51 protein-coding genes, 6 tRNA genes and 2 pseudogenes (2 of these 59 running past the window's edge) are annotated in these 56,572 nt (G+C 71.0%); 33 read left to right on the top strand and 26 right to left on the bottom strand.

The window, feature by feature from the left end; all coding sequences use genetic code 11:
* Positions 1-566 carry the 3' portion of a class F sortase gene (locus LHJ74_RS05845; RefSeq protein ID WP_260216422.1) on the top strand. The gene continues 130 nt to the left of window position 1, outside the view, so 566 of the gene's 696 nt are visible here — the last part of the coding sequence; its start codon lies off the left edge, out of view; it ends in the stop codon at positions 564-566.
* A gap of 68 nt (positions 567-634) precedes the next feature.
* Here the strand turns inward: LHJ74_RS05845 and LHJ74_RS05850 are convergent, their stop codons facing one another.
* On the bottom strand, positions 635-1,465 hold the full coding sequence (locus LHJ74_RS05850) for a methyltransferase domain-containing protein (RefSeq protein ID WP_260216423.1): 831 nt from the start codon (positions 1,463-1,465) through the stop codon (positions 635-637).
* 177 nt (positions 1,466-1,642) lie between these two features.
* Between LHJ74_RS05850 and LHJ74_RS05855 the strand changes: the two genes are divergently transcribed.
* Complete coding sequence (locus LHJ74_RS05855; protein ID WP_260216424.1) at positions 1,643-3,022, top strand: TerD family protein; 1,380 nt, start codon at positions 1,643-1,645, stop codon at positions 3,020-3,022.
* 180 nt (positions 3,023-3,202) lie between these two features.
* The gene (locus LHJ74_RS05860) at positions 3,203-4,096 is read left to right on the top strand and encodes a putative protein N(5)-glutamine methyltransferase (protein WP_260216425.1); all 894 of its coding nucleotides are present in this window, start codon (positions 3,203-3,205) and stop codon (positions 4,094-4,096) included.
* Positions 4,097-4,184: 88 nt separating this feature from the next.
* On the opposite strand, the gene LHJ74_RS05865 is transcribed toward LHJ74_RS05860, so the two are convergent.
* The 4 genes from LHJ74_RS05865 to LHJ74_RS05880 form a co-directional block, all read right to left on the bottom strand.
* The gene (locus LHJ74_RS05865; RefSeq protein ID WP_260216426.1) at positions 4,185-6,089 is read right to left on the bottom strand and encodes a protein kinase domain-containing protein; all 1,905 of its coding nucleotides are present in this window, start codon (positions 6,087-6,089) and stop codon (positions 4,185-4,187) included.
* A gap of 220 nt (positions 6,090-6,309) precedes the next feature.
* A complete protein-coding gene (locus LHJ74_RS05870) occupies positions 6,310-8,514 on the bottom strand; it encodes a serine/threonine-protein kinase (protein ID WP_260216427.1) in 2,205 nt (734 codons plus the stop codon).
* Between the two features lie 73 nt (positions 8,515-8,587).
* Positions 8,588-9,082 (bottom strand): MarR family winged helix-turn-helix transcriptional regulator, encoded by a 495-nt coding sequence (locus LHJ74_RS05875; protein ID WP_375546665.1) that lies wholly within the window; start codon positions 9,080-9,082, stop codon positions 8,588-8,590.
* The gene (locus LHJ74_RS05880) at positions 9,079-9,660 is read right to left on the bottom strand and encodes a DJ-1/PfpI family protein (protein ID WP_260216429.1); all 582 of its coding nucleotides are present in this window, start codon (positions 9,658-9,660) and stop codon (positions 9,079-9,081) included. Before LHJ74_RS05880 ends, LHJ74_RS05875 begins: the two co-directional genes overlap by 4 nt.
* A 283-nt stretch (positions 9,661-9,943) precedes the next feature.
* Between LHJ74_RS05880 and LHJ74_RS05885 the strand changes: the two genes are divergently transcribed.
* The 4 genes from LHJ74_RS05885 (at position 9,944) to LHJ74_RS05900 (ending at position 13,421) form a co-directional block, all read left to right on the top strand.
* Positions 9,944-11,401, top strand: coding sequence for an aspartate aminotransferase family protein (locus LHJ74_RS05885; RefSeq protein WP_260216430.1), 1,458 nt, complete (start codon positions 9,944-9,946; stop codon positions 11,399-11,401).
* Positions 11,398-12,063 (top strand): GntR family transcriptional regulator, encoded by a 666-nt coding sequence (locus LHJ74_RS05890; RefSeq protein WP_260216431.1) that lies wholly within the window; start codon positions 11,398-11,400, stop codon positions 12,061-12,063. Before LHJ74_RS05885 ends, LHJ74_RS05890 begins: the two co-directional genes overlap by 4 nt.
* Positions 12,064-12,219: 156 nt before the next feature.
* Positions 12,220-12,870 (top strand): putative DNA-mimic protein, encoded by a 651-nt coding sequence (locus LHJ74_RS05895; protein ID WP_260216432.1) that lies wholly within the window; start codon positions 12,220-12,222, stop codon positions 12,868-12,870.
* 119 nt (positions 12,871-12,989) lie between these two features.
* Complete coding sequence (locus LHJ74_RS05900; RefSeq protein WP_260216433.1) at positions 12,990-13,421, top strand: MerR family transcriptional regulator; 432 nt, start codon at positions 12,990-12,992, stop codon at positions 13,419-13,421.
* A gap of 168 nt (positions 13,422-13,589) precedes the next feature.
* Here LHJ74_RS05900 and LHJ74_RS05905 read toward each other — a convergent pair whose 3' ends face one another.
* The 9 genes and pseudogenes from LHJ74_RS05905 to LHJ74_RS05945 all read right to left on the bottom strand — a co-directional run bounded on the left by LHJ74_RS05905 (position 13,590) and on the right by LHJ74_RS05945 (position 22,187).
* Positions 13,590-14,438, bottom strand: coding sequence for an SLATT domain-containing protein (locus LHJ74_RS05905; protein ID WP_260216434.1), 849 nt, complete (start codon positions 14,436-14,438; stop codon positions 13,590-13,592).
* A 177-nt stretch (positions 14,439-14,615) separates the two neighbouring features.
* Entirely contained in the window at positions 14,616-15,548 is a 933-nt protein-coding gene (locus LHJ74_RS05910) for a phosphoribosylaminoimidazolesuccinocarboxamide synthase (protein WP_260216435.1), read from the bottom strand.
* Between the two features lie 83 nt (positions 15,549-15,631).
* Positions 15,632-17,116: a N,N-dimethylformamidase beta subunit family domain-containing protein gene (locus LHJ74_RS05915; RefSeq protein WP_260216436.1), complete on the bottom strand. Its 1,485-nt coding sequence runs from the start codon at positions 17,114-17,116 to the stop codon at positions 15,632-15,634.
* Positions 17,117-17,386: 270 nt separating this feature from the next.
* Entirely contained in the window at positions 17,387-19,177 is a 1,791-nt protein-coding gene (locus LHJ74_RS05920; protein WP_260216437.1) for a hypothetical protein, read from the bottom strand.
* A gap of 322 nt (positions 19,178-19,499) precedes the next feature.
* Entirely contained in the window at positions 19,500-20,774 is a 1,275-nt protein-coding gene (gene purD, locus LHJ74_RS05925; protein ID WP_260216438.1) for a phosphoribosylamine--glycine ligase, read from the bottom strand.
* A gap of 129 nt (positions 20,775-20,903) precedes the next feature.
* Positions 20,904-21,238 (bottom strand): annotated as a pseudogene (locus tag LHJ74_RS05930) (ATP-binding cassette domain-containing protein); the annotation flags it as partial.
* Positions 21,239-21,403: 165 nt separating this feature from the next.
* Positions 21,404-21,479 (bottom strand) — tRNA-Gly (locus LHJ74_RS05935).
* Between the two features lie 71 nt (positions 21,480-21,550).
* Positions 21,551-21,625 (bottom strand) — tRNA-Gly (locus tag LHJ74_RS05940).
* A 244-nt stretch (positions 21,626-21,869) separates the two neighbouring features.
* Positions 21,870-22,187, bottom strand: coding sequence for a histone-like nucleoid-structuring protein Lsr2 (locus tag LHJ74_RS05945; protein WP_260216439.1), 318 nt, complete (start codon positions 22,185-22,187; stop codon positions 21,870-21,872).
* 364 nt (positions 22,188-22,551) lie between these two features.
* On the opposite strand from LHJ74_RS05945, the gene purS reads away from it, so the two are divergent.
* Genes purS through purL form a run of 3 tightly spaced genes read left to right on the top strand, consistent with a single transcriptional unit; the run spans position 22,552 to position 25,879 of the window.
* Positions 22,552-22,887, top strand: coding sequence for a phosphoribosylformylglycinamidine synthase subunit PurS (gene purS / locus LHJ74_RS05950; protein WP_260216440.1), 336 nt, complete (start codon positions 22,552-22,554; stop codon positions 22,885-22,887).
* A complete protein-coding gene (purQ, locus tag LHJ74_RS05955) occupies positions 22,884-23,573 on the top strand; it encodes a phosphoribosylformylglycinamidine synthase subunit PurQ (protein WP_260216441.1) in 690 nt (229 codons plus the stop codon). Before purS ends, purQ begins: the two co-directional genes overlap by 4 nt.
* 23 nt (positions 23,574-23,596) lie before the next feature.
* On the top strand, positions 23,597-25,879 hold the full coding sequence (gene purL, locus LHJ74_RS05960; protein ID WP_260216442.1) for a phosphoribosylformylglycinamidine synthase subunit PurL: 2,283 nt from the start codon (positions 23,597-23,599) through the stop codon (positions 25,877-25,879).
* Here the strand turns inward: purL and LHJ74_RS05965 are convergent.
* The gene (locus tag LHJ74_RS05965; RefSeq protein WP_311203261.1) at positions 25,815-26,531 is read right to left on the bottom strand and encodes an alpha-L-arabinofuranosidase C-terminal domain-containing protein; all 717 of its coding nucleotides are present in this window, start codon (positions 26,529-26,531) and stop codon (positions 25,815-25,817) included. The genes purL and LHJ74_RS05965 overlap by 65 nt on opposite strands.
* Here LHJ74_RS05965 and LHJ74_RS05970 point away from each other — a divergent pair.
* The 3 genes from LHJ74_RS05970 to purM all read left to right on the top strand — a co-directional run bounded on the left by LHJ74_RS05970 (position 26,435) and on the right by purM (position 30,291).
* Positions 26,435-27,241, top strand: a complete 807-nt coding sequence (locus tag LHJ74_RS05970) for a maleylpyruvate isomerase family mycothiol-dependent enzyme (RefSeq protein ID WP_260216444.1) — start codon at positions 26,435-26,437, stop codon at positions 27,239-27,241. The genes LHJ74_RS05965 and LHJ74_RS05970 overlap by 97 nt on opposite strands.
* 152 nt (positions 27,242-27,393) lie before the next feature.
* Positions 27,394-28,956 (top strand): amidophosphoribosyltransferase, encoded by a 1,563-nt coding sequence (gene purF / locus LHJ74_RS05975; RefSeq protein WP_260216445.1) that lies wholly within the window; start codon positions 27,394-27,396, stop codon positions 28,954-28,956.
* 252 nt (positions 28,957-29,208) lie between these two features.
* Positions 29,209-30,291, top strand: coding sequence for a phosphoribosylformylglycinamidine cyclo-ligase (gene purM, locus LHJ74_RS05980; protein WP_260216446.1), 1,083 nt, complete (start codon positions 29,209-29,211; stop codon positions 30,289-30,291).
* A 164-nt stretch (positions 30,292-30,455) separates the two neighbouring features.
* Here purM and LHJ74_RS05985 read toward each other — a convergent pair whose 3' ends face one another.
* Positions 30,456-30,710 carry a DUF3073 domain-containing protein gene (locus LHJ74_RS05985; protein WP_260216447.1) on the bottom strand — a complete coding sequence of 85 codons (255 nt, stop codon included), beginning with the start codon at positions 30,708-30,710 and terminating at the stop codon, positions 30,456-30,458.
* Positions 30,711-31,159: 449 nt separating this feature from the next.
* Positions 31,160-32,167, bottom strand: coding sequence for a Leu/Phe/Val dehydrogenase (locus tag LHJ74_RS05990; RefSeq protein WP_260216567.1), 1,008 nt, complete (start codon positions 32,165-32,167; stop codon positions 31,160-31,162).
* A 343-nt stretch (positions 32,168-32,510) separates the two neighbouring features.
* On the opposite strand from LHJ74_RS05990, the gene LHJ74_RS05995 reads away from it, so the two are divergent.
* Positions 32,511-33,386, top strand: a complete 876-nt coding sequence (locus LHJ74_RS05995) for a DUF8083 family protein (protein ID WP_260216448.1) — start codon at positions 32,511-32,513, stop codon at positions 33,384-33,386.
* 507 nt (positions 33,387-33,893) lie between these two features.
* On the top strand, positions 33,894-34,100 hold the full coding sequence (bldC, locus tag LHJ74_RS06000; RefSeq protein ID WP_027749187.1) for a developmental transcriptional regulator BldC: 207 nt from the start codon (positions 33,894-33,896) through the stop codon (positions 34,098-34,100).
* 815 nt (positions 34,101-34,915) lie between these two features.
* Here the strand turns inward: bldC and LHJ74_RS34355 are convergent.
* The 3 genes and pseudogenes from LHJ74_RS34355 to hrpA all read right to left on the bottom strand — a co-directional run.
* A pseudogene (locus LHJ74_RS34355) lies at positions 34,916-35,074 on the bottom strand (DUF6274 family protein); the annotation flags it as partial.
* 211 nt (positions 35,075-35,285) lie between these two features.
* A tRNA-Asp gene (locus LHJ74_RS06010) sits at positions 35,286-35,360 on the bottom strand.
* Positions 35,361-35,507: 147 nt separating this feature from the next.
* Positions 35,508-39,659, bottom strand: a complete 4,152-nt coding sequence (gene hrpA, locus LHJ74_RS06015) for an ATP-dependent RNA helicase HrpA (protein WP_260216450.1) — start codon at positions 39,657-39,659, stop codon at positions 35,508-35,510.
* A gap of 131 nt (positions 39,660-39,790) precedes the next feature.
* Between hrpA and LHJ74_RS06020 the strand changes: the two genes are divergently transcribed.
* The gene (locus LHJ74_RS06020) at positions 39,791-40,924 is read left to right on the top strand and encodes an ABC transporter permease (RefSeq protein ID WP_260216451.1); all 1,134 of its coding nucleotides are present in this window, start codon (positions 39,791-39,793) and stop codon (positions 40,922-40,924) included.
* Between the two features lie 72 nt (positions 40,925-40,996).
* On the opposite strand, the gene LHJ74_RS06025 is transcribed toward LHJ74_RS06020, so the two are convergent.
* Positions 40,997-41,128, bottom strand: coding sequence for a hypothetical protein (locus LHJ74_RS06025; protein WP_260216452.1), 132 nt, complete (start codon positions 41,126-41,128; stop codon positions 40,997-40,999).
* A 48-nt stretch (positions 41,129-41,176) separates the two neighbouring features.
* Entirely contained in the window at positions 41,177-41,728 is a 552-nt protein-coding gene (locus LHJ74_RS06030) for a MarR family winged helix-turn-helix transcriptional regulator (protein WP_260216454.1), read from the bottom strand.
* A 72-nt stretch (positions 41,729-41,800) separates the two neighbouring features.
* Here LHJ74_RS06030 and LHJ74_RS06035 point away from each other — a divergent pair, with 72 nt between their 5' ends.
* The 17 genes from LHJ74_RS06035 to LHJ74_RS06115 all read left to right on the top strand — a co-directional run bounded on the left by LHJ74_RS06035 (position 41,801) and on the right by LHJ74_RS06115 (position 55,546).
* On the top strand, positions 41,801-43,048 hold the full coding sequence (locus LHJ74_RS06035) for a multidrug effflux MFS transporter (RefSeq protein ID WP_260216455.1): 1,248 nt from the start codon (positions 41,801-41,803) through the stop codon (positions 43,046-43,048).
* Between the two features lie 75 nt (positions 43,049-43,123).
* Positions 43,124-43,828 (top strand): class I SAM-dependent methyltransferase, encoded by a 705-nt coding sequence (locus LHJ74_RS06040; protein WP_260216456.1) that lies wholly within the window; start codon positions 43,124-43,126, stop codon positions 43,826-43,828.
* 419 nt (positions 43,829-44,247) lie between these two features.
* Positions 44,248-44,985, top strand: a complete 738-nt coding sequence (locus tag LHJ74_RS06045) for a GntR family transcriptional regulator (protein ID WP_260216457.1) — start codon at positions 44,248-44,250, stop codon at positions 44,983-44,985.
* Between the two features lie 754 nt (positions 44,986-45,739).
* On the top strand, positions 45,740-45,931 hold the full coding sequence (locus tag LHJ74_RS06050; protein WP_260216458.1) for a hypothetical protein: 192 nt from the start codon (positions 45,740-45,742) through the stop codon (positions 45,929-45,931).
* Positions 45,928-46,173, top strand: coding sequence for a DUF6284 family protein (locus LHJ74_RS06055; protein WP_260216459.1), 246 nt, complete (start codon positions 45,928-45,930; stop codon positions 46,171-46,173). Before LHJ74_RS06050 ends, LHJ74_RS06055 begins: the two co-directional genes overlap by 4 nt.
* Entirely contained in the window at positions 46,170-46,616 is a 447-nt protein-coding gene (locus LHJ74_RS06060; protein WP_260216460.1) for a Pycsar system effector family protein, read from the top strand. Before LHJ74_RS06055 ends, LHJ74_RS06060 begins: the two co-directional genes overlap by 4 nt.
* Positions 46,613-47,455 (top strand): DUF2637 domain-containing protein, encoded by an 843-nt coding sequence (locus LHJ74_RS06065; RefSeq protein WP_260216461.1) that lies wholly within the window; start codon positions 46,613-46,615, stop codon positions 47,453-47,455. Before LHJ74_RS06060 ends, LHJ74_RS06065 begins: the two co-directional genes overlap by 4 nt.
* On the top strand, positions 47,455-47,796 hold the full coding sequence (locus LHJ74_RS06070) for an RRQRL motif-containing zinc-binding protein (protein WP_260216462.1): 342 nt from the start codon (positions 47,455-47,457) through the stop codon (positions 47,794-47,796). Before LHJ74_RS06065 ends, LHJ74_RS06070 begins: the two co-directional genes overlap by 1 nt.
* 19 nt (positions 47,797-47,815) lie before the next feature.
* The gene (locus LHJ74_RS06075; protein ID WP_260216463.1) at positions 47,816-48,139 is read left to right on the top strand and encodes a hypothetical protein; all 324 of its coding nucleotides are present in this window, start codon (positions 47,816-47,818) and stop codon (positions 48,137-48,139) included.
* An 85-nt stretch (positions 48,140-48,224) separates the two neighbouring features.
* Positions 48,225-48,395: a hypothetical protein gene (locus LHJ74_RS06080; RefSeq protein WP_260216464.1), complete on the top strand. Its 171-nt coding sequence runs from the start codon at positions 48,225-48,227 to the stop codon at positions 48,393-48,395.
* A 185-nt stretch (positions 48,396-48,580) separates the two neighbouring features.
* Positions 48,581-48,895 carry a hypothetical protein gene (locus tag LHJ74_RS06085; RefSeq protein WP_260216465.1) on the top strand — a complete coding sequence of 105 codons (315 nt, stop codon included), beginning with the start codon at positions 48,581-48,583 and terminating at the stop codon, positions 48,893-48,895.
* Positions 48,896-48,984: 89 nt separating this feature from the next.
* Positions 48,985-51,225 (top strand): ATP-binding protein, encoded by a 2,241-nt coding sequence (locus LHJ74_RS06090; RefSeq protein WP_260216466.1) that lies wholly within the window; start codon positions 48,985-48,987, stop codon positions 51,223-51,225.
* A gap of 296 nt (positions 51,226-51,521) precedes the next feature.
* The gene (locus LHJ74_RS06095; RefSeq protein ID WP_260216467.1) at positions 51,522-52,424 is read left to right on the top strand and encodes a bifunctional DNA primase/polymerase; all 903 of its coding nucleotides are present in this window, start codon (positions 51,522-51,524) and stop codon (positions 52,422-52,424) included.
* The gene (locus LHJ74_RS06100) at positions 52,421-52,774 is read left to right on the top strand and encodes a hypothetical protein (RefSeq protein WP_260216468.1); all 354 of its coding nucleotides are present in this window, start codon (positions 52,421-52,423) and stop codon (positions 52,772-52,774) included. The genes LHJ74_RS06095 and LHJ74_RS06100 overlap by 4 nt, the downstream gene beginning before the upstream one ends.
* Positions 52,771-53,925, top strand: a complete 1,155-nt coding sequence (locus tag LHJ74_RS06105) for a DUF3631 domain-containing protein (RefSeq protein ID WP_260216469.1) — start codon at positions 52,771-52,773, stop codon at positions 53,923-53,925. Before LHJ74_RS06100 ends, LHJ74_RS06105 begins: the two co-directional genes overlap by 4 nt.
* A 221-nt stretch (positions 53,926-54,146) precedes the next feature.
* On the top strand, positions 54,147-54,344 hold the full coding sequence (locus tag LHJ74_RS06110; protein WP_260216470.1) for a helix-turn-helix domain-containing protein: 198 nt from the start codon (positions 54,147-54,149) through the stop codon (positions 54,342-54,344).
* Positions 54,344-55,546, top strand: coding sequence for a site-specific integrase (locus tag LHJ74_RS06115; RefSeq protein WP_260216471.1), 1,203 nt, complete (start codon positions 54,344-54,346; stop codon positions 55,544-55,546). The genes LHJ74_RS06110 and LHJ74_RS06115 overlap by 1 nt, the downstream gene beginning before the upstream one ends.
* An 89-nt stretch (positions 55,547-55,635) precedes the next feature.
* Here the strand turns inward: LHJ74_RS06115 and LHJ74_RS06120 are convergent.
* The 4 genes from LHJ74_RS06120 to LHJ74_RS06135 all read right to left on the bottom strand — a co-directional run.
* Positions 55,636-55,709: transfer RNA gene (locus LHJ74_RS06120), tRNA-Phe, on the bottom strand.
* A gap of 4 nt (positions 55,710-55,713) precedes the next feature.
* Positions 55,714-55,788, bottom strand: a tRNA-Asp gene (locus LHJ74_RS06125).
* Positions 55,789-55,832: 44 nt separating this feature from the next.
* A tRNA-Glu gene (locus LHJ74_RS06130) sits at positions 55,833-55,905 on the bottom strand.
* A gap of 100 nt (positions 55,906-56,005) precedes the next feature.
* Positions 56,006-56,572, bottom strand: the end of a protein-coding gene (locus tag LHJ74_RS06135; RefSeq protein ID WP_375546666.1) for a metallophosphoesterase family protein. Its footprint extends 1,113 nt past the window's final position; only the last 567 of its 1,680 coding nucleotides appear in the window; its start codon lies beyond the right edge, outside the window; its stop codon occupies positions 56,006-56,008.

A 56,572-nucleotide genomic window follows, 5' to 3' on the forward strand; every position in this document is an offset into this window, starting at 1 on the left:
CCAGCGACCGCGGCGTCTCGTACGCGGCGACAGGCGCACGGTCCGACGCGGTCAGCGGCGAGCGTGCAGCCGAGGGGCTTCCCCGTTCCGCCCCCACGCGGCTGCGCATCGCCCGTACGGACACGGACGTCCGGGTGACGGACGTCGCCGGAGTGCCGGGAGAGGGCGGCCCGCCGGAGCCGGTCAGGGCGGCAGCCGGCCGGGTGGTCTGGTACCGGGGCGGCCCGTCACCGGGCGAGCCGGGCCCGGCGCTGCTCGCCGGGCCGTTGGGCACCCGCGGCGGCCGGGCCGCCCTCGCCGGTCTGGGCGGACTGCGCCGGGGCGCCGTCATCGACATCTGGCGCTCGGACGGCAGCCTGGCACGCTTCGTCGTCGACAGGGTCACCCGGTACGGTGCGCCGCGCCCGGGGACCGCGGGCGTCGGCCGCGGCGGCGGCCGCTTCCCGGGCGAAGAGGTGTACGGCGGCACCGAGCGGCCCGAACTGCGCCTGATCGGCCGCGCGGACGCCGCCACCGACGGAGCGGGCGTGGTGATCTTCGCCCACCTCACCGCCACCCCGGCGTAGGGCCTGCCCGGCCGGTCTCCTCGCGGCTGCGGCGGCGAATCCTTCCGCCGCAGCCGCGAGGCGCGCTGTCACCCCACGTCGCACACGATCTCGCCGTGCAGGACGGAGAACCAGCCGTCCTCGTCCGCGCCCCACTCCCGCCAGCCGTCGGCGATGCGGTGCAGCTGCGCCTCGTCCGCGTGCCCGCCGCCGACCGCGCGGCGTGCGTACTCGGAGGCGACGGTGCGCTCCGCCCACAGCCCGCTCCACCAGGCGCGGTCCTCGGGGGAGTGGAAGCACCAGGTGGCCGTGGTGACGGTGCGGGGGGCACAGCCCGCGCGGCGTGCCCAGGCGTGCAGTCGGCGCCCGGCGTCCGGTTCTCCGCCGTTGGCGCGGGCGACGCGTCGGTAGAGGCTGAGCCATTCGTCGAGTGCGGGTATCCGGGGGTACCAGGTCATGGCGCCGTAGTCGGAGTCGCGGGCCGCGAGGACGCCGCCCGGACGGCACACCCGCCGCATCTCCTCCAGCGCGCGCACCGGGTCGCCCACGTGCTGGAGCAGTTGGTGCGCGTGGACGACGTCGAAGGTGTCGTCGGGGAAGTCCAGCGCGTGCACATCGGCGGTCGTGAACCGGAGGTTGTCCAGACGCCGTTCGGCGGCGACGGCGCGGGCCGGACCGAGGATGCTTTCGGCCGCGTCCACACCTGTCACCTCGCCGCCCGGTGCGACGGCGGCGGCCAGGTCGGCGGTCACGGTGCCGGGCCCGCAGCCCACGTCCAGCACGGCCTGTCCCGCCCGTAGTTCGGGCAGCAGGTAGGCGGCGGAGTTGGCGGCCGTACGCCAGCGGTGCGAGCGCAGCACGGAGTCGTGGTGCCCGTGGGTGTACACGGCGGACTGGGGGCCCCGGGAATCGTCGGACATGGCGGGAGCGTAGGCATGGGTCCACATCTTGAGCAAAACCGTCTCGCTATACGAACATATCCGGACGACGAGGTGCGACTCGGCGTGCACGCGCAGGACTTCTCCGGGAACCCGCACTCGGCGTCGCAGGGCTGTGCGAGGCTGGCAGCCGGTCACGACACAGGGGGTCCGGTCAGCATGGAGCTTGCCAAGGGAGCGAACGCACCGCTCGCCGGTGCGCAGGTCACGGTGGAGCTGTCGTACGCGGGCACCACGGTGGATCTCAGCGCGCTGCTCGTCGGGCCGGGCGGCAAGGTCCGGTCGGACGGCGACATGGTGTTCTACAACCAGCAGTCGGCCGAGGCCGGTGCGGTCCGGTATGCGGCGGGGAAATCGGATCACGCCGCACGGATCGTGATCGAGCCCGGCGCCCTGCCCCCCGCCGTGGACCGCGTGGTGCTGGTGGGGAGCTGCGACCCGAATGGCGCGGGGCAGACCTTCGCTCAGGTGCGGGAGGTCTCCGCGCGGGCCTGCCAGACGGGACGCGAGCCGCTGGTGTTCACGCTGCCGCCGCTGACCGAGGGCGAGCGTGCGGTGCTGCTGGTGGAGGTCTACCGCCGGGGAGACGGGTGGAAGGTCAGGGCCGTGGGGCAGGGGTACCGGGACGGGCTCGCCGGTCTGGCCAGGGACTTCGGCGTGACGGTTGACGACGAGCCGGAGCCCGCCCCGGCACCTGCCCCCGCGCCCGCCGCCGCCCCCGCGCCCGCCCCAGCCCCGGCTCCGGCCCCGGCAGCGCCCGTCCCGTCGGCGCCCCCGGCTCCCGCGCCCGCTCCTGTGGCCGCAGCTCCCGTCCCAGCGCCAGCCCCAGCCACCGCCGTCCCGGCGAACCTGGTCAAGGCCCCGCTGGGCAGCATCAGTCTGGAGAAGGGCGGCCAGGCGTCCATCAGCCTGGACAAGGGAGACCGTGCACTGGTGGTCACCGCTGCCCTCGAATGGGACGGCGGCAGCGACCAGCGGCGGAAGCGCGGCGCCGACCTCGACCTCTATGCCCTGTTCATACCGGCCGCCGAGGCGCTCCGCGGCTCCTTGATACCCGGAACGCTCGTCAAGAAGGGCCACATGACGCAGCCGGGCGGGAAGAGGGCGTCGAATACGGACTACGCCGTCTACTACAAGCGTCTCGGCTCCCTCACCGAACCGCCGTACATCCAGCTCGACGGAGACGCACGTGACCCGGGCTGCGAGACGATCCGCATCACCCACGCCGACCAGCACGGCTACGTACTGCTGTGCGCGTACTCGGCGGTGGGGAACGGGCTGGGCTCGTTCCGCAGTTTCGGTGCGAAGGCGGTGGTCAGCGACGGGCGGGGTTCCACCGTCACCGCCCCGCTCTACGAGAACACCAAGACCCGGTACTGGGTGGCGCTCGCGCTGATCGACTTCGGTGATCCGGGCGGCGTGGCGATCCGCCATATCGAGGCGTACAGCGGCCGGATGACCGAACGCCGTCCCGTGCTCCACCTCGACGGAACGATCGAGATGAACGCAGGCCCCGCGGAGTTCAAGCGCCCGGGCTGAGGTCACCGCTTCCGGCGGGGGCTCAGGTAGTGTGGGCGGCTCCAGCAGTGGACGGACGAGGAAAAGAGGGGGTGAGACCCATTACCGCGGTAGCAGGCTGGGTGCTCTCACCTCTTGGTCGTACGGCCCTTCGGGCGTAGCCGATCGCGAGAGTGCCCTTCGGTATCCGAAAGGCTCCTCATGTCGCTTTCCCCTTCCCCTTCTTCAGAGTTCCCGGAATCCTCCCCTTCTCCAAAGAGCCGTTCCCATGCCGCCGTCACCCTGACGCTCCGCGCCGCGGGCTGTGTCTTCGCCGAGGACGAGGCGCGTCTGCTCCTCCGCGCCGCCCGGACACCGGACGAGCTGGCCGCCCTGGTCGACCAGCGGGCAGGCGGCCTCCCGCTCGAACACGTCCTCGGCTGGGCGGAGTTCTGCGGCCGCCGGGTAGCGGTCGACGCGCGGGTTTTCGTGCCACGCCGCCGCACCGAGTACCTCGTGCGGCTGGCCACCTTCCTCGCCCATCAGGCCCCTCAGGCCGTCGCCCGGCCGCGCCCGGTGCTTGTCGATCTGTGCTGCGGTTCGGGTGCGGTGGGCGCTGCGCTGGCCGCGGCCGTGGAGGGGGCCGAGCTGTACGCCGCCGACGTCGACCCGGTGGCGGTGCGGTGCGCCCGCCGCAACCTCGACGCCGTCGGCGGCCAGGTGTACGAGGGTGACCTGTACGAGCCGCTGCCCGTCGCGCTGCGCGGCCGTATCGACGTACTGGCGGCAAATGTGCCCTATGTGCCGACCGAGGAGGTGGAACTGCTGCCCCCGGAGGCGCGCGTGCACGAGCCGCGGGTGGCGCTCGACGGCGGCGCGGACGGGCTCGACGTGCTGCGGCGGGTGGCAGCCGAGGCGCCGCGCTGGCTGGCGCCGGGCGGATGCCTGCTGGTCGAGACCAGCGAACGGCAGGCGCCCAGGGCAATGGAGACCTTCGCCCGGAGCGGACTGACCCCCCGGCTGTCGGCCAATGAGGAGCACAACGCAACGGTCGTCGTCGGAGCCCTCCCGGACCCCCGCCCGACCCCCGACCCCAGGGCGTGTCCGCAAAGCTGAGCCCTGCCCCCGGCCCGCACGCCCCGGTGGCGGGCCGGGCCACGGCACCCCGAGACGGCCTGATCCAGCAAGATCCAGACGAGAGGTCCTAGCCGATGCGGCCCCGGATGCGCTCGTCCTGCATCTTCGTCAGCCGGATGACGAAGATGATGGCCAGGACCGCCGCCGCGACGCCGGTGAGGCTGGCGAAGATTCCGAGGGCCAGTGAGCCTGACGCGCCGTCGATGGAGCCGTTCTCGTACCAGCTCTCCCAGGAGGCCATGAAGGTCAGGCAGAAGTAGATCACCCACAGCGTCCACCAGGCGTTCAGCAGGCCGTGCGGCGTCCGGGGCCGCATCGTGTACCAGGACATGGGCATGGCCGGGGGATTGGTCGCCGTCCAGATGTCGTTCGCGATCTGCTTGGGCATGAAGAGGTTGCAGAACGGGATGAACCAGGTGCCCGCCGCCATGCCCGCCGCGTAGCGGATCTGTCCAGGGGCGAAGGCTTCGGCGTTCATGCGTACGCGGTAGAACCACTGCGTCCACAGGGCGACGGCACCGAGACGGATGAAGAGTCCGAAGACCTCCATCACCTGGGTCATGTCCTTCATGGACTCGAAGTCGGAGTGGTACTGGGGAGGGAGGCTCTCCGGCAGCTCGCCGAGGCTGGAGTCCACCGAGACCATGACGAAGAAGTCCGCCACCATCCAGACGAGGCAGGTGGCCAGCAGCGCCCAGGCCGGAGTGGACAGGGAGCGCGCGGACCGGGCGGGCGGAGGCGGACGGTTCCCGGCCGGTACGGGGTACGCGGGCGCGCCCTGGTAGCCCGTCTGGTAGCCGGTGGGATAGGCCGCCTGGTACGTGGCCTGCTGGGTTTGCGCCTGGGCCTGGGCATGGGCTTGTGCCTGGGCCGGGCCGGCAGGCTGGGTGGCGCCCTGCCAGCCGGGGTGCGGGTAGCCGTACGGACCGGGCTGTCCGCCCGCCGGGTAGCCGCCCGGTCCCGCCGGCATGGACGGGTACGGGGCGGCGGGCGGCGAAGGCGTCGAGGCCGCCGGAGCGGCCCCGCCCGTGCCCGCCCTGCCTTCGGCGAATGCGGCGGACTGCGCCTCCGGGTCCTCGCTGTCCAGCAGCTGCACGGCGTGCCGCCCCAGTTGCGCCAGCACCTCGCCCGGCAGCCAGGTGCCGGTGATCTCCCCCTGGGTGAGAGCCGCCAGCGTCTCAAGCGTGGGCCGGTGGGCCGGGTCCTTGGCGAGGCAGGCGAAGATCAGTTCGTGCAGCGGCCCGGAGAGCCCGCTCAGATCCGGCTCCTCCTCGGCTATGCGGAACATCAGCGCGTGTATGCCGCTGTCCGCGGTGCCGAAGGGCAACCGGCCGGTGGCCGCGTACGACAGCACCGCACCCAGGCAGAACACATCGCTGCCGCCGGTGACCTGCTGGCCCCTTACCTGTTCCGGCGACATGAATCCGGGGGAACCGATCACCGCTCCGGTGCGGGTCAGCCCGCCCGAGGGTTCGACGGTGGCGTCCAGGGCGCGGGCGATGCCGAAGTCGATGACGCGCGGGCCGTCGATGGTGATCAGCACATTGGACGGCTTCAGGTCGCGATGGATGAGCCCGGCGCCGTGGATGGCGGTGAGTGCCTTGACGAGCCCGGTCGCCAGGGCCCGTACGGAGTTCTCAGGAAGCGGCCCGAAGTCCCGGTCGACGACCTCGGCGAGTGAGGGACCGGCGATGTAACCGGTGGCCACCCATGGTTCGGCCGCCTCGGTGTCCGCGTCCAGCACGGGGGCTGTGTACTGCGCGCCGACCCGCCGGGCGGCGGTGATCTCCTGTGCGAAGCGGCGGCGGAAGTCCGAATGGCGGGCAAGCTCCGCCTTGACCGCCTTGACCGCCACCGTCCGGCCACGCTCGGAGCGGGCGAGGTAGACGCGGCCCATGCCGCCCTCGCCCAGTCTGCCGAGCAGGCGGTATCCGCCGATCCAGCGTGGATCCCCGGCATCCAGCCTGTCCATGTGTACTGCCTCCCCCGTGCGTCGAACGTCACCGAGGATAGAGGTGCGGCCGACTGCTGTTGTGGACGGGCCACGGGCCCGGCTCGGTTCCCGCCCCGGCAGCGGCGCGGAGCGGGCCGAGCAGCCGGGCCGACCGGCTGTGCCGACGGTCGGAGCCCGGCGTCCGTCGAAGCCTGCCGTCAGCCGCAGCCTGCCGTCCGTCGAAGCCTGCCGCCGGCCGTCAGCCGGCCCGGGAGTAGATCTCCGGTTTCCGTCCGTCGGCGAAGCTACGGCGCAGCTGCCCGTCATCGGTCAGTTCCAGCGTGGTCGTCGGGCCCGGCTCGCACGACTCGTCCGAGGACTGGTAGGTGACCCGGGAGCCCGCGAGTGCCACCGGCGGCCCGTAGGACCGCAGATCGGCCTGGAACCGGCAGCTGAAGTTGGGGCCGTCACCGCTGATCGACACGACGGTGTCCCCGATCTGCCCCTGACTGACGACCACCCGGAAGCGGTTGACGTCGCCGGTGCCGAACGACCGCTCCCAGGCGCCCAGATAGTCGGAGGGGATCTTGTCGTCGTCACCGTCGTCGTCGTTGTCGCCGTCCTGGTCCGGCTCCCGGTCCTGGCCCCGCTCCGAGCTGTCGTCGGAAGGGGACTCGGGCGGCTCCTCGGGCGTGCTGTCCACGTCGGTGCCGTCGGGGCCGGGGCTCTGGCTGGGCGTGGGCGGGGTCGCCTGATTGCCGCCGTCGCCGTCGTCCAGCAGCGCGTAGGCCGTCACTCCGCTCACCACGATCAGCAACGCGACCAGCGCCGCGATCAGCACGGGCGTGCTGTTCCGGCCCTGGGGCCCGGGGGGAACGGCCTGCGGGTAGTAGGTGAGCGGGACATAGCCGGGGACGGCGGTCGGGGGCCCGGAGTGCGGACCGCCGGGCCCCATGCCGGGATGGCCTGGGTATCCGGGAAGCGGCGTGGAGGGGACGGCGTAGGCGGCAGGATCGGCCGGTGCCGCGTCCCCGCCGGTCGGGGTGGACCCGCCGGACGGGGTGGCCTGGCCGGACGGGGTGGGCGTGGCCGGGGGCAGTGCGAGCGGGGCCGACGAGGCTCCGGTGCCCACCTCCGTCGGCAGGTGATGCAACGTGGGCGGCGTGGACGGGCCGTTGGAGGCTGGCGGCCAGGCGGGCTGCTGTCCGGGGGGCGTGGCTTTGGCGTCCAGCGTTGTCGGCGGCGGGGAGGTGGGCGGTGCCGGGATCATCACCGCGTCCGCGGCTCCTTCGGCACTGTCACCCGCGGCTCCTTCGGCACTGTCACCCGCGGTTCCGGCCGCACCCGCGGTTCCGGCCGCACCCGCGTCGGCCGCACCTGCGTCGGCCGCACCCGCGTCGGCACTGCCACCGTCCCCCGCGTCCGCAGCGCCGCCCGCATCCGCCGCGACAGGCTCGCCCGGAGGCTGGACCAGCGGCGATCCGTCCCCGTCCGTGTCGCCGTTGTGGTGCTCGACGTTCAACAACTCTGTTGCATGTCGCCCCAGTTGGGCGACCAGCGAGCCGGGCAGCCAGGGCTCGTCCGAGCCTTCCGGGTCTGCGGGGCGCCCCAGCGTCTCTTTCAGGGTGGGAGGATCGCCAGGCGCCCGGTCGGCGGTGAGCGCCAGCACCTCCTCCAGGGTGGGCCGGTCCGCCGGGTCCTTCGCGAGGCAGCCCGCCACCAGTTCGCGGAGCCCGTCCGGCAGCTCCGAGAGGTTCGCCTCCTCCTCCGCGATGCGGTAGAGAACCGCGTGTACACCGCTGTTGGCGTCGCCGAACGGCAACTGCGCGGTCGCCGCGAACGCCAGCACCGAGCCGAGGCAGAAGATGTCGCTGGCGGGGGAGAGGCGCTCCCCGCGCACCTGCTCCGGAGCCAGGAAGCCGGGCGTACCGACGATGGAGCCGGCGCGCGTCAGCCCGTCACTGGCGACGGTCCCCTCCAGGGCGCGGGCGATGCCGAAGTCGATGACGCGCGGGCCGTCGATGGTGATCAGCACATTGGACGGCTTCAGGTCCCGGTGCACGATCCCGGCCGCGTGCACGGCCTGGAGCGCATGGGCGAGCCCCGAGGCCATCAGCCGTACGGAACGCTCGGGCAGCGGCCTGCCGTTCTCCGCGATGACCCGCTGGAGGGACGGCCCGGCGATATAGCCGGTGGCCACCCACGGTGTCGGAGCCTCAGTGTCGGCGTCCAGGACCGGTGCCGTCCAAGTGCCCCCGACGCGGCGTGCGGCGCGCACCTCCTGGCGGAATCGGGCGCGGAACTCCTCTTGTGCGATGAGTTCGTCCCGCACCAGCTTGACCGCGACCGTACGGCCGCGGTCGTTGCGCGCGAGGTAGACGCGGCCCATGCCGCCCTCGCCGAGTCTGCCGATCAGCCGGTATCCACCGATGCTTCGTGGATCCTGCGGCTCGAGCTGTTCCATGCTGCTTGGTCCCTTCCCCGACACGGAGGTTATGCCCGCGCATGTGGAGAAGGGGCGGAGCGTCGCCGATCTGTTACCGGTCTATGCCCTGCCGTTCTGGCGAGTCCGCCGCCTCCAGCGTCTCCAGCGCTTGCGAGAGCCTACCCAGTGCCCCGAGCACCACCTCGAACTCGGTCTCCCCGCCCAGTTCTTCGGCCAACCGTGCGGCGAACCGGGCGTGGCCGGGGGTGATCCGGGCCATGGCCGCGTGCCCCGCCTCCGTCGGGGTGAGGAGCTTGGCCCTGCGGTGCGCCGGGTTCGGTTCGTACGCAGCCAGGCCGCGCTCCACCAGCAGGTCCGCGATGCGCTGGACGCTCTGCCGGGTGATGCCCATCGCGCGGGCTATCCCGGAGACCGGCAGCGGCTCGTGCAGGACCGCGCCCAGCACCTGCCACCAGGCGGCGGTCAGCCCGGCGGGGCGGGCGAGCCCCTCGGCGACGGACAGGAACTGGCCGTTGAGCCGGAAGACCGACAGGGCGGTGCCGCTCAGCAGCGGGGCGGGATCCGGCAAGGAGCCGCCGCCGCTCATCCCTGGGCCGCCGCGAAGACTGCGTACGCGTCCTCGTCCGAGTCCTTGAAGAGCCGGAACCAGGCGTCCAGTACCTCCGGGGTGAAGGTGCCCAGCCGGGCGAAGATCTCACGGGCGAAGGCGACCGGCTCGGTCGGCCCGGCGGTGATCAGATCTTTGTCGGTCACCGCGTCCGCGTCCTTGTAGTGTGCGCCGCCGCCGTAACCGGAGGACGCCAGATACTCCGGTGCGGCGCTCGTGTGGCCGCGGTCGTCCAGCAGTCCCTCGGTGGCCAGCCCGAAGGTCGCCCCGCAGATCGCGGCGACGGGCACTTCGGCGGCCAGGAACTGGCGGGCGGTGCGGGCGAACGGAGCGAGGGTGTCCCCGAACCAGAGGTCCGCTCCGGGCAGGATCAGCAACTCGCTGTCTTCCGGGCGGAGTTCGCTGAGCGCCAAGTCCGGCTGGATGCGGAGCCCCGCCTTGGTGGTGACGGGCTCGGTGCTCGGCCCGACGGTGGTGACGCCGCCGGGCAGATGGGCCGCCGCGTGCCCGTACTCGTAGTCGGCGAGGGTGTCGTAGACGGCCAGGTGAAAGCTCATGGCACTGCTCCTTTGGCTCACTGGTTGCTCTGCCGTACCGCTCTGCTGCTGTGCCGCTCGGCGCGACATGACAGCATTCTGTCGCTACGACAGCATGCTGTCAACATCCGCACGCTCCCTCTGCTCCCTCTGCTCCCACTGCTCCCACTGCTCCATGGCCCTCGGTCCTTCGGCCCCTGAGCCCCCTGAGCCCCCGGGCCCCGCCGGGGCAGGGCCTACGCTGGGGGCCCGACGCCTACCACCCCACGGCGGCGATCGGTACGAGCGAAGAGGTGAAACCCGTATGACCAGCAAGGACACCAATCGCACCGGCCCCGGCGGGCAAGCGTCGAAGGAGGCCGTGAAATCCGCGGACCGCGCGCACGTCTTTCACTCCTGGTCCGCGCAGGGGCAGATCGACCCGCTGGCCGTCGCCGGCGGGGAGGGCTCCTACTTCTGGGACTACGACGGCAACCGGTATCTCGACTTCTCCTCCCAACTGGTCAACACCAACATCGGCCACCAGCACCCGAAGGTCGTCGCCGCGATCCAGCGGCAGGCGGCCCGGATGTGCACGATGGCGCCCGGCTTCGCGGTCGACGTACGCTCCGAGGCCGCCCGGCTGATCGCGGAGCGCACTCCAGGCGACCTGGACAAGATCTTCTTCACCAACGGCGGTACCGAGGCGGTCGAGCACGCGGTACGGATGGCCCGGCTGCACACCGGCCGCCCGAAGCTGCTCTCCGCCTACCGCTCGTACCACGGTGCAACCTCCGCCGCGATCAACCTCACCGGTGACCCGCGCCGCTGGCCCTCGGACACCGCCTCCGCCGGTGTCGTCCACTTCTTCGGCCCGCACCTCTACCGCTCGCACTTCCACGCAACCACAGAGGCCGAGGAGTGCGCCCGCGCGCTCGCCCACCTCGAGGAGACGCTCGCCTTCGAGGGGCCGGAGTCGGTGGCCGCGATCATCCTGGAGACGGTCGTCGGCACCGCCGGCGTGCTGGTGCCGCCGCCCGGCTATCTGGCGGGCGTCCGGGAGATCTGCGACCGGTTGGGCATCGTCTTCATCCTGGACGAGGTGATGGCGGGCTTCGGCCGTACGGGCAGCTGGTTCGCGGCCGACCTCTTCGACGTCACGCCCGATCTGCTGGTCTTCGCCAAGGGCGTCAACTCCGGCTACGTGCCGCTGGGCGGGGTCGCCCTCTCCGCCGCAGTCGCCGCCACCTTCGACCAGCGCCCGTACCCCGGCGGGCTCACCTACTCCGGGCACCCGCTCGCCTGCGCCTCCGCCGTCGCCACCCTGGAGGCGATGGCCGAGGAGGGCATCGTGGAGAACGCCGCACGGATCGGCGAGACGGTACTCGGGCCCGGCCTGCGCGCCCTCGCCGCGCGCCACCCCTCGGTGGGCGAAGTGCGCGGCGTCGGCGTCTTCTGGGCACTGGACCTGGTGCGGGACCAGGCAACCCGCGAACCGCTGGTGCCGTACAACGCCTCGGGCGCCGCCAACCAGCCGATGGCCGACTTCGCCGCCGCCTGCAAGCGAGGCGGCCTCTGGCCGTTCGTGAACATGAACCGCACGCATGTCGTACCGCCGTGCACCCTCACGGAGTCGGAGGCGAAGGACGGCCTGGCCCTCCTGGACGACGCGCTGTACGCGGCGGACGCGCACACCACCGCAGGCACGGCAGGAGTGGCGGGCACGGCGGACATAGCGGCAGCCACCGGTGTGCGGGACCTCCGAGCGGGGCGCCTGCTGTGATCCGCCGCAGCACCCTGCGCGCGCAGATCGCCGTCGCACTGCGCGACGAGATTCTCGCCGGACGGCTGCCGACCGGCCGCGACTTCACCGTCAAGGAGATCGCCGAGCAGTTCGGCGTCTCCGCGACGCCCGTACGGGAGGCGCTCGTCGATCTCGCGGCGCAGGGGCTGCTGGAGGTGGAGCAGCACCGGGGCTTCCGGGTGCACGAGTTCACGATCGAGGACTTCCGGTCGATGATCGAGGCGCGCACCCTGGTCTTCGACGGGGTCTTCCGGGGTGTGGCGGCCCAGGGCGCGGCCGTGCGGGCACCGGACCCCGTCCTGATCGCTTCCGTCCGCCGCCGTGCGGAGGCGGCCGAACGGGCCGCCACCGCCGGAGACCTGGATGTGCTGATCGGCTACGACCTGCGCTACTGGCGGGAGTTGAGCGGGATCATCGCGAATCCCTATGTCTCCGACTTCCTGGACCGGCTGCGCGTGCAGTGCTGGGCCTTCGCCGTGCCCTTCCTGCGGCGCGAGGAGGAGCTGGGCGGTCAGCTGTGGGCCGGACACCGGGAGTTGGCGGCGGCCGTCGAGCGGCGGGACGTGACGGAGGCGGAGCAGCTCATCGGGGCGTACAACGCCCACTCGCTTGCCCTGGTGCAGAAACTCAGCGGGCTCTGACGGCCCTCCGAGGCGAGGCTGCGCGGGCTTCCATCGGATTCTTCGATCCGTGCTTCTTTCCGTGTGTGAACGCCTGCAGGCTGCAACTGCCGGGCGCACGGCATTACGCTGTTGCGAGCCCTTTCCGAGGAACGTCGCCGTGCATTGGAGCACCCCTTGGCTTGTGACCTCTGGCTGGTCCCCCTCGTGGACGTGCTGTGCCACAGCCCCGACAATCCCTTCGCCGACGAGATCGCGACGTACGACCGGGCCCTCGCCGATGCGGGTATGCCCCCGGTGCCCGTGTACGGCTACGTCGCCGGGCTCTCCGGCGACGTCGCACCGGTCGCGGGCTTCGACTACGACGCGCTGCACCTGCTGCGCCGCGTGCACCTGCTGCATCTGTGCGGCTTGGAGGTCACCCCGGTCGACGCGCTCGGCGGGGACTACGAACAGCTGCTGGAGATGTTCGAACCGACGGCCCAGCAGTCGCATCTGGTCTGGCATTACGACCATGCGGGCGCGTATGTGCCCGTCGATTTCGCGGTGCCTCTCTCCAACGACGAACTCCTGGAGGGCGGCGGCCCGTTGGGCTCCGGCCACGGGTTGCTGCGCGAACTGGAGGCCGTCGCCCCCTATCTCGGCATCGACCCGGCCAACCCGCCCCCGCCGCCCGAACCACCCGCTCGTCCCACGGAGCTGGAGGAGCCCGCGGCGCCGATCACCTACGGCGACAGCCCGTACGCACGGGAACGGCACGTCTGGCTGGGCCTGCACGCGGCGGCCACCCGCAGTCTCGCCCAGGGCTCGATGATCATCTTCAGCTGAGCGCGCCATGCGGCACGCGCGGCGGGCCGTCCCCTTCGGCGGCCCGCCGCGCGGACCGCATTCCCGGCCGGTGAGCTTGAGTACACTCCAGCTCAAGCTCAGTCCCTACAGTAGACGCTATGACCGAGATCACACCGGAGTTGAGCATCGGGCAGGTCGCGGAGCGCACCGGCCTCAGCGTCTACACCCTCCGCTTCTACGAGCGCGAGGGCATCCTTCCGCACCCCGTGCCGCGCGGCCACGGCGGCCGCCGCGTCTACCGCGAGGACGACGTGGAGTGGCTGCAGATCTGCATCTGCTTCCGCGCCGCCGGGATGCCGCTCCCCGCCATCCGCCACTACACGGAGCTGGTCCGGGCGGGTTCGGGCAACGAGCAGGAGCGTCTCGCACTGCTGCTCGGGCACCGTGAACGAGTGGCCCAGCAGCTCGCCGAGGTCACCAGATGCCTGGACTTGATCAACCACAAGATCGGTATCTACGAGGACCACCTCGCCCGGGGCACCGCCGCCGAGTTGTGGACGGGGGGCGAGCGCGAGCCCGTCAGCGGGTGAAGGTGTGCGCGGCGCGGTGGAACGCGGCGCGGTGGAACGCGGCCCGGTGGAACGCGGCCCGGTGGTCCGTTGCGCGGTGGTCCGTGGCCGGTCGGTCCGCGCCGCGCCGGGCGCGAACCGGTTCAGAAGCTGTTGTCCTACCCCGGGCTGGGGCAAGACAACAGCTTCTCAGCGTGAGCCCTCCGGCGGCCGCTGCCGCGGCATGCTCGGGCGGTTGCCCGGCATCGGGGGGAAGCGGGGCACCGAGGCCTCCTCCGTACGGGGCGGGCCGCCCACGCGCCCGGCCTGCGCCCGCAGCGGCGCGGGCGACGTACGGAACTCCACGATCCAGTCCGCCGTCTCCGCCCGCACGATCTCGGTGATGTCCTGGGTGAAACGCCGCAGCACGTTGAGGCAGCGCTCCGCCGCCTCGCTCGCGGTGCCCTCGGTCGGGCCCAGCGCCTCCCGGACGCTCTCCGCCGCCCAGTCGTACTGCAGTTCCTCCAGTCTGCGCTGCACCGCCTGTGCCGTGGCGACATCCCGCATCCAGCCGGAAGTCAGCCCGAAGTAGCGGTCGCAGCCCACGCACACTGCCGCGCTCAGCAGCGACACGAAGCCCCAGGTGCCGAGCGAGGTGTCGAAGGCGTCGGTGAGTTCCAGCAGCGGCAGCGCGGCACCGATCGCCACCGAGCCCACCGTGCCGCCGCGCAGTGTGCGCGCGGCCCGGCGCTTCCAGCGACGGTCGGCCAGGTACCAGTCGGCCGTCCGCAGCGCGCCCTGCTCGACCCACTGGTAGAGCTCGTCGAGCCGCTGCGCCGGTTCGCCCCAGTCACCGATCGGGAAGGCGCGGCCGAGCAGATCGCCGCGCACCTCCTCCCGCTTCGAGCTCTTCTCCCGGGTGCTCTCGCCGCCGCGCTTCGCTCCCTCCCCCTTCGTCCCGTCCTGCGCCGTGCCGTCCCGCGCGGTGTCCCGCTCCCGCGCGGCGCTTCCGTCCCGGTCCCGCGACGCGCCCTCGGGCCGCATCTCCGGCTGACTCACCTGCTACTCCCAACCCCGGACCGCACCCGCGGCCCTCTGGAACTGTCTGCTCAGCTGCCACCGCGCGCCAGCAGCCGCTGTCACGCCGTGCTCGCGACGCCGTGCTCCCGACACTGCGAACCCCCCGCCGGGCACCGTCGCCCGGATGACCGCGCCGCAGGGCGAGTCCCGGCGAAATCACTCGAAAGAGGTACCTGTCAGCAGCCGGTACGCCTCCGCGTACTTGGCGCGTGTCCGCTCCACCACCGGGCCGGGCAGCTCGGGCGGCGGCTTCCGGCCGCCGCGGTCCCAGCCCGACTCCGGCCCACCGAGCCAGTCGCGGACGTACTGCTTGTCGAAGGACGGCTGCGGACGGCCCGGCTCCCACTGGTCCAGCGGCCAGAAGCGGGAGGAATCCGGAGTCAGCACCTCGTCGGCCAGCACCAGGCCGCCGCCCGGCTGGTCCGTGCCCGCGGGTGCCCCCTCCCCGTCGAGGCCGAACTCGAATTTCGTGTCCGCCAGAATGATGCCCCGTTCGCGGGCGATGCCGCGCGCCCGGCTGTAGACGGCGAGCGTCGTCTGACGCAGCAGCGCCGCCGTCTCCACCCCGGTCAGCCGGGCGACCTCCTCGTAACTGACGTTCTCGTCGTGCTCACCGACCTCCGCCTTGGTGGCCGGAGTGAAGATCGGCGCGGGCAGTTCGGAGCCATCGGTAAGGCCCTCCGGCAGTGCGAGGCCGCACACCGTGCGGGTCGCCTCGTACTCCACCAGGCCCGAGCCGGCGAGGTAGCCGCGCGCCACGCACTCGACCGGGAGCATCCGCAGCTGCCTGCACACCGTCGTACGGCCCGCCCAGTCGGCCGGGGCGCCCTCGGGGACCTCGGTGGACAGGACATGGTGCGGCACCAGATCGGCGAGCTGCTCGAACCACCACAGCGACAACTGGGTCAGGATCCGGCCCTTGTCGGGAATCTCCGTCGGCAGCACCCAGTCGTACGCGGAGATCCGGTCGCTGGCGACCATGACCAGCTCGCCCGCCTCGTTCTGGTACAGATCGCGCACCTTGCCGGTGTGCAGATGCACCAGGCCGGGCACCTGCACGGGCTCGGGCTTCTCGACGAATCCGGACACAGGTCTCTCCCATCGGCACGCGGACTGGCCATTCTCCTGTACGCGGACGGCTTCCGCGCTCCAGGGGTCGGGGCGACAGCTTCTCAGTCCCGCTTGCAGATACGGTCCAGCAGATTGGCCGTGGCCCGCTGCACCCGCGCATCGGTGTGGCCGGGGCGGTCCAGTGCCGGGGACCAGGCGAAGGTGCCGGAGGCGAAGACCAGCGCGCCGCTGGGCGCCCGGTAGAGCGACGTCTCCTGGTGGCGCAGGGTGCCCGTGCGGTCGTGGTACGGGGAGTGCGCCAGCAGCATGCGCCCGCTGTGCTCCGGCAGCGGGGTGCGCGGGTAGTAGCGGTCCGCCTCGCCCGCGACCAGACCGGGCAGCTCATCGCCCTCGGCTGCCCCGGTCGACTCCCACAGCCAGTGCTCGGCGTTCCGCACGACCAGCGGGTACGGCTCCGGGACCTGGCTCGCGTACTGGATGCCCAGCAGCCGCTGCTCCGGATCCGACTGCTCCCGCCACAGCGCCGAGCGCCCCGGGCCCCTGCGCTTGCGGCAGCTCAGCAGCCGGTCCGGGTCGCCGCTGGGCAGCGCCTCCAGCTCGACCTGCCAGTACATGGAGTTGGCGGAGAGGAAGACCAGCGCGGTGCCGTCGTCCCTGGCCCGCTCGGCGGCGCGGCGCATCGGCACCGACCAGTACTCGTCGTGCCCCGGGAAGATCAGCCCCCGGTACCGGCTCGGATCGATCCGGCCCGCGTGCAGATCGCGGGTGTCGGCGTAGGCGAGGTCGTAACCGTAGCGTTCGGCCCAGCGGATGAAGTCGTAGGCGTGCCCGACGTGGAGGGGGAGCCCGGCGCCCGCGTACGGACGGTCGAAGGAGACCGTGACCGCCGCCTGCTCCTCGCCGAGCAACCGGCCCGAACCTCCCCAGGCGTGATAGAGGCTGGCGCCCGTACGGCCGTCCTCGGGGAAGAGGTTGTACGCCTGCCAGGTGATGTCGGGCATCAGCAGGAGCAGGTCCGCGGGCTCGGGGTCGCGGATGGTGAAGGGGATGTGCGAACGGTGCCCGTCCGCCGTGGTGAGCACGGCGACATGTGCACCCGTCGACCAGTAGTCCGGGATCTGCAGGCGCCAGGAGAGCCACCAGTGGTGGCAGGAGACCGTGCGGTCGGCGGCCAGCGGCTCGGGCTGCACGATGCCGGAGAGCCGGGGGCTGGTGCCGATCTTGGCGGCGCCCTCGCCGCCGTAGTGGCCGATCCGGTAGATGTCGACGCTGAAGGGCTGGGGCGGATTCACCGTGATCCGGAAGTCGATCGACTCACCGGGGCTGACACCGCCGTCACCGGAGGCGAAACCCTTGATCTGGCAGGCGACGTCATCGGCGTTACGCGGGCCGTTTATGTGCCCGGTGCTGTGGCCGGCGGTGGCGGACGTGCCGTCGCGCAGCCCCACGTACCAGGGGATCATCTGGCCGTTCTCGAAATACTGCTCGCTCCCGCGCAGCCAGGGCAGCGGGCCCTGACCGAAGGGATCCGAGACGGCGTGGGCCAACGCCCCCGATTCCCAGCGCCCCATCTGTTCGGTCACCATGTCCGACTCCCCTCGCACACGTCCCCCGTACTCACTGCGCCCAGCACATCACATAAAGCGAGCACGCTGTCCTTATTCGTCGCGAAATGGTTGAAGTAGTTACCTCTTACGAGGTGTCTCGGCGTGTACAGCGGGTGCGCAGCAGGGAGAGTGTGTGTACGCGCACGGGTCCGGGGGCGCGCGGGCGTGCCCCCGGCGAGGCGCGTGCCGGACGAGACGTGCGCCGGAGAGGTGCGCGCCGGAGAGGTGCGCCGGACGGGGAGGTCCCCGTCAGACCAGCCGCACCGGCTTGTCGGCCCGCACGCCCACGGTTGCCAGCCATCCCCGCAGCGGCCCCGGGTCGCCGTCCTCGACGAGGGCCAGCACCGGACGCGTCAGATCGGCCGCACGCTCGCCGCCGAGCAGCAGCGCGGGGCCGTCCAGCCAGTCGAGCCCGGGCGCCGCGCCCATGGTGTCGACCGCGGCACAGCAGACGGCCGCGGTGACATGCTCCGCCAGCAGCTCACGGCCGGTGCGCGGCGGCCGGAGCGGCAGCCCCATGGGCGACGGCGGCCCGACGGCCCCCGCGTGCGGCCCGCCGCCTGGGTCGGCGGCCGGGCCATCGGCAGCGCGCGCCAGCTCCTCCCGGGCCACGGCGGCACTGATCCGTGCCCCGATCGCCTCCCCACCGTCACCCGCCAGCCGCTCGATCACCCGCGCCAGCGTCGCGTCGTACGGCAGCCCGCACTCACGCGCCTGCCCGCCCGCTCTGCCCGCGCCCGCCGCGCCTGCCGCCCCCGCCGGGGCCTCCGTCGCGTCGAGGGCCTCGAAGAGGCGGGACGTCTCCATGCGCCAGATGCGGTCGACGACCTCCTCCGGATAGTCCGCCCAGTCCACCGGTGCCCAGTCCGCGTCCGGCCGGGTCGGCTCGCCGTGGAAGAGGCGGGCCGCCAGAAGGGAGATCGCCGTGTCGACCGCGCCCGGCTCTTCGAGGAGGTCGCAGGCGGGCCGCTCGCCGAGCCGGGAGGCGAAGCCCTCGGCCAGCCGGTCCCGCCGGGAAAGCTCGGTCAGCGCCGAAACCACCCCGGCGTTCAGACGGCCCGGCCAGCGCCCGGTGCGCCAGGCAGGCAGCGCGACTCGGGTCAGCAGCCGGTCCCAGCCCGCGTACGCGAGGCCGACCTGCTCCTGCGCCGTCGTCCGCAGGCCGCGGTCGACGGTCTTCGCGCGGTCCGCCGCCGCCGCGGCGACCCCGCGCTCCATCTCGGCGGTGTGCGGCCCGCAGGAGCGGAGCATCGATCTCGCCACCCAGCCCACGAAGCGCAGCCCCGCCCGCCGCAGCGGCCCGAGCACCCAGCCGCCCTCGGCCGTACCGCCGCCCGCCGAGCCTCCTTCTGCCGGACTGCGCCCTGCCGGACCGCCCCCTGCCGGACTGCCTCCCGCCGCCGCGCGGGTGCGGTCCGCGAGGGCCACCGCGGCGTCGAGGCCGCGCACGCATCTGCGGGCAGCCGCTATGTCCGGATGCGCGGACGGCCCCGTACCGGCGACCACCGGGGCGAGCAGCGAGCGCAGCTCCGCGACCCGCATCCACCACAGGAACGGTGAGCCGATCACGAGAACCGGCGCCTCGGCCGCCGCCTGCCCCGCGCCCCCGCGCCGGGCGCCGCCCGCCCGCTGATGGGCGGGGTGGGTGCGGTCCTCCAGCCAGCTGTCGCAGTCCGGGGTGAGCGCTATCGAGGACGGAACCGGCACCTCCAGACGCCGTGCGAGATCACGCACCAGCGCATAGAGATCGGGCGCGGAGGCTTCCTCCACGGGGATCGTCGGAGTGAGCGCGGGCTGCGCGCGGGCGATCACCGCCGCGACGCCCGAGGCCACCGCGAGGGCCACCACGGCGACCCCCGTCACCGCCCATCGCACGCCGTCCCACCCGCTGCCGATCCGGCCCGTGAGGCTGGCGGCATGCAGCACGATGGCCACCGCGGCCGGCAGCAGCGCGACACTCAGCGCCGCGCTGCGGATGCGCAGGACGGCGAGGGCGTGGCCGCGTGCCGAGAGGGCGCCTGCCTGCCGGCTTTTCCGCACGAACTGCTCACCCCCAAGACAAGCCCTGAGACCGCGAGGTACCCCCTCACTGTGGCACCGCGCACTGACAACGCAACGTGCGGCGGGCCAGTCGGTGGACCGACCCTCCAGAAGCTCGACGCGGCTTGCCCGGCACCCTAGTTGGGGCTGTGCGGGTCCGTCAGCCGGACGGCGGGGTGGTCACTCGATGGAATGGCTTTGGGGAGAGATGCTGCGCGCGGGCGGGCTCGGGTGCGTACGCGGGCCGAGTGATGATCTTGGTCAGTTGACGCCATGACCACCATCCGAAGGTGGAAGCGGCCTTTCCGTCGACCGATGAAGATCACTGCAACTGCGTCGCCCGCTCGTCCGCCGCCGCCTGCTCCGCGATGTCCGTACGGTGCTGCGAACCCGCCAGGTCGATGCGCTCCACGGCCGCGTAGGCCCGAGCACGGGCCTTGGCCAGGTCCGAGCCCGTCGCCGTCACCGAGAGCACCCGGCCGCCCGCGCTCACGATGTGCCCCTCCGCGTCCCGCCGGGTGCCCGCGTGCAGGACATACGCCTTGGGCGCGTCCTTCGCCAGCACCGCGTCGAGCCCCTCGATCGGATCTCCCGTACGAGGGGACGCGGGATAGTCGTGTGCCGCCACGACAACGGTCACCGCCGCGCCGTCGCTCCAGCGCAGCGGGGGCAGCTCGGCCAGCGTGCCCGTCGCGGCGGCGTGCAGCAGGACGCCCAGCGGGGTCTTCAGCCGGGCCAGCACCGCCTGGGTCTCCGGGTCGCCGAAGCGGGCGTTGAACTCGATGACGCGCAGGCCGCGCGAGGTCAGCGCCAGCCCTGCGTAGAGCAGCCCGGAGAAGGGTGTGCCGCGCCGCCGCAGTTCGTCGACGGTCGGCTGCAGGACCGTCCGCTCTGTCTCCGCGACCAGCTTGGGGTCGGCCCAGGGGAGTGGTGAGTAGGCGCCCATGCCGCCGGTGTTGGGGCCCTCGTCGGCGTCGTAGGCGCGCTTGAAGTCCTGGGCGGGCTGGAGAGGTACGACGTGCTCTCCGTCGGTCACCGCGAAGAGCGACACCTCGGGGCCGTCCAGGAACTCCTCGATGATCACGTCCCCGCAGCTGAGCGCGTGGGCGCGGGCGGTGGCCAGGTCGTCGGTGACGACCACGCCCTTACCGGCGGCGAGACCGTCGTCCTTGACGACATAGGGCGGCCCGAAGGCGTCCAGCGCCACATCGACCTCCGCCTCGTTCGTACACACGTAGGAACGGGCGGTGGGGACCCCGGCGGCGGCCATCACCTCCTTGGCGAACGCCTTGGAGCCCTCCAGTCGCGCGGCCTCCGCCGACGGCCCGAACACGGCGATGCCCCGCGCCCGTACGGCGTCCGCGACCCCGGCCACCAAGGGCGCCTCCGGGCCGACGACGACCAGCCCGGCGTCCAGCCCGGACGCCAGCGCGGCGACGGCGGCACCGTCGAGCGGATCGACGGGGTGCAGCGTCGCCACCTCGGCGATCCCGGCGTTGCCGGGGGCGCAGTGCAGCGCGGTGACGCCGGGGTCGAGCGAGAGTGAGCGGCACAGGGCGTGTTCGCGGGCGCCGCCGCCGATGACGAGGACCTTCACGGGTGCAGCCTAACTTCCGGTGGCGACGGACTTCCCGGCCGTCCGGTCACCGGACGCTTCTCCGCCTCGCGGCTGCACGCACCCGCAGCCGCCGGTACCGCCCTCCGGCGAAGCTCAGCGTCTCGGCCACGGCCGCGGGCGGCTCGTACAGCCCGCCCACATCCGCGCCGTCTCCGGCACCGTCAGCCAGCTCGGACGGGAAGCCGCCCTCCTGAAGCATCACCCCGGTACGCCGGCGCAGTGCGGCGCGTCGCGCGTACGGGTCGAGGCCGAGCACGCGTACCCGCCCGCCGCTTGGTGCGTCCAGGCCCTCCAGCAGTTCGACCGAGGAGGTCTTGCCCGCGCCGTCGGCCCCCAGCAGTGCGAAGATTTCTTCCTCCGGCGCGGTGCAGGACACACCACGGACCGCTTCGAAATCCCTCCGCGTGGCTCCGCCTCGGGTCTTCGACTTCGATCGCATCCATACGACCAGACTTCCGGCCCGCCGGGCGTGCGGGCAGTGCGAGCTGTCACCGGCAAAAATGACACACGCCATGTGCACGTGGACGGCGGGCGGTACATGGTCAGGTCATGCTGGCATGGACACAACGAAGAAGGCCCGGTCGAATCGACCGGACCCTCTTCATACATGGAGCGGACGACGAGGTTCGAACTCGCGACCTCAACCTTGGCAAGGTTGCGCTCTACCAGCTGAGCTACGTCCGCATGCCTCCACCCGGCTTTCACCGAGTGGTGCGACAGCTACTCTACCTGATCCTGAGGACCGGTCGAGCAGATGGAGCGGGTGACAGGGATTGCACACTGCGCCTCCCCCTTGGAAAGGGGGCGCTCTACTACTGAGCTACACCCGCACGCTTCCTTCAGAGTCTCCCTTGCGGGTTTCCCTTGCGGCGTGAGCCAAACTCTAGCCGATAGCTGGGGGGTGATGGCAAGTTGGCTCCCGATCCCACCTGACCGGCCGATTCGGCGGCCCGCTCCGGCCGCCCCGGCCGCGCGGCGTACGCGCCCCCGCGACCGGAGGCTGTGGCAGGGCCGTGCCCTGCCACAGCCGCCACCCGAGGGCGGCGGCTGCGGCGGGCCGGGACCACCCGCGGTTCAGCGCGCGGAGTTGAACGCCTCGTAGACCTTCTTCGGGATACGCCCGCGCGGCGGCACCCTGAAACCGTTGGACTCGGCCCACGCGCGCACGGCGCGCGGGTCCGGTGCGACCGACGTGCGGTGATAGGTCTTGCCCGACTTCGACCGCTTGCGACCGGCCTCCACAAAAGGTTCCAATGCTCCCCGGAGTTTCTTCGCGTTCGCCGTACTGAGGTCGATCTCGTACGACCGGCCGTCCAACCCGAATGCGATCGTCTCCGTCGCGTCCCCGCCGTCGATGTCGTCGGAGAGTGAGACCACTACGCGCTGCGCCACGGATATCGGCCCTTCGGTATGGATCGCCCTGCGGGTTACCCGCCCGCGCCATGGTGACGTGGAAATATGGCGATCCGGGTGATGAGGATCAATGACATTTCTTTTGTACAGAGAGGGCAACGCTTTGCCAAGTCAAGCTATTCTAGCCCGCTCATCTTCTCGCGTCCCAAGCCGCAATCGGGACGATACTTTTTTCGCTGCCGTTTTCCCAGAGTCCGGTGCCTACGATATGTGACCGTGACGATATCTACCCGCGTAGATCCACTGGCCGGGTAGGCTGGCGACCGGAGCAGGAAGCTTCCCCGGGCTTGTCCGGTCAGTGGCCGGCAAGCCCCACCAGCACCCCACCTCACCGGGAGTACCCGTGGCTCGCGTCGTAGTCGACGTCATGCTGAAGCCGGAGATCCTCGACCCGCAGGGGCAGGCGGTGCAGCGCGCACTGCCCCGCCTGGGCTTCGAAGGCATCGCCGATGTCCGCCAGGGCAAGCGCTTCGAGCTCGAAGTGGAAGGGCCCGTCGACGACGCCCTTCTCGTCCGTGTCCGGGAGATGGCGGAGACCTTCCTCGCCAACACCGTGATCGAGGACTACACCGTCCGTCTGGAGACCGCGTCCGGGGCGGAGGCGGCCGTCTCGGGCAGCACCGGAGCCGGCGCAGCGGGCTCCGGAGCCGCGTCCGAGGGTGCGGGAGCCACGGCGTGAGCGGGGGCCTCGGCCGCATCGGGGTCGTCACCTTCCCCGGGTCGCTGGACGACCGGGACGCCCGGCGCGCCATCAGCCTCGCGGGCGGTGAGCCCGTCGCGCTCTGGCACCGGGACAAGAGCCTGCATGATGTGGACGCCGTGGTTCTGCCCGGCGGATTCTCCTACGGCGACTATCTGCGCTGCGGCGCGATCGCCCGCTTCTCCCCGGTCATGGAGACACTGATCGAACAAGCGCGCGCGGGAATGCCGGTCCTCGGCATCTGCAACGGCTTCCAGGTGCTGTGCGAATCGCATCTGCTGCCGGGCGCGCTGACCCGCAACGACCATCTGCACTTCCTCTGCCGCGATCAGCGAATGAGTGTCGAGAACGTCAACACCGCCTGGACGAGGGATTACCAGCCGGGGCAGGAGATCACTGTCCCGCTGAAGAACGGCGAGGGCGGTTATGTCGCCGACACGCGCACCCTCGACGCGCTGGAGGCCGAAGGCCGGGTCGTCTTCCGTTATGCCGGTCCGAACCCGAACGGCTCGTACCGTGGCATCGCCGGAATCAGCAACGAGGCCGGGAACGTGGTCGGCCTCATGCCGCACCCCGAGCACGCGGTCGAGGCCCTGACCGGCCCGACGACCGACGGTCTCGGATTCTTCACCTCGGTACTCAAGACCCTGGTCGTCTCATCGTGAGCGAGCGGAGCGAGCGAGCCCTCATGCACAGCCTGGACACCGTCAAGCACGCCGAGCAGACCCCGGAGACGGCCCTGCCGTGGGCCGAACTCGGCCTGAAAGAAGACGAGTACGCCCGCATCCGGGAAATCCTCGGCCGCCGCCCGACGGGTGCCGAGCTGGCGATGTACTCGGTCATGTGGTCGGAGCACTGCTCGTACAAGTCGAGCAAGGTGCATCTCAAGCAGTTCAGCGAGAAGGCCCCGCACTCCGACGCGATGCTGGTCGGCATCGGCGAGCAGGCGGGCGTGGTCGACGTCGGCCAGGGTTACGCGGTCACCTTCAAGGTGGAGTCGCACAACCACCCCTCGTACGTCGAGCCCTACCAGGGTGCGGCCACCGGCATCGGCGGCATCGTGCGCGACATCATCGCCATGGGCGCCCGGCCGGTCGCCGTGATGGACCCGCTGCGTTTCGGCGCCGCCGACCACCCGGACACCCGGCGCGTGCTGCCCGGCGTCGTCGCGGGCATCGGCGGCTACGGCAACTGCCTGGGCCTGCCCAACATCGGCGGCGAGGTCGTCTTCGACTCCTGCTACCAGGGAAACCCGTTGGTCAACGCCCTGTGCATCGGTGTGATGAAGCACGAGGACATCCATCTGGCCAAGGCGTCCGGCACCGGCAACAAGGTGGTGCTCTACGGCGCCCGCACCGGCGGCGACGGCATCGGCGGCGCGTCCATCCTCGCGTCCGAGACCTTCACGGACGAATCAGCGGGCACCAAGCCGAGCAAGCGCCCGGCGGTCCAGGTCGGTGACCCCTTCCAGGAGAAGCTGCTGATCGAGTGCACCCTGGAGGCGTTCCGGGAGCAGCTGGTCGTCGGCATCCAGGACCTGGGCGCGGCCGGCCTCTCCTGCGCCACCTCCGAGCTGGCCTCCAACGGCTCCGGCGGCATGCACGTCGATCTGGACGTCGTGCCGCTCCGTGACTCCTCGCTCTCCCCCGAGGAGATCCTGATGAGCGAGTCGCAGGAGCGCATGTGCGCCGTCCTGGAGCCTTCGAAGGTGGAGCGCTTCCTGGAGATCTGCGAGAAGTGGGACGTCACCGCCACCGTCATCGGTGAGGTCACCGACGGGGACCGGCTGGGCATCTACTGGCACGGCGAGCAGATCGTGGACGTACCGCCGCGCACCGTCGCCCACGACGGACCGGTGCTCAACCGCCCGTACGCCCGCCCGGCCTGGCAGGACGCCCTCCAGGCCGACGACCCGGCCCGGCTGCCACGGCCCGGCAGCGGCGAGGAGCTGCGGGCGGCGACGCTGGCGCTGCTCGGCTCGCCGAACCAGGCCGCCAAGTCCTGGATCACCGACCAGTACGACCGCTACGTCCTCGGTGACACGGTGCTCGCCCAGCCCGAGGACGGCGGCATGATCCGTATCGACGCCGAGACGGGCCTGGGCGTCGCCGTCGCCACCGACGGAAACGGCCGGTACGCCAAGCTCGACCCGTACGCGGGCGCGCAGCTGGCGCTGTCGGAGTCGTACCGCAATGTCGCCACCACCGGCGCGACACCGCTCGCCATCACCGACTGCCTCAACTTCGGTTCGCCGGAGGACCCGGCGGCGATGTGGCAGTTCGCGGAGGCGTGCCGGGGGCTGGCCGACGCCTGCCAGGTGCTGGGCACCCCGGTCACCGGCGGCAACGTCTCGCTCTACAACCAGACGGGCGAGATCGCTGTCCACCCGACCCCGGTGGTCGGCGTGCTCGGCGTCATCGACGACGTCACCCGCCGTACGCCGAGTGGGTTCTCTGAGGAGGGACAGCTGATCTACCTCCTCGGCGACACCCGCGAGGAGCTGGGCGGCTCGGCCTGGTCGCAGGTCGCGCACGATCACCTCGGCGGGCTGCCGCCGGCCGTGGACCTGGAGCGGGAGCGGCTGCTCGGCGAGATCCTGGTCTCCGCCTCCCGCGACGGCATGGCCGACGCGGCGCACGACCTGAGCGACGGCGGGCTGATCCAGGCCCTCGCCGAATCCTGCCTGCAGGGCGGCAAGGGCGCCCGGATCGTCGTCCCCGAAGGCATCGACCCGTTCGTGTTCCTCTTCTCCGAGTCGCAGGGCCGCGCGATCGTCGCGATCCCGCGCAGCGAGGAGGTCCGCTTCAACGACATGTGCGGTGCGCGCGGCCTCCCGGTCGCCCGGATCGGCGTGGTGGACGGCACCGAGGCGGACGGCACGGCGGCGATCGAGGTGCAGGGCCAGTTCAGCGTCCCGCTGAGTGAGCTCCGCGAAACCCACGAGCGCACGATCCCGGCGCTCCTCGCCTAACCCTTGTCCCGGGCGGACCCGGGCGGACCCGGGCGGGACCGGCGGCCCCGGTCCGCCCGGGGTACGTCGGGGGTCCCTCACTCACTTGCGCCCCGGTCACCGGCAGCAGTCGGATCATGTTCCAGGACAGCGGGGGAGCGGCCGCCTCCAGCTCGCCGTCCGCCGTCACCCTGCTGCCCTCCACCGGGCGCGGGATCACCCGGTTCGGCTCCGACTCGGAGTTCACCGCGTCGGGATCGGCGTCGGCGATCGCCAGGCGTCCGGCGACACGGTAGCCGGAGGGCAGCCCCCGCAGCGCGGCCCGCAGCGTCAGCGGCTGCGCCTGGTCGCGGTTGACGGCGAGCACGGTCAGGGCACCGCTCTCCTCGTCCCAGGTGGTCACCGAGTCGAGCGCGTCCATCTCCCCGTATTTACGGGTGTCGATGCGTGGCCCGGTCCCTTCCGTACGCAGGACGGTGCCGCGTGCGTGCCATGCCGTGAGCGCGAAGGGGTGGAAGGTGGACTGCCGCCAGGACGCGCCGCCCGGTGCCGAGGGCCACGCCGTAAACTCCCGGCATGCCGCCCGCGAACCGCAGCAAGCCGCGCACGTACGACGCCCGCCGGGTCCGTGAGGCACTCGCCGCGCAGGTGGAGGCGGTGGCTGGGGCCGCACACCGGTGCACGCCGGAGCAGCGTGCGCTGCCCTCCGGGCTCCCCGGCTGGGACGTGCACCAACTGCTCGTGCACATCGCACTCCAGATCGACGCGCTGCCCCGGCTGCTCGCCCTGCCGGAGCCTGCGGCGCGGGCGCCCGAGGTCGACCTCTCCCGGTGGGCGCGTTCCACCGCCGCCCTCGCCGCCGCCCTGGACGAGCAGACCCGGCGGGACGCGGCCGGTACGGCGGACCCGGCGGCCCGTATCGACGAGGCCGTCACCGCGCTGGAACCCGTACTGGAATCGGCGGTCCGGACCGATCTGCTGCTGCCACAGGACTTCGGCGCCATGCGCGCGCTCGACTTCACGGTCACCCGGCTCGTGGAACTGGTCGTGCACTCCGACGATCTCGCCCGCGCCACCGGGCTGGCCGTCCCGCTGGACCGGCAGGCCCTCGCCTCGACCGTACGGCTGCTCGCGGACGCCCTGGCCGCGAAGGCCCCGGGCGGCACGGTCGAGGTGCGGATCCCGCCGTTCGCCGTTACCCAGTGCATCGAGGGCCCCCGGCACACCCGCGGCACGCCGCCACACGTGGTGGAGACCAATCCGCTGACCTGGCTGCGGCTGGCGACCGGCCGCATCACCTGGGACGAAGCGCTCGCCGCCGGCACCCTCACCGCCTCCGGCGACCGCGCCAACCTCCGCCCCCACCTCCCCGTCCTCAACTGACCACGGGCTTTCCGCCCGCCCGGCGTTTGAGGGCGCCCGCACGGCAGTGCGCCCGCACGCGCACACCACAACGCCGCGTGACACCGCAGATGTGAGGCGAGCCACCCAACCCGATTCGGAGCAGCGCCACCGCAGCCCGTAGACTCGGAGACGTGCCACGTGGTGATGGACTACTCAACCACGACCTGCTCCCCGGTGAGAAAGGTCCCCAGGACGCCTGCGGCGTCTTCGGTGTCTGGGCTCCGGGAGAAGCGGTCGCGAAGCTCACCTATTTCGGTCTGTACGCGCTGCAGCACCGTGGTCAGGAGTCCGCGGGCATCGCGGTGAGCAACGGCTCGCAGATCCTCGTTTTCAAGGACATGGGCCTGGTCTCCCAGGTCTTCGACGAAACCTCGCTGGGCTCCCTGCGGGGCCACATCGCGGTCGGACACGCGCGTTACTCGACGACCGGCGCGTCCGTGTGGGAGAACGCCCAGCCCACCTTCCGTGCCACCGCGCACGGCTCCATCGCGCTGGGTCACAACGGAAACCTGGTGAACACCGTCGAGCTGGCGGAGCTGGTCGCGAGCCTCGCCGAACCGCGCAGCGGCCGTGCCACGCAGGTCGCGGCGACGAACGACACGGATCTGGTCACCGCGCTGCTGGCGTGCCAGACCGATGAGGACGGCAAGCCGCTCGGTGTCGAGGAGGCCGCGCCGCTGGTGCTTCCCAAGGTCAAGGGCGCCTTCTCGCTCACCTTCATGGACGAGCACACCCTGTACGCCGCCCGTGATCCGCAGGGCATCCGCCCGCTGGTGCTCGGACGGCTGGAGCGTGGCTGGGTCGTCGCTTCCGAGACGGCGGCGCTGGACATCTGCGGTGCCTCGTTCATCCGGGAGATCGAACCGGGCGAGATGATCGCGATCGACGAGGAGGGGCTCCGCTCCACTCGGTTCGCGGAAGCGAAGCCGAAGGGCTGCGTCTTCGAATACGTCTACCTCGCGCGCCCCGACACGGACATCGCGGGCCGCAACGTCTATCTCTCCCGCGTGGAGATGGGCCGCAAGCTGGCCGCCGAGGCGCCAGCCGAGGCCGACCTCGTCATAGCCACGCCCGAGTCCGGTACCCCGGCCGCCATCGGCTACGCCGAGGCCAGCGGGATTCCGTACGGCAGCGGGCTTGTGAAGAACTCTTACGTGGGGCGGACCTTCATCCAGCCGTCCCAGACCATCCGGCAGCTCGGCATCCGCCTCAAGCTCAATCCGCTCAAGGAGGTGATCCGGGGCAAACGGCTGGTCGTCGTCGACGACTCCATCGTTCGGGGCAACACCCAGCGCGCTCTGGTCCGGATGCTCCGCGAGGCGGGCGCTGCCGAGGTGCACGTACGCATCAGCTCGCCGCCGATCAAATGGCCCTGCTTCTTCGGTATCGACTTCGCCAACCGCGCGGAGCTGATCGCCAATGGCCTGACCGTCGAGGAGATCGGCAAGTCGCTGGACGCCGACTCGCTCTGCTACATCTCCACCGACGGCATGATCGCGGCGACCACGATCGCCAAGCCGAACCTCTGCCGGGCCTGCTTCGACGGCGAGTACCCGATGGAACTGCCCGATCCGGAGCTCAGAGGCAAGTACCTCGTGGAGTCCGAGGCAATGGAGCCGGCGAAGTCCGATGTGGATGGCCTGCCGACGCTGACCGGGGGCCCGGGCGCCGCGGACGCGCTCCGGCGCCCGTAGGCCGCAGCCCAAAGGCGGAGGCGGCGGGGGCGACAGGCCCCGTCATCGGCCACCGGGCGGGCGACGCAGGGCGGGGCGAGGGTGCCCCGGCCTGCACGGCAGGGCGACGGCGGCAATCTGCTCACACTGCCCGCCCGGCCCCGCCGCAGGGACCGCGCCGCACCCGCCTCCCTCCCGTCCCCGCGTCCAGCGCCCGTCGTCCGTTCCGTCCCCGTCTGTCCCGTCCCCGCAGTCTTCACGAGAGAGCCAGCCATGACTGAGTCCACCGCACCGGAGTCGCCCGGGGCCAGCTACGCCGCCGCCGGAGTCGACATCGAGGCGGGCGACCGCGCCGTCGTTCTGATGAAGGAGTGGGTCCGCAAGGCCCAGCGCCCCGAGTCGCTGGGCGGCCTCGGCGGCTTCGCCGGGCTCTTCGACGCCTCCGCCCTCAAGCGCTACGAGCGTCCGCTGCTCGCCTCCGCCACGGACGGGGTCGGCACCAAGGTCGCCGTGGCGCAGCGGATGGACATCCACGACTCCATCGGCCACGACCTGGTCGCCATGGTCGTCGACGACCTGGTCGTCTGCGGGGCCGAGCCGCTGTTCATGACCGACTACATCTGTGTCGGGAAGGTGCGCCCGGAGCGGGTCGCCCAGATCGTGAAGGGCATCGCCGAGGGCTGTGTGCTGGCCGGCTGCGCTCTGGTGGGCGGGGAGACCGCCGAGCACCCGGGCCTGCTCGGACCGGACGAGTACGACGTCGCCGGTGCGGGCACCGGCGTCGTCGAGGCGGACGCGGTGCTGGGCGCGGATCGCATCCGTACGGGTGACGCGATCATCGCGATGGAGTCCTCCGGCCTTCACTCCAATGGGTATTCACTCGTCCGCCAGGTCTTCCTGGAGCGCGCGGGCTGGGCGCTGGACCGCCGGGTCGAGGAGTTCGGGCGGACGCTCGGTGAGGAGCTGCTGGAGCCCACCAAGATCTACTCGCTGGACTGCCTGGCACTGGCCCGTACGACTGAGGTGCACGCCTTCTCGCACATCACCGGCGGCGGTCTGGCCAACAACCTCGCCCGGGTCGTGCCGGACGGCCTGCACGCCCGGGTCGACCGCTCCACCTGGATGCCGGGCCCGGTTTTCGGCCTGGTCGGCGAGTTGGGGCGGGTGGCGCGTCCGGAGCTGGAGAAGACGCTGAACATGGGCGTCGGCATGATCGCGGTGGTGCCGCAGGATTCGGTGGCGACGGCCCTGCACACGCTGGGCGAGCGCGGGGTCGGGGCCTGGGTGGCAGGCGAGATCACCGAGCGCGGCGAGGGCGGCCCGGCAGTGACCCTCACCGGGGACCATGCGGGCTGAGAAACGGCAAGGCCGTGTTTCCCGGACCGCCGCGAGCCCGCGGCGGTCCGGGAAACACGCCCTGGTACAGGCCCCGGGGCCTCTGGCCCCGGCTCCAGGTGCCGGTGCAGCACAGAACCCGGTCCGGCGGATGCCGGACCGGGCCGATGCCTTGGCTCGTCGCGTCAGGCGCGACGTTGTCGCGATGCCGAGTCGGACGACTCTTCGTCCTCCTCTTCATCGCTGTTGTACAGATCCGCGTACTGTGCGTACGGGTCGTCATCCAGCTCATCGTCTTCGACCAGCTCACCAATCGGCGGCTCGTTCGACGGCGATGCGCCCAGCTCTTCAGCCAGGCGCGACAGATCCGTCCCGCCGCTGTTGTACTTCAGCTGGCGGGCGACCTTTGTCTGCTTGGCCTTGGCCCGGCCGCGCCCCATGGCTCGACCCCCTCAACGACGGGGCTCGACGGCCCCAGAGTCTTGACACGCGTTCATGTTTCCGACCGGACGTGCGGACTCTCGACAGAGAGACCGGTCCGTAGGTCTTCAACGGTACCTGCTTCCGCCGCCGGGCGGTACGTCACCCACACGACACGGCAGGTCGCCGTTGCGTCCCTCGACCAATTCTTCGCTGGTCAATCGCGATTTTACCTTCTGCACATCGGGAGACCCGCCGGGGGGTGGGTGACGAGGCTCTCGTGCTGTGCGGTGCCTTCCTGCGGCCGCCGCACGGGGCTTCACGACCGTGCGTGCGGGCGGGATCACCGTCCGCACGCACCGTCTGCTGCCGCGCGCCTTCCTCACGTGCCCCTCCGGGCGGATGCTCCGGAGGGGCACGTGAGGACGCTGTCCGGGACGCCCAGAGGGACGCTGAGACAGACGCTGCGTTACCGGGCGTCCGCCATCCGCTGCTCCGCGATGCGGTCGGCGGCCACGGCCGGCGGCACGCCGTCTGACTGCGCGCGTTCGAATATGGCCAGGGTGGTGTCCTGGATCAGCGTCGCCTTTGCCTTGGCACGTGCGAAGTCGAAGCCGTGCAGCTCGTCCGCGACCTGGATCACGCCGCCCGCGTTGACGACATAGTCGGGCGCGTAGAGGATGCCCCGGTCGGAGAGGTCCTTCTCCACACCGGGGTGCGCCAGCTGGTTGTTCGCGGCCCCGCAGACGACCTTCGCGGTCAGGGCTCGCGCCGTCTCGTCGTCCAGCGCTCCGCCCAGCGCGCAGGGGGCGTACACGTCCAGGCCGGTGGTCCGGATCAGCGCGTCCGTGTCGGCGGCCACGGCGACCTCCGGGTGCGTGGCGAGCACCCGCTCGACCGACTCCTGCCGGACGTCGGTGATCACGACCTCCGCGCCGTCCTCCAGCAGATGGGTCACCAGGTGGTGGCCGACCTTGCCGACCCCGGACACCCCGACCTTGCGCCCGCGCAGCGTGGAGGCGCCCCACAGGTGCCGGGCGCTGGCCCGCATGCCCTGGAAGACGCCGAACGCGGTCAGCACGGAGGAGTCGCCCGCGCCGCCGTTCTCGGGCGAGCGCCCGGTGGTCCACTGGCAGGTGCGCGAGACGACGTCCATGTCCCGTACGTAGGTGCCGACGTCGCAGGCCGTCACGTAGCGCCCGCCCAGCGAGGCCACGAAGCGCCCGTAGGCGAGCAGCAGCTCCTCGGACTTGAGCGTGTCCGGGTCGCCGATGATCACGGCCTTGCCGCCGCCGTGGTCGAGCCCGGCGAGTGCGTTCTTGTACGACATGCCGCGGGCGAGGTTGAGCGCGTCGTGGACGGCTTCCTCGTCGCTCGCGTAGGCGTGGAAGCGGGTGCCGCCGAGGGCGGGGCCCAGCGCGGTGGAGTGGATGGCGATCACCGCGCGCAGGCCGCTCTCGCGGTCCTGGCAGAGCATTACCTGCTCGTGGCCGCCCTGCTCGGTCCGGAAGAGGGTGTGCAGGGCGGTATGCGCGGTACTCGCGGTGTTCGGGGTCTGCGGGACGCCGTCGGCGGGCCCTGTGGTCCCGGAGCTCCCGTCGGCGCTGACGGGGGAGGGACGTACCTCAGTCACGGTGGTGACTCCTGTAAGTCGCGTTGGACGCCCCGCGCCGCACGTCCGCTTGTGGCGGTGCCCGGCGGCAGGGCCTTGTGGCCATGAGGGTAGACCCGTGGTGCGGGCCGGATCGTCACAGTGCCACGATCTGGGTAGGCAATTTTCCGTCCCGGTCGTACCGGGGCGGGAGGACGGAGGAGTGGGCGTGGGGCAGAGCCCGGCGGCAGCCATCCCGTACGCGGCGTACCTGCGGGTGTACGAGCCGCTGGCGGCGTTCCCGGAGCCCGAGCGCGCCCACTGGGCCCGGTATGCGAAGCGGGACCGGCTCCCGACCGCGCAGGACGAGCTGCGCCGCGCCCTCGCGGACCTGCTGCCGGTGCCGCCCGTGGTGGTGCCCGTGCGGGAGAGCGCGGACGCCTTCGTCGCCGAGATCGACGGCGTCACCTGCGTCTGCCCCTGGCGCACCCGGCTGCGGGGCTGGCAGGCGCTCTCCGCGCTCTCCCATTCGGCGGGCGGCGCTGAGCTGGACATGCCGGGTACGGTCCTGGACGCGGCACTGCCGCCGGTCGTACGGCGCCAGGCCACCGCGGACTACGAGGAGTGGCGCGAGCGGAACCCGGACGCCCGGCCGTGGATCCGTACGGCGCTGTGGCATGTGCCGGTGCGCTGGTTCGTTCTCTGCGCCGATGCGGAAAGGGAGTTTGCGAAGCGGGAAAGCGGTGAGGAGAGTGATCAGCAGTCCCTTCTCCGCTACCGCACACCGATGGTCCAGGCGCGCCGACGAGTCGCGCGAGGGCTGAAGGTGCTGCGCGAGGAGCTGGAGGAGGGGCCGCTCGTCGAGGGTCTGGTGGATGTGGGGCGGTGGCTGGAGGAATTCCATCCGCGGTCCCTCGTCGAACTGGACTATGGCGGTCTCGCCCATGTGATTCCCGAGGAACAGCTGGCCGAGGACCATTCCGCGGCGGATGTGGCGGAGGGCATCACCGCGCTGCGTGAGGGTGACGCGGAGCGGGCCGGCGAGGCGTATGAGCGGCTGACGGACCGTTGGCGGGCGGTGCGCGAACTGCAGTTCGCGAACTGATCCGCGGCCGGGTGGGGGCGTGTAAGCGTGTCCGGGGGACGTATGCGATGAACCGGACCATTGGTTCAACTTCCGCTCAAGCGTGACGGACAGCACGTTTCAGGCCCTTGCACTCAGAGCTACCCCTCATGTCAAAATAGGACAAGGAGTCCGGAGGGGTTCCTTCCGTCCCTGAAAGGGCGGATAGTTCACTTAGTTCAACTCGTTCGGTATTGCGCTTCTTGTGGGGTCTGGTGCCACCTGACCCCATTGTGACTGGTTGTCATGGCGGGGTAACTGTCCGCTATGGGTCGGTCCATCGGCATCCGCCGAGGTTGAACACCTGAGAGGGCAATTCCATCGGTTTGGCCGACGTGGCCAGACGGATGGTGTAGTTGTAGTGCCGAGGACAAGCCGTTCGTCCTATAACCGACTCGGCTCGCGTGCACCATTTCGGGCAACGCGGGTCAAGGTGCAGAATTTAGAGGAAAGAACCGTGATGGTTCGGTTCTCCCGAGGAGGCCGCTCATGACCGCTCGCACCCCTGATGCCGAGCCGCTGCTGACCCCGGCTGAGGTTGCCACCATGTTCCGCGTGGACCCGAAGACGGTCACTCGCTGGGCCAAGGCAGGCAAGCTCACGTCCATCCGCACGCTCGGAGGACACCGCCGTTACCGCGAGGCGGAGGTGCGCGCACTCCTTGCGGGCATCCCGCAACAGCGCAGCGAGGTCTGAAATCAGAGGCAGTACAGCGAAATAACCGCATAATCCGGCGTCTTCCGGGGTTCCCCCACTTCGTTTCGACGTCAGTGGTACGGCGAGCAAGTGCCGTACGACGCGCATGACATGCATGGCACGCACGACGCGATCGCGCTGAACTCCGCCGGGTTCAGCGCGATTTCGCATTTCCGGGGCGGGTCGCACCCGCCTCCCTCGAGTCCCGTGAGCCTCCTCTCGGGGCCGGCGGCCGTGGTCGAATCCGCGGTGCGGCGGGGGTGTCCGGCCGAGGGGCGGATGGTCTGCCGATCACTTGGCGGAGGGTGGGGGTGGCACTGAGGGACGCAGTGAAATTGCACATATTAAATTGTCGAAGCGTAGGGGAAGCATAAGTTCCCCCGGTTCGGCGTCCGAGTCAGTGACTCCCGTCACATTGCGAACCTCTTGTCCCGGTGTGCGCCCGCACGATATTAGGAGACGCCGCTTCCAACGGATCCTCCGCGGGCCCGTTGACCCGCGCCGCCGGACGGCCCGCGGTCTGCCCGCCGCCGCTACTCCGCTGCGGACTCCGCCCCGGGGCTCGGGGCGGCCCGCACGGCGGTCTCAGCGCTCTCCTGACCCTGCTTCAGCTCGGCCTCCCGGCCTGCCTCCCCATCTGTCTGCGCGCCTGTCTGCGTGCCTGTCTGCGTGCTTGCCCGGGGTCTTGTCTCCCCGCCCGGCTCCGCACCGGGAGCGGGATCTGTCTCGGGAACGGATTCAGCGACCGGCTCCGGAACGGACACCAGACGGGGCCGCTGGACGAACTGCTGGACGTCGCCCGGGTCCGGCTCCGGGCCGGACTCCATCGCGAGCCGCAGCAGCCGGTGGCAGATCGGGCAGTGACGCGTGGCGTGGCGGTAGGCGGAGGCCGCCGCCAGATGGGCGCGCAGCAGAGCTCGCGTCTCGTGGCGCCGCGCACTTGTCGGACGGGGGCTGATGGGAATGGTCGTCATGCCGCTCACCTCCCTGTAGCTCAGAGGTACCGGCGAGCCGTAGCGGCGTCAAGACGCCAGAACAGGTCAGTGGAACCAGCCCCGGGCACATACAGCCACCCGGCCGTCCACTCCGGCACGCAGTGACACGCCCCGTCGTGTCAGGGTTGCCCTGCATGGGGGAAAGAGAAAAGACCCGCACCCCGAGAGGTGCGAGTCTCTGCTTCTGCTGCGGTCCTGACGGGATTTGAACCCGCGGCCTCCACCTTGACAGGGTGGCGAGCACTCCAAGCTGCTCCACAGGACCTTGCTTGCGCGCCGGGCGCGAAGGCAGACTCTACCGCAGCTCGGCCGTGCGAGCGAATCGCTTGGAGCGGCGGTCCTCCGGCGCAGCCCTCGCCCCCCCCGGGAACCGGCTTGCGGCCTGGTGCACGACAGCCAGTGGGTCAGGTCGTCACCGTCCGGGCGGAACCGCCGCGTCCACCGCCTTCATGACGCGCTTGTCCGACACCGGATACGCGGTGCCCAGCGCGTGCGCGAAGTAGCTGACCCGCAGCTCCTCGACCATCCAGCGGATGTCGCGGGCCGCCTTCGGTACGGGACGCCCGCGCGGGAACTGCTCCAGCAGCCACAGGTACTCGTCCCACATCTCCTTGACCTTCGCCATCCGGGTGCGGTCCCGCTCCGCGTTGTTCGGGAGCTGCTGGAGGCGGCGGTCGGCGGCGACGAGGTAGCGCAGCAGGTCAGGCAGCCTGCCCGCCCCGTGCAGGGTGACGAACCCCGGGCAGATCAGCGCCGCCAACTGCTGCCGGACGTCCTCCAGCGAGGGCTGCAGCACGGTGCTCCGGATCGTGCGCAGCCGCTGCTCGCACGAGTGCCAGGCGGCCAGCACCTCCTGGACCTGCTGGACCGTCCGCAGGGTGGCGTCCACAAGATCAGCGCGTACGGCGTCGGACAGCTTGCGGAACGCCTCCTGATCCCAGGCGGGGCCGCCGCGCGCCGCCACCAGCCGGTCCACGGCGGCCGACACGCAGTCCTCGAAGAGCGCTTGGACGCTGCCGTGCGGCGAGCGCGAGAGCGCCAGCTTCTGCTGGTTGCTCAGCTTCGACTGGGCGAACTTCGCCGGATCGGAGGCGATGCCCCGGAGGATCAGCCGCCGGGTGCCCCGCCACATCGCGTCCTGCTGCTCCTCCGCCGTGTCGAAGAGCTTCACCGAAACGGAGTCGCCGTCGTCGACCAGCGCCGGATACGCCTTGACCGGCTGGCCCGCCCGCCGCGTCTCGAAGGTGCGGGGGAGGGCGCCGATCGTCCAGCTGGTCAGGCCCGTGCGCTGGGTGGGGGAGGGCGCCTGGGTGCCGCTCTCCGCGGCCGCGCCCGCCTGCCGGGCACCCTCGCTGCCCGAAGGGGCGCTGGGCGTACCGGAGTTCTTCCGGGAGCGGGCCGAGGAGTCGAACGCCTTGGAGATCGCCTCCTGCGTCCTCGGCCTCAGCTTCAGCTGGAGCGCCTCGATGTCCTTGTCCTCGGAGTACCCCGAGAGCTTGCGGTGCCGCTCGTCGACGACCCGGAAGGTGATCCGCAGGTGTTCGGGCACCTTCGCCCAGTCGAAGTCCGCCTGCTCCATCCGTACGCCCACCAGCCGTTGCAGCTCGCGGGCCATCGCGGAGGTGAGCGGCTCCCGGGGCGCGGTGTCCCCGCCCTGCTCGGGGGCGGCGGCCAGGAAGCGCCGGGCGAAGTCGGGGGCGGGCACGTAGTTGCGGCGGATCGGCTTGGGCAGCGAGCGGATCAGCTCGGTGACCACCTCGGCACGCAGCCCCGGGATCTGCCAGTCGAAGCCGTCGGCGGTCACCTGGTTGAGTACGTGCAGCGGTACGTGGACGGTCACCCCGTCGGCGTCCGTGCCGGGCTCGAACTGGTAGGTCACCGGGAAGGCCAGCTCACCCTGGTGCCAGGTGTCGGGGTAGTCGTCCTTGGTGACATGGCCCGCGCGCTCGTTGATGAGCATGGACTTCTCGAAGTTCAGCAGATCCGGCTCGTCGTGCCGCTGCTTCTTCCACCAGGAGTCGAAGTGGGCGCCGGAGACCACATGCTCCGGGATGCGCTGGTCATAGAAGTCGTAGAGCGTCTCGTCGTCCACCAGGATGTCGCGTCGGCGGGCCCGGTGCTCCAACTCCTCAACCTCGTCCAGGAGTTTGCGATTGTCACTGAAGAACTGGTGGTGGGTGCGCCAGTCGCCCTCGACGAGTGCGTTGCGGATGAACAAGTCCCGCGAGATCTCGGCGTCGATGCTTCCGTAGTTGACCTTACGCTGCGCGACGAGCGGCACGCCGTAGAGCGTGACCCGCTCGAAGGCCATCACCGCCGCCTGTTTCTGTTCCCAGTGCGGCTCGCTGTAGGTGCGCTTGACCAGGTGGCCGGCGAGCGGTTCGACCCACTCCGGCTCGATCTTCGCGTTCACCCGCGCCCAGAGTCTGCTGGTCTCCACCAGCTCGGCCGACATCACCCAGCGCGGCGGCTTCTTGAACAGCGCGGAGCCGGGGAAGAGCGCGAACTTGGCGTTCCGCGCGCCCAGATACTCGTTCTTCTCGGTCTCCTTCAGGCCGAGATGGGAGAGCAGACCGGCCAGCAGCGACTGGTGGATCGGTACGTCGCCCGCCTGCTCGCGCTGTTCGTCGAACTGGAGTTTCATCCCCTTCACGACCTGGCGCAGCTGGGCGTAGATGTCCTGCCACTCGCGTATCCGCAGGTAGTTCAGATACTCGGCCTTGCACATCCGGCGGAACTGCGAGGAGGACAGCTCCTTCTGCTGCTCCCGGATGTAGCGCCACAGATTCAGGAAGGCCAGGAAGTCGCTTGTCGCGTCCTTGAAGCGGGCGTGCTGCTGGTCCGCCTGCTGCTGCTTCTCGGAGGGGCGCTCGCGCGGGTCCTGGATGGAGAGGGCGGCAGCGATCACCATCACCTCGCGCACACAGCCGTTCCGTTCCGCCTCCAGCACCATGCGGCCCAGTCTCGGGTCGACGGGAAGCTGCGCCAGCCTGCGGCCGATCGGGGTGAGTTCACGGGCCTTGGCCTGCAACGCCCCCAGTTCCTCCAGCAGTTGGACGCCCGCCTTGATGCTGCGGTGGTCCGGCGGGTCGATGAAGGGGAACTTCTCCACCTCGCCCAGCCCGGCCGCGGTCATCTGCAGGATGACGGAGGCCAGATTCGTGCGGAGGATTTCCGGGTCGGTGAACTCGGGGCGGGAGAGGAAGTCGTCCTCGGAGTACAGCCGGACGCAGATGCCGTCCGAAGTACGGCCGCAGCGGCCCTTGCGCTGGTTGGCGCTTGCCTGCGACACCGGTTCGATGGGCAACCGCTGGACCTTGGTGCGGTGGCTGTAGCGGGAGATGCGGGCCGTGCCGGGGTCGACGACGTACTTGATGCCGGGGACGGTGAGCGAGGTCTCGGCGACGTTCGTCGCCAGCACGACGCGCCGTCCCGAATGGCGCTGGAAGACGCGATGCTGCTCCGCGTGCGACAGGCGGGCGTAGAGCGGGAGGATCTCGGTGTGCGGGAGGCTCCGCTTGTGCAGGGCGTCCGCCGTGTCGCGGATCTCGCGCTCGCCGGAGAGGAAGACGAGCACGTCGCCGGGGCCCTCGGACTGCAGTTCGTCGACGGCGTCGCAGATGGCGGTGATCTGGTCGCGGTCGCGCTCCTCGCTGTCCTCCTCCAGCAGCGGCCGGTAGCGCACCTCCACCGGGTACGTACGGCCGCTGACCTCGACGATCGGCGCGCTGGGATGGGCCACCGCGCCGTCGGCCGGGGCAGTGTCCACCGGTGCGGTCGGCGGTCCGGACGTGCCGGCCGCCTGGGCCGGGACCGTGGCGGCGAGGTCACCGAAGTGCCGGGAGAAGCGCTCCGGATCGATCGTCGCGGAGGTGATCACGACCTTCAGGTCCGGGCGCCGGGGCAGCAGCTGGGCGAGATAGCCGAGCAGGAAGTCGATGTTGAGACTGCGCTCGTGCGCCTCGTCGATGATGATCGTGTCGTACTGGCGCAGTTCCCGGTCGGTCTGGATCTCCGCCAGCAGGATGCCGTCCGTCATCAGCTTGACCAGGGTGGTCTCCTTCACCTGGTCGGTGAAGCGGACCTTCCAGCCCACGGCCTCGCCGAGATCCGAGCCCAGCTCCTCGGCGACACGCTCCGCGACCGTACGGGCCGCGATCCGGCGCGGCTGGGTGTGACCGATCAGGCCGCGGATGCCCCGGCCCAGCTCCAGGCAGATCTTCGGGATCTGCGTCGTCTTGCCGGAGCCCGTCTCGCCCGCGACGATCACCACCTGGTGATCGCGGATCGCCGCCAGGATCGCGTCCTTCTTCTGGCTGACCGGCAGCTGCGGCGGATAGTGGATCTCGGGCAGGGCGGCGCGGCGGGCGGCGACACGAAGTTCGGACTCGTCCATCGCGGCCGCGATCTCGGCGAGCACCGCGGCGCGCGGCTCGGGCTTGCGGATCCTCCGGGCGCCGTCGAGGCGGCGGCCGAGCCGCTGCTGGTCGCGCAGCATCAGCTCGGGCAGGCGCTCCAGGAGACCGGGGAGCGTGGGGGCGGCGGCAGCAGGCGTAGTGGACATACGGACCCCAGGATCTCACCTCCCGGAATCGGGTGGCGAATCATTTCCTCCGCGCCGGGGGAGTGCGGGAGTGACCGTGGGGCGGGCGAGGGACACAAAAGCCGGAGTAATCCCGGTTTAGGGTGATTCGCATGAGTGATGAGTCCGAGCGGTCCGGTCCTGCTTCCGAGCCCGCTCCCGAGCCCGCTTCCGAGTCGGGACCGGCCCGGTCCGGTTGGTCCGGCCGGTGGCAGGCCTTCCGGGAGTCGCCGTTCTTCCCTGCCGTGACGGTGGCGCTCATCCTCGCCGGGGCGGCCGGGCTCTTCGCGGGCTCGTACACCTATGCCATGGCGGACCCCACTCCGCGCCGCATCCCCACCGCCGTCGTCGGGCAGCTCACCGAGGGCGGCGAGGCGGCAAAATTCGTGGCCGGGATGGAGAAGGCGCTCGGCTCCTCGCTGGACCTGCGCCTGTACCGCACTTACGCGCAGGCACGGGACAACCTTGAGGCGCAGCGGGTGTTCGCGATCCTCGCACAGCCGGGTGACGGCCGGGTACGGCTGGACATCGCCAGCGCCGCCGGTGCCTCGGTTGCACAGGTGCTCGCAGAGACCGCGCCGAAGGTGGGCGAACGGGCCGGGGTACGGGTCACCGTCCGGGACGTGAAGCCGCTGGACGAGGGTGACCCGCGCGGACTGGCGCTCTTCTACATCTCGATGGCGGCGGTCATCGTCGGCTTCGTCGGAGCCATTCAGCTGAGTGTCCACGCGAGCGGACTCAATCCGCTGGAGCGGATCGGCTTCACCGCCCTGTACGCGCTGCTCGGCGGCTTCGTCATCTGCGCGGTGGAGAACTGGCTGCTGGGATCCGTCCAACTGCCCTTCGTGCACACCTGGTTGATCCTCGCGCTGACCATGTTCACCTCCGGGATGGTCTTCACCATGTTCAACACGCTCTTCGGACGATGGTCGATGCTGCCGACCTGGGGCCTGATGGTGATCCTCGGCAACCCGTCCTCCGGCGGCGCCGTCTCCTGGCCGCTGCTGCCGTCCGTACTGGGCGAGATCGGCCGCCTGCTGCCGCCCGGCGCCTCCGTGAACGCGCTGCACACCGCCGTCTACTTCGCCGGCCACCAGCACGCGCAGCCGTACCTCGTCCTGGCGGCCTGGGCGCTGGTGTCCTGCTCGGTCTTCTGGATCTGGCGCCATCGGCACCCCGGCGGGCGCGCGCCCCGTGAGCCGCGCGAGCCGGACCCGGAGACGACTCCGGCCCCGTCCACCGCGTGAACACGTGCGGTGGCCGGGGCGGTGGCAGGTCCGGTGCGGTGACGGGCTGTCAGGAGCGGGCCCCGGCCCGGGTCACCAGGCGAGGGCGTCGGGCTGCTTGCTCTGCCAGTGGGTGACCGCCACGGTCTTGTCGGTCAGCTCCCGGTTACCGGGAAGGGGGAGCTGGATGGCGAGTTGGTGATCGCCAGGCATGCGGATACGCACGGATGCTCCCGGACACGGGAAGGCGACCTCCCCTCCCTGAACCCTCCCTCAACCCTCCTTCGGCCTCGCCGTTCCGCCCGCTCCACCCGCGCGGCGGGCGCGCAGGGCCTCGCTGAGGGCGTCGAGCGCCGGTACGGAGGCCGTGAGCGTGGCCCGGTGCTCGGCGGGCAGCGTGGCCAGGGCGTCGGCGAAGATGTCCGCCCAGGCGTTCTCGATCATGGCCATGCCCTGGACCGCCTTCATCGTGACGTGCAGCCGGGTGATGCGGCGGTCGTCCGGGTCGGGGCTGCGCTGGAGCATGCCGAGATCCACCAGGCGGCGGACCGTACTGCTGACGTTGCTCGCGTGCAGCCCCAACTCCCGGGCGAGCGCGCCGACGGTAACCCCGGGCTCGTGGTGGACGTAGCGCACCAGCTCCAGTTCGGCGGGCGGCAGCCTCCACAGCCCCGCCTCGTCCATGCCCTCGAAGCGCAGCACCCGGGAGAGCGCGTAGAGGGACGGAGTCAACTCTCGGGCGCTGCCCAGCAGTTCATCATCAACCCGGCCGCCACCCGCTGCCGCCCGGCCCGCTCCCTCGTCCACATCTGACGTATCTCTCACCCCTCCATACTCCTGCATGCTAGCTTCTCTACTCCTATAGCTATATAACTATACTCAAGGAGTAGCCCTCTCATGCCGCTCGCCACCAACGGAGACCCCCACCGAGCCGCCAACCGGCTCACCCACCTACTCACCGCCGCGCTGGCGCTGCTGTCCTTCGTGGTCCCGCTCGCCACGGACATGTATCTGCCCGCGTTCCCGGAGATGGCACGCGAGCTGCGCACGGATGCCTCCGGTGTCCAGCTCACCCTCACCACCTTCCTGGGCGGACTCGCCCTCGGCCAACTGGTGTTCGGGCCGCTCTCCGACCGGTACGGACGGCGCGGGCCGATCCTCGCGGGCGCGGCCGTCTGCACCCTGGCCACCGCCGCCTGCGCGCTCGCCCCCTCCCTCACCTGGCTGGCGGTGCTGCGCTTCCTCCAGGGCTTCAGCGGCGCGGCCGGCGTCGTGATCGGGCGCGCCGTCGTCGCGGACGTCGCCCGGGGAGCCGCCGCCGCCCGGCTGCTCGGACTGCTGATGACCCTCGGCGGCATCGCTCCCATCCTGGCCCCGCTCGTCGGCGGCCAGGTGGTGGAAGCCGTCGGCTGGCGCCCGGTCTTCTGGCTGCTCGGGGCCGCCTCGCTGGTGATGCTGATCGGCGCGCAGGCCGGCATCCCGGAGAGCCTGCCGAAGGAGCGGCGGCAGCGCGGCGGAGCCCTCGCGATGGTGAAGGGTGTCCGCGAGGTGCTGCGGGACCGCCCGTACGTCGGCTACACGCTCTCCTTCACCTTCTCCTTCGGCATGCTCTTCTGCTGGATAGCGGGCTCGCCCTTCCTGCTCCAGAACGTGCTGGGCCTGAGCGTGGGCGTCTCCGCGTTCGTCTTCTCCGGCGGCGCACTGATCGCGACGGCCGCCAGCGCCACGGGCGCGAAGCTCGTCGTACGGTACGGCGCCGCCGCGCTGCTCCGCTGCGGACTGCTGACGGTCTTCCTCAGCACCCTGGCGCTGTGCGTGTCCGCGCTGGCCGGGGCGCTCGCGCTGGTCCCGGTGCTGCTGCTCCTCGGCGTCGTCTGCGCGGGCTTCGGGCTGGTCATCGCCAACGCCGCCGCACTGGCGATCGAACGCGTGCCGCACGCGGCGGGCGCCGGATCGGCGGTGCTGGGGGCGCTGCAGAGCGCCCTGGGTGCGGTGGTCGCGCCACTGGTCGGCCTGGGCGGGGAGCACACTGCCATACCGCTCTTCCTCGGCATGGCCGCCTCCGCCACCCTGGCCCTCGCCTTCCTGCGCCTGACCCGCCACCCGGCCGCCCGTACCGGCACACCCGCCGCCGAGCCCGCGTGAGGAAACCGTGGTCCTGCCCCGGTTGTCCGCCCCGGTCGGGGGCCGTTGTCAGTGGCGCCTGCGAGCATCCACAGCATGGACTCCCCGCACCGATCCCGCACCAGCCCGACTGCCACCGACACCGCCCTGACCAGCGCTATCACCGCCTACTGGGACTCCGCCGCGCCCTCCTTCGACGACGAACCCGACCACGGCCTGCGGGACGCCCGTACGCGCGCGGCATGGGCGGAGCGGCTGGCCGTCTGGGTGCCTTCCCGGTCGGCCGAGGTGCTCGACGTCGGCTGCGGTACGGGCTCGCTCTCGCTGCTGCTGGCCGGAGCCGGTCACCGGGTGACGGGTGTGGACGCGGCACCGGGCATGGTCGCGCGGGCACAGGCCAAGCTCCAGGCAGCGGGGCTGCCCGCGCACTTCCTGGTGGGCGACGCGATGGCGCCGCCCACGGGAGAGCAGCGCTTCGACGTCCTGCTCTCCCGGCACCTCCTGTGGACCCTGCCCGATCCTGCGGCCGCACTGCACGAGTGGGTCTCCCGCCTGCGCCCGGGCGGCTGCCTCGTCCTGGTCGAGGGCCGCTGGCGCGAGTCGGCCGGGGCCGACGCCACCCCGCCCTATGCCGCCGGCGCGGAAACCCTGCCCTGGTACGGCGGCGTGCGCGCGGACACCCTCGCTGCCACCCTGGGCCCCCTGGTCGCGGGCCTCCGTGTGGAGCCCCTCAGTGACAACCCCCACCTCTGGGGCGGCCCTGTCTCCGACGAGCGCTACGCCCTCCTCGCCCACCTCTGAGGGGCGCCCCACTCGGATCTTCGTCAGTCGACGCCGCGACCACGATCTGGTCCCGAAGACGTCCCTTCCGTCGACCGGCGAAGATCCTTCCACCGGCACGCGCGAAAGCCCCCGGTGAGCGGGGCTCACCGGGGGCTTCTTGCTGCTCTTCGCGGAAGTGGCTGGGGCCGGGGTCGAACCGGCGACCTTCCGCTTTTCAGGCCGTGCACACTGTGGCTGCGACCTGATCATGAGGTGCGGGGCGGGTCTCCGTTGGCCGCTGCCGTGCGCTGCTGTTGGCGTACGGGTTGGCGTACAGAGGCCGGGCGCGCAGGCAGCCCGAAGGGCGTGCTCAGCGGATGTGTCCCGTCTGGCTACGTCGTCCGACGATACCTGTGTCAGGGTTGGTGTGAGCCACCCTAGGGAAGTGAGGATCACCGATGGCAGAGACCGCAAGGCAGATCGCGGACGACCTGCGATCGCGCATCACCTCGGGCGAGCTGGACGCAGGGGACCGCCTGCCCGGCGAGCCTGCCCTTGTCACGAAATACGGAGTGGCGAAGGAGACCGCCCGCCGTGCGCTCACGCTGCTTGTCACGGAAGGATTGGCGGTCCGCAAGCGAGGAAGCGGCACGTACGTACGCGATTTCCGACCGATCCGCCGCGTGGCCAACCGTCGGCTCGCACAAGACGGCTGGGGCGCCGGACGTTCCATCTGGGGGGCCGATCTGGGAGACCGCCAGCTCTCGGTGGTTGATCTCAAAGTCAGCGAGACGGCCCCGCCGAGTCAGGTCGCAAGGTCGCTGGACCTCGGTGAAGCCGAGTCCGTGATCGTACGTAGTCGCCGGTTCGTCGTGGAGGGCGAGCCCGTGCAGATGGCCACCTCCTATCTCCCCGCTGAGCTCGTACGCGAGTCAGCGATTGCCCAGCCTGACACCGGGCCCGGCGGTACTTACGCACGACTGGCTGACCTGGGGCTTGCCCCGGTGCGCTTCACGGAGGAACTGCGAGCCCGGATGCCAAGCCCGGCTGAATCCGATCTCCTTGCCCTCTCCGAGGGAACACCGGTGGTGGAGATCTGCCGAACGGCCTTCACGAAGGAGGGCCGCCCCATCGAGGTGAATCAGATGCTCCTGGACGCAGGCGTCTACGTCCTGGAGTACCACCTCGACAGCTAACCGCAGACAGCCCGACTCAGAGGGAGCCCGCCACGCGGCGGGCTCCCTTTTTGCTGCTCAGAGAGCGGTTGAGGGCAGGCGATTGACATCCCTAGGGATGTGACTCTATAAATGTCCCTAGGGAGCTTTTCGAGCTTCCGGCACACCTCGGAGGGGCCTTCTTTGGGCTGCTTCGAAACGCCCGGAGGACTCCGTGAGAAGGGTCCGAAGGAAGGCGTCTGGATCTTGAAAACTGAACAGTTGATGCGGTGACTGAACCCGGGATTTCCGTAATCCGGCCCGGGTGAGCCCCTGGTAGATCCCTCGCTAGCTCGCGCTGCCCACGGTTGTGGGCCTGTAGGTCACCGCCCCGCGCCGCCGCGCCCCGGTAAGCCCACGGGAGCAAGCGTCTAGGCGCGGACCTCTTCGTCACGCGAAGCACCTTCCCGCCCCTTCGGGCGGTGCGCGGCACTGCCGCGTCACGCAGTCCTGAGCTGCACGTCGTCCCCCTCCGGCCGCCCCATTGCGGGACCGGCACGAAGGGGCGTCGGCGTGGGGCAGCAGGAAGGCCCCACCACACAGAAGCGCGCCACCCGGGAGTCCAGTCCCGGGCGGCGCCGTACAGGCACCCGACTAGGAGGCACCTGTGATTCCCAGCTTCACATATCCCGTGTTCTGCGGGGTGAGCGATGACTGAGCAGGAGCGCCAGCAGCTCGAAGAGGAGCTGCGTCGGCGCAACGAGCAGTCGGAGCAGGACGCGCGCGCCAAGAGGCAGTGAGCGCAGCGAGAGGGGTCCGCGCCGCGCAGCACGCGGCGGCGCGGGCCCTGTCGCGCTATGGCATCGGCCATCCCGCTGCCCGCGCACTGCTGACGGTCGCTGCCGGTGCGGCTGCCGCCGCCTACGCGGCAGGCCACCACGTGCGCGACATCCACCCCACGGAGTCGAGAGGACACCGCAGAACATGAACATTTTGCGACTCAACAAGCCCGCCCGCACCGAGCCTGAGCCCACCGTCGCCGAGCTGGACGCGATCGAGTGCGAGATGCCGCTGATCGCGGCTGAGGTCGAGTTGCTGGACGCGCAGATCATCAGCCTTGACCGCCCGCTGACCGAGTTGGACAGCCGCCGCATCCGGCGGGCCCGGCGGAAGGTCCTCGCGGCACGTCGGCGCCTGACCGCACACGCCCGTCAGGGGGTGTCGGCATGAGTGCCGTGGTCGAGGCGAAGAACGAGGTGAAGGCGGAGATCGCCCGCACCGACACCAAAGCGAGCCTGCTGCTGGCCTTCAACGGGGTGGCGCTGGCGGGTATGTGGAGCATCGGCTCACAGCCCGGCGTCCCGATCGGGGCGCGGATCGTGGGCGGTCTGGCCGTGGTGCTGCTGCTGGCGTCGGTGACGCTGCTGCTGCTCGCGGTGCGGCCCCGCCTCTCCCCGACCGCCGCCCGCGTCGGCTTCCCCCGCTGGGCGGAACTGAGTGCCGAACAGCTCACGACGGAGCTGGCCCAGGACCGCACCGCCGATCACGTGGTCGCCTTGTCGGGGATCGTGATGGCCAAGATGCGCGGTCTTCAGACGGCCGTGAACCTCACCCTGCTGACGGGAGCTCCGCTGGCTGTAGCCGCTGTGGTCACCCTGTGGGGTGCGCGGTGAACCGGTTCGCGAAGGTGCTGCTGGTCGCCGCGCTGGTCGCCGTGGTCGGCATGGCGTTCCGGGTGTCGTGGAACGCGCTGCGGGATGTGGCCACCACGGTCGGCGCGGATCCGACGGCCGCGCTGCTCTACCCCATTGTGGTCGACGGGCTGATGGCGCTGGCGCTGGTCGCCACCCTCGTACTGACGGGTGATGACCGGCGGTTCGCGCTGCGGGTGCTGGCCGGGTACACCCTGGCCTCACTCGCGCTGAACTACGTGCACGGGCTGGTTCCCGGCCTGCACGACGGCGGGCAACGGATGCAGCTCGCGCAGTGGGCACCGGCCAACTGGGCACTGGTCTTACTGGCCACCAGTCTGCCGGTCGGGTCGATTTTCTTCGGCTCCGACCTCGTCGCCAAGGTTCTGCACCACCGATCGGACACCAGTACAGACGATCAGAAATCGACCCAAGTCGATATCAATCGGTCTACCTCTGACCTCGAAGAGTCGACCCCGGAGCCGGTCGCGGCCGTGCCCGACCCGATCGAGCTTCCAGTGTCGGCACCGGTCGAGGTGCCGGTGCCGGTCGAGTCGGCGCCGGTGCTGTCGACTGTGGCGGCGGAGTCGGGCCTGCCGCGTCGGGCGACCGGTCGGGTACCGACTGCCGCCCGCACACCCCGACCGGTCCGCACCCCGGCCCAACTGCTGGCTGAGGCACGGTCGGCAACCGCCGACTGGCCCGACGGCAAGCTGACGGCTGAGGGCATCCGCAAGGCCGTCCACACCTCAGCCGACAAGGCACGCGGTCTGCGCGACACCTTGCGGGCGGAGCGCGCTGCGACGGCTGAGGCCGCGTGATGAGCGCGCTCCCCATCTTCCGTTGGCGCCTGGCCCCCGAGGGCTACGCCACCCGCCGCCAGCTTCGCGCACAGGGCCTTCGCCCCGGCGGCCAGGACGTGGCCGCGCAGCTTGAACGGCCGCGCCGCCGTCGCGGTCCGCTGGTCGCCTACCTCTACCGCGTCGACCGCGCCAAGCCGGTCCGGCCGATGACACCAGCGCGGTGGGCGGCGCTGGCCAAGGCCAACACGGCTCGCCGCCTGTGTTCCGCCTGCGGAACGGATGCGGGCTACGTCATCCCCACTTCGCTCGGCACCTGCGTGCCGTGCGCCTACCCCCAGGACGAACAGGCCGCTGCCTGAACACTTTGGAGAGGGATCCATGAGCAATATCGAGAAGGCAAGCCGGGACGCGGTGGAAGCGGCCCGGCAGGGCGAGCAGTTCGCCGTAGTCCTGGCCGCCGTCCAGGCCGCTCAGCAGGCCCAGTCCGCACCCTGCCAGCACCACCAGGCCACACAGCCCGCCTCCGCCCCGGCCGTCTCTGGCAGTGCGGCGGGGAAGTGGCTGGCCATCGGCATCGGCGGTTCGTTCCTCGCGCTGGCCCTGGCTATCTCGTTCATCGCCGTGGCCATCGGCGCCATCGCCTTGACCGTGTGTGTCGTCATCCTCCGCTCTATCTGGACGGACTTCCGCAAGGACCAGTGACCCCGGCCCTTCCGCGCCAACCAGCCCCCTGCGGGGGCTGGCGGGCGTGGTGGGGCCGGGGAGTCCGGCGCCGGGAGGGACAGGAATGGCAGACGAAGCAACCCAACTCGCCGATCGACTGGTGGGCCTCCTTGAGTGGATGGAGCAGAGGGGCTGCACACAGAAGCAGATGAAGCAGGCGGTCGCGGAGGAGTGCGCCCCCTATTCCAGGGGTGTGCAGGTCCAGGCGATGAACGTGATGAAGCGCCGCATCTGACGGCTGCCCGATCCGCCCGGAGATGTGCCGGGCGGTGAGGGGAGCCGGACAGACCGGCCCAGGAAGGAACCCCACCGTGGACGACGACTTCGAGTGCGCGGCTGAGTTCATCGACGGCACGTGGACGTACTGCGGCTGCGTCGAGTGCGGTGACCGCGAGTACGCCGACACGCAGGAGGGCTGACATGCCGCTGCCCGAGCGCACTTACACCCGCAGAGAGAAGGCTCAGCGCGCGAAGCTGCTGTTCCAGGGCGCCAAGCGCTGTGCTGGCGACATCTCCCGTATCGAGAAGCAGATCGAGCGGATCGACCAGGCGGCCGAGGACCGCGCCCGCCTCGAAATCCAGGCACACGCCCGGCTGCTGGAGACCGCCAAACACGACGTGGCCAACGCCCGTGTGGCGGAGCGCTGCGCACGCGGCGATGAGAAGGCCACCGCCCGGCAGCAGCGCAAGGACGCCGAGAAGCGGTTGCGCGCGGTCGAGCGCGCCCGCAGGTAGTTCCGCCCCGCGACGGCCGACGAGCTTCCCGGCAGGGCGGCCGTCGCGGGCCCCTGCACCACTGATGTGTGAACAGGAGTGAATCCATCATGACCGAAACAACGGCACGGGCCGATGCGGGCTCCGTGCACGACCTCGGCGCGCACCGCGCTGCTCGGGAAGCCGCGGCTTCCCCGGTGGTGAGTCTGGTCAAGGAGGCGCCCACCACCGTCGGGCCGGTGCCGGGTACGGCACCCGCGCCCGCCGCCCCGGCCGCTGCCCCGTTGCGGCCGGTGCGGGTGTGGGTGCGTGGTGTGCGTGCGGCGCGGGTGGCCGTCACGGATGAGCGCACCCAGGCGGCTGGCCGTCTGGCGGTGCGGCACGGCGCCTATGTGGTGGCCGGTGGCGGCATCGCGGCCCGCCGGGTGTGGGATGCCCGGTCCACGGCACGCTATGAGCGGATGATGCGCACCGCTGAGGCCGCCGGACAGCACGAGGCGGCAGCCGACTGGGAAGAGCGCGCACAGCGTTTCCGCGCCGCCCGGCACCAGCGCCGTATGGACCTGCTGACCGCCCCGCAGCGCGCCGCCAAGGGCGCTGCGGTGGGCACGGCCGCCACCGCCGGCGGTTTGCTCGCGTTGGGTGCGGCCGTCGCCCTTGCGGAAGGCGACCCGGCTGCCACGTTGGTGCCGCTGCTGGCCACCATCGAGGCGATCCGGTGGGTGGTGGTCATCGCCATGGTGGTGTGGGGCCCGGCCCTGACCGCCGCTCCGTGGCTGGCTCTGCTGGCGCTGTGGAACCTGGGGCGGCGCCGTCAGGCGGCACCCGCGTGGGCGCTGCCCGCCCACCAGCGCAGCGCTGAGGGTGAGCCCATCACCCCCTCGGTCGTGGTGCAGGCTTTGCGCAACCTGGGGGTGGCCGCGCTGCGCAACGCCATCAAGGACATGGGGGACGCTGGGGCCGGGATGCTGGGCCCCATCGTGATCGCCGGTTGCGGTGTGGAAGTCGATGTCACCCTGCCCTCCGGTGTCTCCACCGATGAGGTGCAAAACCGGCGGCGCAAGCTCGCGGAGAACCTGACGAGGCACGAGCACGAAGTGTTCGTCACCATCCCCGAGGCCGCCCGCACGGTGCGGTTGTGGATCGCCGACAGTGGCGCGTTGGATGAGCCGATCGGCCCGTCCCCACTGGTGACCGACCCCACCGCGAGCGGCGACTACAAGGGCGGCCGGGCACCGTGGGGCCAGGACCTGCGCGGGGACGCCGCGTTGGTCAGCCTGTATCAGCGGCACATGCTGATCACGGGCCTGTCCAATCAGGGCAAGACCGCCTCGCTGCGTGCTCTGGCGTTGTGGCTCGCTCTTGACCCCACGGTGGAGTTCCGTATCGGGGACCTGAAGGGCGTGGGGGACTGGAAGCCGTTCGAGGGCATCGCCACTGTCCTGATCGAGGGCCCCACCGACGACCACGTGGCCCAGGTCGTGGACGTCCTCGAAGAGGGCGTGGCCGAGATGGAGCGGCGCATCATGGCCCCGGCGGGGATGAAGTTCCCTCCGCTGATCCTGCTGGTCGATGAGGCGCAGGTCGCGTTCATGTGCCCCGCGCTCAGCCAGGACGACCGGCCCCTCGATGAGAAGGGCAAGCCCATCGGCGCGGTGGACAAGCGGCCGTTGGGCGGCACCAAAGCCACCTCCCGCTACTTCCAGGCGGCCCGCAAGATTCACAACCAGGGCAGGGCTGTGGACGTGCTGCTGTGGCAGGGCACCCAGGACCCCACCGACCAGAACCTTCCCAAGCTCGTGCGCGAGGGGGCGCACATCCGGGCCTCGCTGGTGCTGGGCACCGAGTCGCAGGCACGCATGGCGCTCGGGGACAAGGCCGTCGACGGCGGGGCCGCCCCGCACAAGCTTCGCCAGGGCCTGGACAAGGGCACCGTCGTGGTGGCCGGTGACGGCGTCAAGCTCGCGCCGGGACAGTCGGCCACCACCATCCGCACCCACTACATCAACGATGAGGAAGCCGACCAGATCGCGGAGCGGGCCAAGGCCCTGCGCGACGGAGTGACCACCCTCCACGCGGTCGAGGCCGGTGAGGAGCGTGACCACCTGGCCGACATCGCGCACGTGGTCGGGGATGCGGCCAAGCTGCTGACCCAAGACGTCCTCAAGCGGCTGACCGCGCTGTCCGGCGGCGTCTACGGCGACTGGTCGCACGTCGACCTCAAGCGCGCCCTGGACGGCACCGGCGCGGAACCGTACAAGTCTGATGGGCGGATGAACGTCAGCCGCGAACGCCTCCACCGCGCTCTGGCCAACCGGCCCGAACCGGATTCCACTTCCGCTCTCGGGTAGAGGGAGCCGCGCCCCGCACGGTCAGGGAGGCAGGGAGAACTCCCTGCCCGCCTCCCTGACCCTGCCTCCCTGGGGTTGATCAGCACATATGACCTGTTAGGGAGGCAGGGAGGCACCCCAGAAGGCAGGCCCGGAACCCCCTCCACACGCCTACTGGCAGGGGGTGCCACCCCCTCCCTGAACCGCACTCCGCACCAATTCCGTTTCCCGCACCGCACACAGCGAGGGCGGCCCCTCGTATCTCGCCAAAGAACCGGGGCCGCCCTCATCCAGCAACTCAACTGGAGGTTCCCAGGATGACACCTGACCCTCGCCCCGCGCTGCTGCGCGCGGCGCTGGACGCTGCCGAACGTGGCTGGCCCGTCTTCCCCCTGCTGCCCGGCACCAAGCGCCCCGCCCTGCACGGCGAGACCGTGTGCCCCGGCACCGGGGACTGCTCGGGCGGGCACCGCAAGTGGGAACAGCGCGCCACCACCGACCCCGACCGCATCCGGCAGGCGTGGGCCCTGCGCCCGTTCAACGTCGGGATCGCGACCGGCCCGGCCGGGTTGGTCGTGGTCGACCTCGACATGCCCAAGACGAAGGACAAGAGCGGGAGCGAGACGCCTGACGGCGCCACAACCTTTCGAGCGCTCTGCGAGCGCGCCGCACAGCCCGCCCCCACCACTCGCACCGTGCGGACTGCGGGCGGCGGACTCCACCTCTACTTCGCCGCACCCGCAGATGCCCGGCTGCACAACACGGCGGGCACGATCGCCCCGTTGGTCGACACCCGCGCGCACGGCGGATACGTCGTCGCAGCGGGCAGCACCACACCTGAGGGCGCCTACCAGGTGACCAACCCGGCACCGGCCGCACCCCTGCCGGAATGGTTGTACAGTCTCCTGGCGCCCCGTCAGGAAGTGCTAACGCCCATGCCGTCGCACTCGCGGGCCTCACGGCGCGCCTCAGCGGCTCTCACGGCCGAATCCGCCGATGTGGCCACCGCTCCGGAAGGGACCCGCAACGCGCGGCTGCTGGCCGCCGCACGCGCTATGGGTCGCTTCGTCGCGTGGGGCGACATCGACCGGCACGTGGTCGAAGAAGCTTTTCAGGGGGCGGCGGAATCGGCGGGACTGCCGTCGTCCGAGTGCCGCGCCACCGTGCGCAGCGCTCTGAACTGGTCCATCCGCACCTGCCGCACAAGGCAGACGGCATGACCGCCCCGCCCCTGAAACGCCGTCCTGCCACCGACAACGGCCCGGACCCCGCCACTCCGGGCCCGGCCCATTCCGGTCGTAGCGCGCCGAAGGTCGTCGCCCGTCAGGGCGTCCCTTCAGCTCTTCGCCCGGACCCGCACACCGGCGACGGCCCAACCCCGCTCGCGTGGCTGCACATCACCGCACCCGGACGCCGCACCGTCCCCTCCGCCACCTCAGTGTGCGCCTGCGGCTGGGACCGCAGCGCCATCGGAGAACGCCGCGTACTGGCACTCATCGCAGACCACGACACGCACCGCCAGGTGTGCCCGCTCCGCACCACCAAGACCGAAGGGAGGGCCGCCGCATGACCGCCATCGACGGCGCCGCGCTGCTCAACGAGGTCGAGCGCTTCCATCGCCGCTTCAACGTCTTCCCCACCGAGGCCGCGTATGTGGCCGTGACACTGTGGGACGCGCACGCGCACCTGATCGACGCGTTCGACTCCACGCCCCGTATCGGCTTCCTCTCCCCGGAGCCGGGGAGCGGCAAGAGCCGTGCGCTGGAGGTCATCGAGACCCTGACGCCCAGGCCGATCGTGTCCGCCAACGCCTCCGGGTCGGTGCTCTTTCGCGTCGTGGACGCACAAGATGCGCCTCCCACGATCCTCTTCGATGAAGTGGATACGATCTTCGGCCCGAAAGCTGGGGACAACGAGCCGTTGCGGGGCTTTATCAACGCCGGGCACCGGCGGGGCGGTCCGGGTATGTGGCGCTGCGTGGGAGACGGCTCCGCCCAGGAACCCAAGGAGTTCTCTTCGTTCTGCGCGGTGGCCATGGCGGGGTTGGGCTGGCTGCCCGACACCATCCTGTCCCGCTCGGTGGTCATCCGCATGCGACGCCGCGCCCCCAACGAGCACGTAGAAGCCTTCCGCAGCCGGGTTCACGAACCCGAAGGGCACGCACTGCGCGACCGGTTGGCCCAATGGGCCGAAGGCGTGCAACCCGTGGTCGAGGGAGCCTTCCCCGCGATGCCGGACGGGGTATCGGACCGGCCGGCCGATGTGTGGGAACCGCTGCTCGCCGTCGCGGACGCAGCGGGCGGCGACTGGCCCCAGCGGGCCCGGCGCGCCTGCGTCGAACTGGTACAGGCAGCCGCCGCCGGAGACAAGGCATCCCTCGGCATCCGGCTGCTGACCGACCTGCAAGGCGTGTTCAACGGCGCGGACCGCGTGCCGACCGCGCAGCTCGTCGCCGCGCTGGTCGCCCTCGATGACGCCCCGTGGGCCGACATGGGCGGCAAGCCGCTGGACTCCCGGCAGTTGGCCAAGCGGCTGGCCGAGTACGTGACCGCCGACAACACCCCCATCAAGGCCCGCAACATCCGCACCGGCGCCGGAGTGGTCAAGGGCTACTACGCCGAAGACCTCACCGACGCCTGGCACCGCTACTGCCCCCAGGTCCAGCAGCCCGCCCTGCCGGGGGCCGAGTCGTCCGCTACATCCGCTACACCAGCCGGATAGGCAGCCCCCACCAGCGCAAACGGTGTAGCGGACGCACACCCGGCGTCCGCTACACCCCCGCTACACCCCGCCCCAACCGCTACACCCCGCCCCGACGTGTAGCGGATCGTCCGCTACACCCGGCCCCAGCCGCTACGCGCTGACCTGCGATGTAGCGCCTGTAGCGGATGTAGCGGACTTCAGAGGAGAGGGCCCCGGCCCGCCCATTCAGGGAGACACCCATGAGCACAGCCATGCCTGGACCACATGAGGTGCTGACCGTTCCCGAGGTCATGAAGGCACTGAGGCTCAGCCGCTTCAAGGTCTACGACCTCATCCGCTCCCGACAGCTCCGGAGCATCACCATCGGGCGGTCCCGCAGGGTCCCCGTCGATGCGCTCCGCACCTTCATCGAGAACCAACTGAGCGAGGACGACTGATGGCCAAGCGCGCCAACGGAGAAGGAAGCATCACCCGTCGCAAGGACGGACTGTTCCACGGCCGGGCTTACGTCACCACGACCAGTGGCATCCGTAAGCGCGTCTCCGTGTACGGCAAGACCCGCGACGAAGTGCGCGTGAAGATCACCGAACTGCAAGCGCAGGACGCCAAGGGCATTCCTGCGCCCGACACGAACGCCAAGGTGGAGGAGTACCTGACGTACTGGCTGGCGAGCGTCGTCAAGCTCAGCCGTCGACCGAAGACCTACCAGGGCTACGAGAGCGTGGTGCGCGTCCACCTGGTTCCGGGGCTGGGGAAGAAGAAGATCCGCACCCTCCGGGCGGCGGAAGTCCGTGCCTGGCTCGGTCGGGTCGCTGCCGAGTGCCAGTGCTGCAAGCACGGGCGGGACAAGGCGCGGGCCGAGCCGGAGTGCTGCGCGGTGGGGGAGTGCTGCCGCTCGGTCCTGTCCCGCCGGATGGTGCAGTCCATCCACGCCGTGCTGCGGAACGCGCTTCAGAACGCCGTGCGCGAGGAGCTGATCGCCCGGAACGTCGCCCAGCTCGTTCAGGTCCCCACACCGACGTACGACACCGGCAAAGGGCTGAGCGTCGGGCAGGCGCGGCTGCTCCTCAGGTACGCCGAGGAAGACCGGTTCCACGCGCTGTACGTGCTGGCGCTGGTGATGGGCATGCGGCGCGGTGAGCTGCTGGGACTGCTCTGGGAGTCCGTCGATCTGGAGAGGGGGACACTCATGGTGGAGCGGTCACTCCAGCGCGTGAACGGACAGCTCACCCTCGTGCGGCCCAAGACCCGCTCATCGGTCCGCACGGTCCCGCTGCCACCTCTGGTGGTGCAGGCGCTCACGGACCACCGTGAGAGGCAGGCACAGGAGCGCGTCGCGGCGGGGGAGCGGTGGCGGGAGAAGGGTCTCGTCTTCACCTCACGGGTGGGGACTCCGCTGGAGCCCGACAATCTCCGCCGGAGCTGGTACCCGCTGCGGAAGCGGCTGGGACTGGCCATCCGATTCCATGATCTTCGGCACTCCTGCGTGACGCTGCTGCTGGATCTTGGAGTGCCGCCGCACATCGTGCAGCAGATCGCGGGGCACAGTGGCATCGAGGTCACCATGACCGTCTACGCTCACGCATCGCTCGAAGAGATGCGGAAGGGCCTGAACAGGCTGGGGGACAGTCTGAGCTGACTCCGTTGGCGTATGGGTTGGTGTAGTGCAACGAAAAACGGCCCGAAGAATGGATCTTCTTCGGGCCATTTTCCCACGTCACGCGGAAGTGGCTGGGGCCGGGGTCGAACCGGCGACCTTCCGCTTTTCAGGCGGACGCTCGTACCAACTGAGCTACCCAGCCACAGCGGTCCTGACGGGATTTGAACCCGCGGCCTCCACCTTGACAGGGTGGCGAGCACTCCAAGCTGCTCCACAGGACCAAGCGTCGTGCATTGCGAGCACTAGTCTCGCACAGGTTGATGCGTGCCCCCAACGGGATTCGAACCCGTGCTACCGCCTTGAAAGGGCGGCGTCCTGGGCCACTAGACGATGAGGGCTGATGGCCCACCTGGGCGCCTTGCGGCGCCTCGGGGACGTGAGAAGCATATGGGATACCGAGACGGATCGCCAAAACAGATTCCGGGAGCCGCGGGGGCGTTACGGAGACGGTTCGGCGTTGCGGTGGGTGTGGCGCTCGCTGGGGCCGTCGCCGGAGTCTTCGCCGGAGCCGTCGGCCGGTGGGGAAGAGCTGCCCCGCTCCGGGTCGTCCGGGAGGTGGCGGCTGACCTCCGCCTTGGTCAGGCCGAGGCCGCCGAGTGTGATCTCGTCCCACGCCTGGAGGCGGTCGGTCTTCTCGTCGAGATACAGCACGGACGCCTGCACCCTCTGCGGCTTGTCGCCCTCCACCGCCCGCAGCCCGCCCCCGCCCGTGGAGCCCTCGATCATGAGCCGGGTGCCGCCCTCCAGCATCTCGTTGCTGCGCCTGTGCGTGTGCCCGGCCAGGGTGAGCGGCACCTCGCCCGCCGTCTGCTTGGCAGCCACCGGGTTGTGCGCCACCGCGATGTCGACCGGTGTGCCCGCGGACTTCTGGGCGCGCAGGGCGGAGGCCAGCTTGCGTCCCTCGCGGCGCTCCTGCGGGTCCCCCTCGGGTTTCACCGAGCGGTCCGGGGTGAACTGCGGGTCGCCGATGCCCGCGAAGCGCAGCCCGGCGACGTTGACGGGCAC

It is taken from the genome of Streptomyces gossypii (assembly GCF_025165795.1).
Classification (GTDB): Bacteria; Actinomycetota; Actinomycetes; order Streptomycetales; family Streptomycetaceae; genus Streptomyces; species Streptomyces gossypii.

Bases quoted from the DNA above. Each gene is read 5' to 3' on its own strand.
- LHJ74_RS05990 (WP_260216567.1), bottom strand. From the start codon at position 32,167: ATGCTCTGCCAGGACCGCGAGAGCGGCCTGCGCGCGGTGATCGCCATC.
- bldC (WP_027749187.1), top strand. From the start codon at position 33,894: ATGACCGCTCGCACCCCTGATGCCGAGCCGCTGCTGACCCCGGCTGAG.
- LHJ74_RS05875 (WP_375546665.1), bottom strand. From the start codon at position 9,082: ATGAGCGGCGGCGGCTCCTTGCCGGATCCCGCCCCGCTGCTGAGCGGC.
- LHJ74_RS05970 (WP_260216444.1), top strand. From the start codon at position 26,435: ATGCCGCCCGCGAACCGCAGCAAGCCGCGCACGTACGACGCCCGCCGG.
- LHJ74_RS05985 (WP_260216447.1), bottom strand. From the start codon at position 30,710: ATGGGGCGCGGCCGGGCCAAGGCCAAGCAGACAAAGGTCGCCCGCCAG.
- LHJ74_RS05870 (WP_260216427.1), bottom strand. From the start codon at position 8,514: ATGGAACAGCTCGAGCCGCAGGATCCACGAAGCATCGGTGGATACCGG.
- LHJ74_RS06095 (WP_260216467.1), top strand. From the start codon at position 51,522: ATGACACCTGACCCTCGCCCCGCGCTGCTGCGCGCGGCGCTGGACGCT.
- purL (WP_260216442.1), top strand. From the start codon at position 23,597: ATGCACAGCCTGGACACCGTCAAGCACGCCGAGCAGACCCCGGAGACG.
- LHJ74_RS06040 (WP_260216456.1), top strand. From the start codon at position 43,124: ATGGACTCCCCGCACCGATCCCGCACCAGCCCGACTGCCACCGACACC.
- LHJ74_RS06045 (WP_260216457.1), top strand. From the start codon at position 44,248: ATGGCAGAGACCGCAAGGCAGATCGCGGACGACCTGCGATCGCGCATC.
- LHJ74_RS06100 (WP_260216468.1), top strand. From the start codon at position 52,421: ATGACCGCCCCGCCCCTGAAACGCCGTCCTGCCACCGACAACGGCCCG.
- LHJ74_RS06060 (WP_260216460.1), top strand. From the start codon at position 46,170: ATGAGTGCCGTGGTCGAGGCGAAGAACGAGGTGAAGGCGGAGATCGCC.
- LHJ74_RS05865 (WP_260216426.1), bottom strand. From the start codon at position 6,089: ATGGACAGGCTGGATGCCGGGGATCCACGCTGGATCGGCGGATACCGC.
- hrpA (WP_260216450.1), bottom strand. From the start codon at position 39,659: ATGTCCACTACGCCTGCTGCCGCCGCCCCCACGCTCCCCGGTCTCCTG.
- LHJ74_RS05880 (WP_260216429.1), bottom strand. From the start codon at position 9,660: ATGAGCTTTCACCTGGCCGTCTACGACACCCTCGCCGACTACGAGTAC.
- LHJ74_RS06110 (WP_260216470.1), top strand. From the start codon at position 54,147: ATGAGCACAGCCATGCCTGGACCACATGAGGTGCTGACCGTTCCCGAG.
- LHJ74_RS05855 (WP_260216424.1), top strand. From the start codon at position 1,643: ATGGAGCTTGCCAAGGGAGCGAACGCACCGCTCGCCGGTGCGCAGGTC.
- LHJ74_RS05885 (WP_260216430.1), top strand. From the start codon at position 9,944: ATGACCAGCAAGGACACCAATCGCACCGGCCCCGGCGGGCAAGCGTCG.
- LHJ74_RS06105 (WP_260216469.1), top strand. From the start codon at position 52,771: ATGACCGCCATCGACGGCGCCGCGCTGCTCAACGAGGTCGAGCGCTTC.
- LHJ74_RS06075 (WP_260216463.1), top strand. From the start codon at position 47,816: ATGAGCAATATCGAGAAGGCAAGCCGGGACGCGGTGGAAGCGGCCCGG.
- LHJ74_RS06085 (WP_260216465.1), top strand. From the start codon at position 48,581: ATGCCGCTGCCCGAGCGCACTTACACCCGCAGAGAGAAGGCTCAGCGC.
- LHJ74_RS06020 (WP_260216451.1), top strand. From the start codon at position 39,791: ATGAGTGATGAGTCCGAGCGGTCCGGTCCTGCTTCCGAGCCCGCTCCC.
- LHJ74_RS06080 (WP_260216464.1), top strand. From the start codon at position 48,225: ATGGCAGACGAAGCAACCCAACTCGCCGATCGACTGGTGGGCCTCCTT.
- LHJ74_RS06035 (WP_260216455.1), top strand. From the start codon at position 41,801: ATGCCGCTCGCCACCAACGGAGACCCCCACCGAGCCGCCAACCGGCTC.
- LHJ74_RS05900 (WP_260216433.1), top strand. From the start codon at position 12,990: ATGACCGAGATCACACCGGAGTTGAGCATCGGGCAGGTCGCGGAGCGC.
- LHJ74_RS05915 (WP_260216436.1), bottom strand. From the start codon at position 17,116: ATGGTGACCGAACAGATGGGGCGCTGGGAATCGGGGGCGTTGGCCCAC.
- LHJ74_RS06090 (WP_260216466.1), top strand. From the start codon at position 48,985: ATGACCGAAACAACGGCACGGGCCGATGCGGGCTCCGTGCACGACCTC.
- LHJ74_RS05850 (WP_260216423.1), bottom strand. From the start codon at position 1,465: ATGTCCGACGATTCCCGGGGCCCCCAGTCCGCCGTGTACACCCACGGG.
- LHJ74_RS06070 (WP_260216462.1), top strand. From the start codon at position 47,455: ATGAGCGCGCTCCCCATCTTCCGTTGGCGCCTGGCCCCCGAGGGCTAC.
- purM (WP_260216446.1), top strand. From the start codon at position 29,209: ATGACTGAGTCCACCGCACCGGAGTCGCCCGGGGCCAGCTACGCCGCC.
- LHJ74_RS05860 (WP_260216425.1), top strand. From the start codon at position 3,203: ATGTCGCTTTCCCCTTCCCCTTCTTCAGAGTTCCCGGAATCCTCCCCT.
- LHJ74_RS06055 (WP_260216459.1), top strand. From the start codon at position 45,928: ATGAACATTTTGCGACTCAACAAGCCCGCCCGCACCGAGCCTGAGCCC.
- LHJ74_RS06115 (WP_260216471.1), top strand. From the start codon at position 54,344: ATGGCCAAGCGCGCCAACGGAGAAGGAAGCATCACCCGTCGCAAGGAC.